55 protein-coding genes, 1 pseudogene and 1 riboswitch (1 of these 57 only partly in view) are annotated in these 55,335 nt (G+C 68.9%); of the genes and pseudogenes, 19 read left to right on the top strand and 37 right to left on the bottom strand.

Annotated features, from left to right (window positions below; all coding sequences use genetic code 11):
- On the bottom strand, nt 1–888 hold the 5' portion of the coding sequence (locus DT074_RS08245; protein ID WP_119419359.1) for a TIGR03617 family F420-dependent LLM class oxidoreductase. It extends 189 nt beyond the left edge of the window; only the first 888 of its 1,077 coding nucleotides appear in the window; it begins with the start codon at nt 886–888; the stop codon falls past the left edge of the window.
- Between the two features lie 15 nt (nt 889–903).
- Complete coding sequence (locus DT074_RS08240) at nt 904–1,563, bottom strand: DUF1194 domain-containing protein (RefSeq protein WP_162914725.1); 660 nt, start codon at nt 1,561–1,563, stop codon at nt 904–906.
- Nucleotides 1,564–1,994: 431 nt separating this feature from the next.
- On the opposite strand from DT074_RS08240, the gene DT074_RS08235 reads away from it, so the two are divergent.
- From DT074_RS08235 to DT074_RS08225, 3 genes are read left to right on the top strand one after another with little or no spacing between them, the layout of a single operon-like run.
- A complete protein-coding gene (locus DT074_RS08235) occupies nt 1,995–3,779 on the top strand; it encodes an FAD-dependent oxidoreductase (RefSeq protein WP_119419357.1) in 1,785 nt (594 codons plus the stop codon).
- Complete coding sequence (locus DT074_RS08230) at nt 3,767–5,605, top strand: 2-oxoacid:acceptor oxidoreductase subunit alpha (RefSeq protein WP_119419356.1); 1,839 nt, start codon at nt 3,767–3,769, stop codon at nt 5,603–5,605. Before DT074_RS08235 ends, DT074_RS08230 begins: the two co-directional genes overlap by 13 nt.
- Nucleotides 5,602–6,657: a 2-oxoacid:ferredoxin oxidoreductase subunit beta gene (locus DT074_RS08225; protein ID WP_119419355.1), complete on the top strand. Its 1,056-nt coding sequence runs from the start codon at nt 5,602–5,604 to the stop codon at nt 6,655–6,657. The genes DT074_RS08230 and DT074_RS08225 overlap by 4 nt, the downstream gene beginning before the upstream one ends.
- Before the next feature lie 45 nt (nt 6,658–6,702).
- Here DT074_RS08225 and DT074_RS08220 read toward each other — a convergent pair whose 3' ends face one another.
- The gene (locus tag DT074_RS08220; protein ID WP_119419354.1) at nt 6,703–7,902 is read right to left on the bottom strand and encodes an APC family permease; all 1,200 of its coding nucleotides are present in this window, start codon (nt 7,900–7,902) and stop codon (nt 6,703–6,705) included.
- Nucleotides 7,903–8,140: 238 nt separating this feature from the next.
- On the opposite strand from DT074_RS08220, the gene DT074_RS08215 reads away from it, so the two are divergent.
- Nucleotides 8,141–8,479, top strand: a complete 339-nt coding sequence (locus tag DT074_RS08215; RefSeq protein ID WP_119419353.1) for a hypothetical protein — start codon at nt 8,141–8,143, stop codon at nt 8,477–8,479.
- 4 nt (nt 8,480–8,483) lie between these two features.
- On the opposite strand, the gene DT074_RS08210 is transcribed toward DT074_RS08215, so the two are convergent.
- Both DT074_RS08210 and DT074_RS08205 read right to left on the bottom strand, forming a co-directional pair.
- Nucleotides 8,484–9,383, bottom strand: a complete 900-nt coding sequence (locus DT074_RS08210; RefSeq protein ID WP_119419352.1) for a TauD/TfdA dioxygenase family protein — start codon at nt 9,381–9,383, stop codon at nt 8,484–8,486.
- Nucleotides 9,384–9,405: 22 nt separating this feature from the next.
- Nucleotides 9,406–10,161: an SDR family oxidoreductase gene (locus DT074_RS08205; RefSeq protein ID WP_119419351.1), complete on the bottom strand. Its 756-nt coding sequence runs from the start codon at nt 10,159–10,161 to the stop codon at nt 9,406–9,408.
- Between the two features lie 74 nt (nt 10,162–10,235).
- Between DT074_RS08205 and DT074_RS08200 the strand changes: the two genes are divergently transcribed.
- On the top strand, nt 10,236–10,907 hold the full coding sequence (locus DT074_RS08200) for a DNA-3-methyladenine glycosylase I (protein WP_119419350.1): 672 nt from the start codon (nt 10,236–10,238) through the stop codon (nt 10,905–10,907).
- Between the two features lie 7 nt (nt 10,908–10,914).
- Here the strand turns inward: DT074_RS08200 and DT074_RS08195 are convergent, their stop codons facing one another.
- From DT074_RS08195 to DT074_RS08185, 3 genes are read right to left on the bottom strand one after another with little or no spacing between them, the layout of a single operon-like run.
- Nucleotides 10,915–11,670, bottom strand: coding sequence for a DUF3750 domain-containing protein (locus tag DT074_RS08195; protein WP_119419349.1), 756 nt, complete (start codon nt 11,668–11,670; stop codon nt 10,915–10,917).
- A gap of 22 nt (nt 11,671–11,692) precedes the next feature.
- Nucleotides 11,693–13,168, bottom strand: coding sequence for a 4-hydroxyphenylacetate 3-hydroxylase N-terminal domain-containing protein (locus DT074_RS08190; RefSeq protein WP_162914724.1), 1,476 nt, complete (start codon nt 13,166–13,168; stop codon nt 11,693–11,695).
- Nucleotides 13,165–14,610 carry a 4-hydroxyphenylacetate 3-hydroxylase N-terminal domain-containing protein gene (locus DT074_RS08185; RefSeq protein WP_119419347.1) on the bottom strand — a complete coding sequence of 482 codons (1,446 nt, stop codon included), beginning with the start codon at nt 14,608–14,610 and terminating at the stop codon, nt 13,165–13,167. Before DT074_RS08185 ends, DT074_RS08190 begins: the two co-directional genes overlap by 4 nt.
- Nucleotides 14,611–14,681: 71 nt before the next feature.
- On the opposite strand from DT074_RS08185, the gene DT074_RS08180 reads away from it, so the two are divergent.
- Nucleotides 14,682–15,353 carry a TetR/AcrR family transcriptional regulator gene (locus DT074_RS08180; protein WP_119419346.1) on the top strand — a complete coding sequence of 224 codons (672 nt, stop codon included), beginning with the start codon at nt 14,682–14,684 and terminating at the stop codon, nt 15,351–15,353.
- On the opposite strand, the gene DT074_RS08175 is transcribed toward DT074_RS08180, so the two are convergent.
- The 10 genes from DT074_RS08175 to DT074_RS08130 form a co-directional block, all read right to left on the bottom strand.
- Nucleotides 15,337–16,206: a fumarylacetoacetate hydrolase family protein gene (locus tag DT074_RS08175; protein ID WP_119419345.1), complete on the bottom strand. Its 870-nt coding sequence runs from the start codon at nt 16,204–16,206 to the stop codon at nt 15,337–15,339. The genes DT074_RS08180 and DT074_RS08175 overlap by 17 nt on opposite strands.
- A 13-nt stretch (nt 16,207–16,219) precedes the next feature.
- The gene (locus tag DT074_RS08170) at nt 16,220–18,556 is read right to left on the bottom strand and encodes a xanthine dehydrogenase family protein molybdopterin-binding subunit (protein ID WP_119419344.1); all 2,337 of its coding nucleotides are present in this window, start codon (nt 18,554–18,556) and stop codon (nt 16,220–16,222) included.
- Nucleotides 18,557–18,699: 143 nt separating this feature from the next.
- Entirely contained in the window at nt 18,700–20,436 is a 1,737-nt protein-coding gene (locus DT074_RS08165) for a hydantoinase B/oxoprolinase family protein (protein WP_119419343.1), read from the bottom strand.
- 2 nt (nt 20,437–20,438) lie between these two features.
- The gene (locus DT074_RS08160; protein ID WP_119419342.1) at nt 20,439–22,523 is read right to left on the bottom strand and encodes a hydantoinase/oxoprolinase family protein; all 2,085 of its coding nucleotides are present in this window, start codon (nt 22,521–22,523) and stop codon (nt 20,439–20,441) included.
- A 66-nt stretch (nt 22,524–22,589) separates the two neighbouring features.
- On the bottom strand, nt 22,590–23,333 hold the full coding sequence (gene cofE, locus DT074_RS08155) for a coenzyme F420-0:L-glutamate ligase (RefSeq protein ID WP_119419341.1): 744 nt from the start codon (nt 23,331–23,333) through the stop codon (nt 22,590–22,592).
- Nucleotides 23,326–23,988, bottom strand: coding sequence for an NADPH-dependent F420 reductase (npdG, locus tag DT074_RS08150; RefSeq protein WP_119419340.1), 663 nt, complete (start codon nt 23,986–23,988; stop codon nt 23,326–23,328). Before npdG ends, cofE begins: the two co-directional genes overlap by 8 nt.
- On the bottom strand, nt 23,985–26,474 hold the full coding sequence (cofH, locus tag DT074_RS08145) for a 5-amino-6-(D-ribitylamino)uracil--L-tyrosine 4-hydroxyphenyl transferase CofH (RefSeq protein ID WP_368744536.1): 2,490 nt from the start codon (nt 26,472–26,474) through the stop codon (nt 23,985–23,987). The genes npdG and cofH overlap by 4 nt, the downstream gene beginning before the upstream one ends.
- Nucleotides 26,464–27,084 (bottom strand): 2-phospho-L-lactate guanylyltransferase, encoded by a 621-nt coding sequence (gene cofC / locus DT074_RS08140; RefSeq protein ID WP_162914723.1) that lies wholly within the window; start codon nt 27,082–27,084, stop codon nt 26,464–26,466. Before cofC ends, cofH begins: the two co-directional genes overlap by 11 nt.
- Before the next feature lie 10 nt (nt 27,085–27,094).
- Nucleotides 27,095–28,054, bottom strand: coding sequence for a 2-phospho-L-lactate transferase (cofD, locus tag DT074_RS08135; RefSeq protein ID WP_119419338.1), 960 nt, complete (start codon nt 28,052–28,054; stop codon nt 27,095–27,097).
- A gap of 126 nt (nt 28,055–28,180) precedes the next feature.
- Entirely contained in the window at nt 28,181–28,594 is a 414-nt protein-coding gene (locus tag DT074_RS08130) for an HIT family protein (protein ID WP_119419337.1), read from the bottom strand.
- Between the two features lie 99 nt (nt 28,595–28,693).
- Here DT074_RS08130 and DT074_RS08125 point away from each other — a divergent pair, with 99 nt between their 5' ends.
- Nucleotides 28,694–29,911 (top strand): SLC13 family permease, encoded by a 1,218-nt coding sequence (locus DT074_RS08125; RefSeq protein ID WP_119419336.1) that lies wholly within the window; start codon nt 28,694–28,696, stop codon nt 29,909–29,911.
- Between the two features lie 57 nt (nt 29,912–29,968).
- Complete coding sequence (locus tag DT074_RS08120; protein ID WP_119419335.1) at nt 29,969–30,502, top strand: NUDIX hydrolase; 534 nt, start codon at nt 29,969–29,971, stop codon at nt 30,500–30,502.
- Here DT074_RS08120 and DT074_RS08115 read toward each other — a convergent pair.
- From DT074_RS08115 to DT074_RS08090, 6 genes are all read right to left on the bottom strand, one after another.
- On the bottom strand, nt 30,496–31,386 hold the full coding sequence (locus tag DT074_RS08115; RefSeq protein WP_119419334.1) for a heme-dependent oxidative N-demethylase family protein: 891 nt from the start codon (nt 31,384–31,386) through the stop codon (nt 30,496–30,498). The two genes, DT074_RS08120 and DT074_RS08115, sit on opposite strands and share 7 nt — an antisense overlap.
- Before the next feature lie 17 nt (nt 31,387–31,403).
- Nucleotides 31,404–31,964, bottom strand: a complete 561-nt coding sequence (locus DT074_RS08110; RefSeq protein WP_119419333.1) for a septation protein A — start codon at nt 31,962–31,964, stop codon at nt 31,404–31,406.
- A gap of 454 nt (nt 31,965–32,418) precedes the next feature.
- On the bottom strand, nt 32,419–33,345 hold the full coding sequence (ftsY, locus tag DT074_RS08105; RefSeq protein WP_119419332.1) for a signal recognition particle-docking protein FtsY: 927 nt from the start codon (nt 33,343–33,345) through the stop codon (nt 32,419–32,421).
- Nucleotides 33,342–34,577, bottom strand: coding sequence for a tRNA (N(6)-L-threonylcarbamoyladenosine(37)-C(2))-methylthiotransferase MtaB (gene mtaB, locus DT074_RS08100; protein ID WP_368744535.1), 1,236 nt, complete (start codon nt 34,575–34,577; stop codon nt 33,342–33,344). The genes ftsY and mtaB overlap by 4 nt, the downstream gene beginning before the upstream one ends.
- Entirely contained in the window at nt 34,574–35,425 is an 852-nt protein-coding gene (gene dapF, locus DT074_RS08095; RefSeq protein ID WP_119419330.1) for a diaminopimelate epimerase, read from the bottom strand. The genes mtaB and dapF overlap by 4 nt, the downstream gene beginning before the upstream one ends.
- A gap of 56 nt (nt 35,426–35,481) precedes the next feature.
- Nucleotides 35,482–35,712 carry a DUF1272 domain-containing protein gene (locus DT074_RS08090; protein ID WP_119419329.1) on the bottom strand — a complete coding sequence of 77 codons (231 nt, stop codon included), beginning with the start codon at nt 35,710–35,712 and terminating at the stop codon, nt 35,482–35,484.
- Between the two features lie 150 nt (nt 35,713–35,862).
- Between DT074_RS08090 and DT074_RS08085 the strand changes: the two genes are divergently transcribed.
- On the top strand, nt 35,863–36,756 hold the full coding sequence (locus DT074_RS08085) for a LysR family transcriptional regulator (protein ID WP_119419328.1): 894 nt from the start codon (nt 35,863–35,865) through the stop codon (nt 36,754–36,756).
- Here the strand turns inward: DT074_RS08085 and DT074_RS08080 are convergent.
- The 7 genes from DT074_RS08080 to DT074_RS08050 form a co-directional block, all read right to left on the bottom strand.
- Nucleotides 36,748–37,416, bottom strand: a complete 669-nt coding sequence (locus DT074_RS08080; protein ID WP_119419327.1) for a peroxiredoxin-like family protein — start codon at nt 37,414–37,416, stop codon at nt 36,748–36,750. The genes DT074_RS08085 and DT074_RS08080 overlap by 9 nt on opposite strands.
- 27 nt (nt 37,417–37,443) lie before the next feature.
- The gene (locus DT074_RS08075; RefSeq protein WP_368744534.1) at nt 37,444–37,905 is read right to left on the bottom strand and encodes a DoxX family protein; all 462 of its coding nucleotides are present in this window, start codon (nt 37,903–37,905) and stop codon (nt 37,444–37,446) included.
- Nucleotides 37,902–38,711: an HvfC/BufC N-terminal domain-containing protein gene (locus DT074_RS08070; protein WP_162914722.1), complete on the bottom strand. Its 810-nt coding sequence runs from the start codon at nt 38,709–38,711 to the stop codon at nt 37,902–37,904. Before DT074_RS08070 ends, DT074_RS08075 begins: the two co-directional genes overlap by 4 nt.
- Entirely contained in the window at nt 38,692–39,564 is an 873-nt protein-coding gene (gene bufB / locus DT074_RS08065; protein ID WP_119419325.1) for an MNIO family bufferin maturase, read from the bottom strand. Before bufB ends, DT074_RS08070 begins: the two co-directional genes overlap by 20 nt.
- A gap of 36 nt (nt 39,565–39,600) precedes the next feature.
- Nucleotides 39,601–39,855, bottom strand: coding sequence for a BufA1 family periplasmic bufferin-type metallophore (locus DT074_RS08060; protein ID WP_119419324.1), 255 nt, complete (start codon nt 39,853–39,855; stop codon nt 39,601–39,603).
- A gap of 241 nt (nt 39,856–40,096) precedes the next feature.
- Nucleotides 40,097–40,651 carry a GNAT family N-acetyltransferase gene (locus DT074_RS08055; RefSeq protein ID WP_119419323.1) on the bottom strand — a complete coding sequence of 185 codons (555 nt, stop codon included), beginning with the start codon at nt 40,649–40,651 and terminating at the stop codon, nt 40,097–40,099.
- Nucleotides 40,648–41,145, bottom strand: coding sequence for a class I SAM-dependent methyltransferase (locus DT074_RS08050; protein WP_119419322.1), 498 nt, complete (start codon nt 41,143–41,145; stop codon nt 40,648–40,650). The genes DT074_RS08055 and DT074_RS08050 overlap by 4 nt, the downstream gene beginning before the upstream one ends.
- A gap of 93 nt (nt 41,146–41,238) precedes the next feature.
- Here DT074_RS08050 and DT074_RS08045 point away from each other — a divergent pair, with 93 nt between their 5' ends.
- The gene (locus tag DT074_RS08045) at nt 41,239–41,658 is read left to right on the top strand and encodes a DUF1178 family protein (protein ID WP_119419321.1); all 420 of its coding nucleotides are present in this window, start codon (nt 41,239–41,241) and stop codon (nt 41,656–41,658) included.
- Complete coding sequence (locus tag DT074_RS08040) at nt 41,655–42,278, top strand: HAD family hydrolase (RefSeq protein WP_119419320.1); 624 nt, start codon at nt 41,655–41,657, stop codon at nt 42,276–42,278. The genes DT074_RS08045 and DT074_RS08040 overlap by 4 nt, the downstream gene beginning before the upstream one ends.
- 54 nt (nt 42,279–42,332) lie before the next feature.
- Here DT074_RS08040 and DT074_RS08035 read toward each other — a convergent pair whose 3' ends face one another.
- Both DT074_RS08035 and DT074_RS08030 read right to left on the bottom strand, forming a co-directional pair.
- Complete coding sequence (locus tag DT074_RS08035) at nt 42,333–43,256, bottom strand: SRPBCC family protein (RefSeq protein ID WP_119419319.1); 924 nt, start codon at nt 43,254–43,256, stop codon at nt 42,333–42,335.
- Nucleotides 43,253–43,594 carry an ArsR/SmtB family transcription factor gene (locus DT074_RS08030; RefSeq protein WP_438503673.1) on the bottom strand — a complete coding sequence of 114 codons (342 nt, stop codon included), beginning with the start codon at nt 43,592–43,594 and terminating at the stop codon, nt 43,253–43,255. The genes DT074_RS08035 and DT074_RS08030 overlap by 4 nt, the downstream gene beginning before the upstream one ends.
- 181 nt (nt 43,595–43,775) lie before the next feature.
- Between DT074_RS08030 and DT074_RS08025 the strand changes: the two genes are divergently transcribed.
- Nucleotides 43,776–45,041, top strand: coding sequence for a hypothetical protein (locus tag DT074_RS08025; protein WP_162914721.1), 1,266 nt, complete (start codon nt 43,776–43,778; stop codon nt 45,039–45,041).
- Between the two features lie 198 nt (nt 45,042–45,239).
- On the opposite strand, the gene gcvPB is transcribed toward DT074_RS08025, so the two are convergent.
- Genes gcvPB through gcvT form a run of 4 tightly spaced genes read right to left on the bottom strand, consistent with a single transcriptional unit; the run spans nt 45,240 to nt 49,644 of the window.
- Complete coding sequence (gene gcvPB / locus DT074_RS08020; RefSeq protein WP_119419316.1) at nt 45,240–46,784, bottom strand: aminomethyl-transferring glycine dehydrogenase subunit GcvPB; 1,545 nt, start codon at nt 46,782–46,784, stop codon at nt 45,240–45,242.
- On the bottom strand, nt 46,777–48,129 hold the full coding sequence (gcvPA, locus tag DT074_RS08015) for an aminomethyl-transferring glycine dehydrogenase subunit GcvPA (RefSeq protein WP_119419315.1): 1,353 nt from the start codon (nt 48,127–48,129) through the stop codon (nt 46,777–46,779). The genes gcvPB and gcvPA overlap by 8 nt, the downstream gene beginning before the upstream one ends.
- Nucleotides 48,129–48,506, bottom strand: a complete 378-nt coding sequence (gene gcvH, locus DT074_RS08010; protein WP_119419314.1) for a glycine cleavage system protein GcvH — start codon at nt 48,504–48,506, stop codon at nt 48,129–48,131. The genes gcvPA and gcvH overlap by 1 nt, the downstream gene beginning before the upstream one ends.
- Nucleotides 48,507–48,534: 28 nt before the next feature.
- Nucleotides 48,535–49,644: a glycine cleavage system aminomethyltransferase GcvT gene (gene gcvT / locus DT074_RS08005; RefSeq protein ID WP_119419313.1), complete on the bottom strand. Its 1,110-nt coding sequence runs from the start codon at nt 49,642–49,644 to the stop codon at nt 48,535–48,537.
- 174 nt (nt 49,645–49,818) lie between these two features.
- A riboswitch (glycine riboswitch) is annotated at nt 49,819–49,914 on the bottom strand.
- 141 nt (nt 49,915–50,055) lie between these two features.
- Here gcvT and DT074_RS08000 point away from each other — a divergent pair.
- The 7 genes and pseudogenes from DT074_RS08000 to DT074_RS07970 form a co-directional block, all read left to right on the top strand.
- Nucleotides 50,056–50,796, top strand: a complete 741-nt coding sequence (locus DT074_RS08000; protein WP_119419312.1) for a tetratricopeptide repeat protein — start codon at nt 50,056–50,058, stop codon at nt 50,794–50,796.
- A gap of 58 nt (nt 50,797–50,854) precedes the next feature.
- Complete coding sequence (gene glpD / locus DT074_RS07995; protein WP_119419311.1) at nt 50,855–52,357, top strand: glycerol-3-phosphate dehydrogenase; 1,503 nt, start codon at nt 50,855–50,857, stop codon at nt 52,355–52,357.
- A gap of 19 nt (nt 52,358–52,376) precedes the next feature.
- Complete coding sequence (locus DT074_RS07990; RefSeq protein WP_119419310.1) at nt 52,377–53,123, top strand: enoyl-CoA hydratase/isomerase family protein; 747 nt, start codon at nt 52,377–52,379, stop codon at nt 53,121–53,123.
- Between the two features lie 3 nt (nt 53,124–53,126).
- Nucleotides 53,127–53,882 carry an SDR family oxidoreductase gene (locus tag DT074_RS07985; RefSeq protein ID WP_119419309.1) on the top strand — a complete coding sequence of 252 codons (756 nt, stop codon included), beginning with the start codon at nt 53,127–53,129 and terminating at the stop codon, nt 53,880–53,882.
- Nucleotides 53,879–54,292 (top strand): dihydroneopterin aldolase, encoded by a 414-nt coding sequence (gene folB, locus DT074_RS07980; RefSeq protein ID WP_119419308.1) that lies wholly within the window; start codon nt 53,879–53,881, stop codon nt 54,290–54,292. The genes DT074_RS07985 and folB overlap by 4 nt, the downstream gene beginning before the upstream one ends.
- Nucleotides 54,293–54,546: 254 nt before the next feature.
- Nucleotides 54,547–54,750, top strand: coding sequence for a hemin uptake protein HemP (gene hemP, locus DT074_RS07975; RefSeq protein WP_368744532.1), 204 nt, complete (start codon nt 54,547–54,549; stop codon nt 54,748–54,750).
- Nucleotides 54,747–55,335: pseudogene (locus tag DT074_RS07970) on the top strand (hypothetical protein); the annotation flags it as partial. The gene hemP and the pseudogene DT074_RS07970, both read left to right, overlap by 4 nt.

The following is a 55,335-nucleotide window of genomic DNA, read 5'->3' as shown; positions in this document are numbered from 1 at the left end:
GGAGATGAATTGCGGCATCTCCTCCCAGCGCTGTGCCTTGGAGAGCCCCGCCAGCTCGCGGGCGAGATCGCCGAGGCCGTGATGCTCGAAGGCGGCGATATAGGCTGGTGTCGAGGCATAGAAGGCGACGCGGGCGCGCACGTCGCGGATCTTCGGCTGCAACTCGGCTTCGGTCCGCGCGGTGGCGATCAAGGGCTTGATCGCCACCTGGAAGCGGTCGAGCCGGCGATCGGCGATCCGTGCACCTTCGCGCGCCGAGGGCAGCATCACCTTCTCGATATAGCTCGCGGTGCAGACCGGGTGCGGGCGCAGCCCATCCGCCACCTCGCCGGCGACACGGCACATATAGGTGTTCACCGCGGCGAGATGGATCGGGATTGATGGATGCTCGATCGGTCCGGGATCGAACAGCGGCACCATCAGGTTGATGTTGTAGTGCTCGCCATGCACGTCGAGCTTTGTCCCGTTCTGCCAGCAATCCCACACCGCCCGCACCGCGCGCACGTATTCGCGCATCCACGGTCCCGGCGGCGACCATTTGAGACCGTAGCGGCGCTCGATATGGCCCTTCACCTGGGGGCCCAGGCCGAGGGTGAAGCGGCCGCCCGACAGCTTCTGCAAGGTCCAGGCGCTCAGCGCCGTCGTGGTCGGGCTGCGCGGGAAGGCGATGGCGACGGCGGTGCCGAGCTTGAGCCGGGTGGTAGCCTGGGCGGCGAGGGCGCAGAACACGAAGGGGTCCTGCTTGGTCTCCTCCACCATGACGCCGTCATAACCCAGCGTCTCGAGCAGCTGGCAATCGGCGCCGACGCGGCCGAGATCCAATTGCTGCTCGGGCGCGCGCAAGCCCGGATCCACCTTCCCGATCGGCAGGAGCGTCTCGATCCGCATCCCGGTCCTCCCTGTTCAGCCGGCCGTCTGCCCGGCCCCCGCCATTTCAAGGATCAGCTTCTTGTGAATCGCTTCTGCGAAGGAAGCGAAATCGCGCGCCGGCACCACGAAGGCGCCGGGACCGCCGATCACGTTCTCCGCATAATACGCATCGATATCCGGCTCCATATGCAGGATGGGCAGACCGTTGATGGTGATCCGCTCGGCCACCGCCGTATCGCGCGCCGGCACCGGCGGCGGGCCGTTGTTCGATCGGCCGTCGCCTGAGACGTCGATCACCCGCCGCTGCGGCGCCACCGGCAACTCGGTCAGCAGGCGGCGGCCGAAATCGATCGCACCGGCCGGCGACGTGCCGCCGGCGAAGATCTGCCGCGGCAGCTTCTCCAGCAGGGCGGCGAAGCGCAGGACGTCCTCCGGCGAGCGCAGCAGGGTCCACGGCACCGAAAGATTCTGCAGCAGATAGCCGGACCACTGGAAATAGGTGATGGCGACGGTGCGGTGCAGCCCGCCCGTGATGGCGCGGATCACGTCCTTCTGGCGGAACGCCGCGGCATAGCCCTGCTGCTGCAGGTCGTAATGCTCGCTTCGCATGCTGCCGGAGCAGTCCGCGGCGAGGACGAGGGCCAGATCGGCGGGCGGAGCCGCCGGGCTGCGACGCGCCGCGGCCGGGGCCATCGCCAGGCCGCCGGCCGCCAGCAAGAGGTGTCGACGATCGATCGGAATGGTGCGCAACCCCGGCGAGACGTCCCGGGGATGCTAGCAGAGCCGGCGGGCGCCGCGGCAAGCCCGGCTTCCGGATCACGCAGATGATACTTCGGCACCGCGTCATAACCTTAAGCGCTGTCGGGGTTTACCTCGATTTCGTGGGGCTTTAGCGCTGCGGCCGCGCTTGCCAATGCGCCGGCCGGTGCCCTAGTTTACCGGTCAGTCGAAAGGTGGGGCGTCAGGCTCGACGCCCAATCTCCCAACGGGTCGGACCGGTGGCAGATTGTCGGACGGGGGGTGCGCCGGAGGGGCGTGCAGTCTGCCGACAAAAGGCCCGTCTGACCCAGAGGAGACCGTCGAGCCGCCGGATCGGCCGGGCCCCACGGGAGGAGCGTCCTACGGTGAAGCCGACCGACATTTCGGTCCCCGACTACTTTCATAAAGTCGTCGATTGCCAATGGGCCTGCCCGGCCCACACACCGGTCCCTGAATACATCCGGCTGATCGCCGCGCGTCGCTTCGGCGATGCCTACATGATCAACTGGAAGTCCAACGTATTCCCCGGGGTCCTCGGCCGAACCTGCGACCGCCCCTGCGAGCCGGCCTGCCGGCGCGGCAGGGTGGAGAAGGAACCGGTTGCCATCTGCCGGCTCAAGCGGGTCGCCGCCGACTACAAGGGCGACATCCGCGATCGGCTGCCGCAACCGGCGCCGCAGAAGAACGGCAAGCGCGTGGCGCTGATCGGCGCCGGCCCGGCCTCGCTCACCGTGGCGCGCGACCTGCTGCCGCTCGGCTATCACGTCACGATCTACGAGCAGGATCCGTTCGCCGGCGGCATGATCCGCACCCAGATCCCGAAATTCCGCCTGCCGGAAGAGGTGATCGACGAGGAGGTCGGCTACATCCTGGGCCTTGAGCCGGAGCTGCGCCTAGGCAAGAAAATCGACAGCCTGAAATCGGTGCTGGACGAGGGCTATGACGCGGTGTTCGTCGGCTGCGGCGCGCCGCGCGGCCGCGATCTCGACATCCCCGGCCGCAAGGCAGCGGCCGCGCATATCCATGTTGGCATCGACTGGCTGTCCAGCGTGTCGTTCGGCCACGTCACCTCGATCGGCAAGCGGGTGATCGTGCTGGGCGGCGGCAACACGGCGATGGATTGCTGCCGCTCCGCCCGCCGGCTCGGCGGCGAGAGCGTGCAGGTCGTGGTGCGCTCCGGCTTCGAGGAGATGAAGGCGTCCCCCTGGGAGAAGGAGGACGCGATGCACGAGGGCATCCCGATCCACAACTTCCTGGTGCCCAAGTCGGTGCAGCACGATGGCGGCAAGCTGAAGGCCATGGTGTTCGAGAAGGTGAAGCCGGAATACGACGCCAAGGGCCGGCGCAACCTGGTGCCGACTGGCGAGCCCGATGTCGTGCTGGAATGCGACGACGTGCTGGTCGCGGTCGGCCAGGAGAACGCCTTCCCCTGGATCGAGCGCGATCTCGGCATCGCCTTCGACAAGTGGGACATGCCGGTGGTCGATCCGGTGACCTTGCAATCTTCGCGGCCGGACGTGCTGTTCGGCGGCGATGCCGCCTTCGGCCCGAAGAACATCATCTGGGCCGTTGCGCATGGCCACGACGCGGCCGTGTCGATCGACAAGCTCTGCAACGGCGAGGATACGCGGCTTCGCCCGGCGCCCGACTTCAGCCTGATCAGCCAGAAGATGGGCATCCACGAATGGTCCTACGACAACCAGATCTCCAACGACCTGCGCTTCAAGGTGCCGCTGCGCGACACCAAGGAGGCGCTGAGCAGCATCAAGCTCGAGGTCGAGCTCGGCTTCGACGACAAGCTCGCCTATGAGGAGGCGGAGCGCTGCCTCAATTGCGACGTGCAGACGGTGTTCACCACCAACCTCTGCATCGAATGCGATGCCTGCGTCGATATCTGCCCGATGGACTGCATCACCTTCACGCCGGACGGCGAGGAGGCGGAGCTGCGCGAGCGCCTGATGGCGCCGGCGAAGAACCTGACGCAGGATCTCTACGTCGCCGACGGGCTGAAGACCGGCCGCCTCATGGTGAAGGACGAGGATGTCTGCCTTCACTGTGGCCTCTGCGCCGAGCGTTGTCCCACCGGTGCGTGGGACATGCGCAAATCCCTGATCGAAATGACCCATGCGGGACCGCAATGCCGCGCCTAGAAGCCGTCAACGACTTCGTCGTCAAGTTCGCCAACGTCAACGGCTCGGGCTCGGCCTCGGCCAACACGCTGTTCGCGAAATCGATCATCCGGATGGGCATTCCGGCGACGCCGCGCAACATCTTCCCGTCCAACATCCAGGGCCTGCCGACCTGGTACGAGGTGCGCGTCTCCGAGAAGGGCTATGTCGGCGCGCGCGGCGGCGTCGACCTCGTGGTCGCGATGAACCCGCAGACCTGGGATGCCGACGTGAAGGAGATCGAGCCGGGCGGCTATCTGTTCTATGACAGCTCCAAGCCGATGCCGGCGTCGAAGTTCCGGAACGACGTCAACACCATCGGCGTGCCGCTGACCGAGATGTGCAACAAGGCCTACTCGGACCCGCGCCAGCGCCAGCTGTTCAAGAACATCATCTATGTCGGCGCGCTCTCGGCGCTCTTGAACATCGAGCCGGAAGTGGTCGAGAAGCTGTTCTACGAGCAGTTCCGCGGCAAGGAGAAACTGATCGACAGCAACTCGAAGGCCTTCCATATGGGCCGCGACTGGGCGTTCCAGAATCTGGAATGTCCGCTCGGCATCCGGCTGGAGCGGCGCGACGCGGTCGGCGACAAGATCCTGCTCGAAGGCAACAGCGCGGTCGCGCTGGGCGCCGTCTATGGCGGCGCCACCGTCTGCGCCTGGTATCCGATCACGCCGTCTTCCTCGGTGGCGGAAGCCTTCCAACGGCATTGCCGGCGCTATCGCACCGACAAGGCGACCGGCAAGGGCAAGTACGCGATCGTGCAGGCAGAGGACGAGCTCGCCTCCATCGGCATGGTGATCGGCGCCGGCTGGAACGGCGCGCGCTCGTTCACCGCGACCTCCGGCCCCGGCATCTCGCTGATGCAGGAATTCTTAGGCCTCGCCTATTTTGCCGAGATCCCGGCCGTGGTGATCGACGTGCAGCGCGGCGGGCCCTCCACCGGCATGCCGACGCGCAACCAGCAGTCGGATGTGCTGACCTGCGCCTATGCCAGCCATGGTGACACCAAGCACGTGCTGCTGTTCCCGGAAGACCCGCGCGAATGCTTCGAGTTCGGCGCCACGGCCTTCGATCTCGCCGACCGGCTGCAGACCCCGATCTTCGTCATGCTGGAGCTCGAGATCGGCATGAACGAGCGGCTGTGCAAGCCGCTCGCCTGGGACCCGAACCGCAAGATGGACCGCGGCAAGGTGATGAGCGCGGCCGATCTCGAATCCGGCAAGCTGTTCGGCCGCTATCTCGACGTGGACGGCGACGGCATCCCCTACCGCACCTATCCCGGCACGCATCCGAGCAAGGGCAGCTACTTCACCCGGGGCACCACCAAGGACCGGATGGCGCGCTATTCGGAGGAGGGGCCCGACTACATCGAGAACATGGAGCGCCTGCTCAAGAAGTTCGCCACCGCCAGGAAGCTGGTGCCGCCGGCGCTGCTCCGGCAGGCGAGCCAGCCGACCAAGTACGGCGTGATCTATTACGGCTCGACCAGCCCGGCGATGAGCGAGGCGCTGGAAGAGCTGGAGAAGCGCAACATCCACCTGAACGCGCTGCGCGTCCGCGCCTTCCCGTTCGGCGAGGAGGTGGAGGCGTTCATCGCCGCGCATGACCGCGTCTTCGTGGTCGAGCAGAACCGCGACGCCCAGCTCCGCTCCTTGCTGGTCAATGAGCTCGAGATCGATCCGGCGCGGCTGGTCAAGGTGCTGCACTACGACGGCAACCCGATCACCGCTCGCTTCATCATCGGCGGCATCGCCGAGCGCCTCGCCGGCGCCAACGTGACCCCGCTTCGCAAGGCCGTGCCATGACCTATCTGGCCAAACCCAAATTCCGCCATCCCGAGCTGCCGCGCAACGCGCTGGGTTTCACCCGGCGCGATTACGAAGGCAGCGTATCGACATTGTGCGCCGGCTGCGGCCACGATTCGATCTCGGCCGCGATCATCCAGGCCTGCTACGAGCTGGCCCTGCCGCCGCACCGCATCGCCAAGCTCTCCGGCATTGGCTGCTCGTCGAAGACGCCGACCTATTTCCTCGGCTCCAGCCACGGCTTCAACAGCGTGCACGGCCGCATGCCGTCGGTGCTGACCGGCGCCAACATGGCGAACCGCGATCTGATCTATCTCGGCGTCTCCGGCGACGGCGACAGTGCCTCGATCGGCCTCGGCCAGTTCGCCCATGCCATCCGCCGCGCCGTGAACATGACCTATATCGTCGAGAACAACGGCGTCTACGGCCTGACCAAGGGCCAGTTCTCGGCCACTTCCGACAAGGGCTCGAAGAGCAAGAAGGGCGTGGTCAATTCCGACGAGCCGATCGACATGATCGGCATGGCGCTGCAGCTCGGCGCCACCTATGTCGGCCGCTCGTTCTCCGGCGACAAGGCGCAGCTGGTGCCCCTGATCAAGGGCGCGCTGCTGCATCCCGGCGCCGCCTTCATCGACTGCGTCAGCCCCTGCGTCGCCTTCAACAACCACGAAGGCTCGACCAAGAGCTTCGACTATGTGCGCGCGCATAACGAGGCGGTGAACTTCCTCGACGTGATCACGCCGCGGGCCGAGATCACCACCGACTACGCGCCGGGCGAGATGGTCGATGTGCGCCAGCACGACGGCAGCATCATCCGCCTGAAGAAGGTGGCGGAGGATTACGATCCGACCGACCGCATCAAGGTGATGAACTTCCTGCAGGAGCAGCAGGCCAAGGGCGAAGTGGTGACCGGCCTTCTGTTCGTCGATCCGGAGCCGCAGGACCTGCACGGCGCGCTCGCCACCGTGACGGCGCCGCTGAACGAGCTCGGCGACGGCGATCTCTGCCCCGGCGCGGCGGAGATCGACAAGATCAACGCGGGCCTGCGCTGAAGCGTGACGGACCGGCCATCGGGCCTGTTTTGCGGAGCACAGCCGTCACGGGACGGCTTCTGCCGCAATCAGCCCTAGGGCCAGCGCGGCGGCGACCGGCGGTAGCCAATGCGGCACCGCAAAGACGCCCTTGCCAGCCGGTTGGCGGCGCTGGATGCGCCAGAGCGCGATATCGACGACCGCGAAAATACCCAGGGTAAGCGCGTTGGCCACGGCCAGCAGCCTGTCGAACGGAATCAGCAACGCGGTCGCCAGCACGATGCCGCCGGCCAGCGCGGTGGCCTCGACCGGCACGCGGGTCCGCGGATGGACGCGGCCCAGCATGGCGGGAAGCTGCCCCCGTCGGGCCATGCCGTAGAACAGCCGCGCCAGCATCATGATCTCGACCAGGACGCCGTTGGCGATGGCCAGAGCCCCCACGAGAGCGAACAGCGTCGCGTACGCGCCCGGGAACAGGTCAATCAGAGGGCTCTGGCCACCGCGGCCGGCAGACACCAGGGCCGCCGCCACCACGACATAGAGCAGCGTGCTGACCAGAACCGCGCCGACGATGCTGTAGGGTATGGTGCGGCGCGGGTCCTTGGCCTCTTCCGCCATATTGGCCAGGCTTTCGAAGCCGATAAAAGCGAAGAACGCAATGAAGGCGCCGGCCACGACACCCTGCAAGGCGGGGAAATTCGACGGCAGCATGGCCGCGACATCGAAAGCGGGCGCGGCGAGGAAGCCCGCCCCGGCCGCAACGACCAGGCCCAGTATCTCGACCGCACCGATGATGGCGGCGAAGCCGGTGCTCTCCCGCACCCCCGCCATGGCGAGCAGCGTGAAGCTTGCGACCAGCAGCGTGATCAGGACGGCGGAGGGGAGGGCGACGAGCAGAGACAGATATTGGATCGCGCCGCTGGCGATCGAGGCGGCGGCGATCGCCACCGCCAGGGTCAAGGCTGCCCCGGTGAGCTGCGCCAGGCGATCGGAGCCGAACCCTTCCTTGACGTAAGCTGCGGCGCCGGAGGCCTCCGGAAATCGGCTCGCAAGTTCCGCATAGCAAAGCCCGGTCATGGCGGCGGCGACGCCCGCCAGGAGGAACGACAGCGGCGCCGCAGCAGCGGCCCGGTCGATCACCGAAGCGATCGCGACATACACGCCCGCTCCGACGATGACGGCAAGCCCGTAGAAGAGCAGCGGCCCTACCGTGAGCGAGCGCCGCAGCGCGCCATGCCGATGCGCCGGATTACCTTCGATCGTCATCACGGCGCCGGGGGCGTGATCGGCAAGGCATTCGCTTCAGCGTCTCTCCAATTCGATCCTACTTTCTTGTCCCGATGATGCATCCCACTGATTCCCTGCCTCTACGTACGTGCATGGTTCGAAGAATTTCATGTGTTTTTACCGCATTTCTGAACCAAATTAATTTGTCTAAACGGAATCTTCTTCATCCAAATACTTCTGTTACATTGATCCCGCTTTGTGACGGGAGGGTCGTGCGATGCAGGACCTTACAATCTTGTTTGTGGCATGCGTGGTGTTCGGCTTCTGCCTGAGTGCGATGGTGATGCATGCGCTCGGCCTGCCGCGCGACGCCAGTCTTGGGACGGCGCTGACGGTGATGACGACCGCCGCGGTCGCCTTCCTCGCCGGCGTGGTGACCTGGCTGGTGTCGGAGGGATTGTGGAACCAGGCGGTGGTGGCGGTGCTCGCCTATGTCACTGCGGCGCTGGCCGGTCTGATCGCGGATCCGGCCAAGCGCCGGCTCGGCCTCGTGGTCTCGACCAGCGGCTGGGTGGTGCTGCCGCTGGCCGCCATCGTGGTGATGCGGTCGATCTAGCGGGCTAAGCGGCGGCGACGCGCGCGCCTTCCTGCTCGCAGGTCGGCGCCGTGTCGGAGACGGTGGCGCGCTGCATGTCGCGGCGCCAGCGCAGGTCGTCGAACTCGGTGCCGCGGTGCATGGTGCAGCGATCGTCCCACATGACGAGGTCGTGCACGCGCCAGCGATGGGTGTAGACGAACTGGCGCTGGGTCGCGTGCGCGGTCAGTTCGGCGAGCAGCTTTTCCGCCTCGTCCTGGGCCAGGCCGATGATGCGCCCGGCATGCGAGGCGATGTAGAGCGTCTTCCGCTTCGAGCCGGCATGGGTGCGCACCAGCACCTGTGGTACCGGCGGCATCTCGCGCTTCTCCTCCTCGTTGAACTGGGCGAAGCCGAGCTTGGCGCGGCTGTACTGGATCGAGTGCTCGGCCACCAGGCCTTCGATGCGCCGCTTGGTCTCTCCGGGCAGGGCATCGTAGGCGGCGCGCAGATCGGCGAACTCGGTATGCCCGCCGATCGGCGGGATGGCGCGGGCATAGAGCAGCGAGCACTTGGCCGGCACCCGCTTGAACGAGCTGTCGGTATGCCAGAGCCGATTGCCGAGCTGGAACATGCGCAAGCGGCTCTTCTCGCCCCAGATCTGGTCCCTGGCGTTCAGGTTGGAGACATCGGCGATCTCGGGCCGGACGCGCAGGTTTTCGTCGCCGCGATAGACGGCGATCGAGGTCTCGAGCGGTCCGAAGCGGCGGGCGAAATCGAGATGCTGCTCCGCCTCCAGATGCTGGTCGCAGAACACCAGCACGGAATATTTTTCGAACGCCGCCTCGACCTCGGCGAATTCCGCGTCCGTGAGCGGCTTCGCCAGGTCGATATCGTGCACCTCCGCCGCGAAATCCGGCGTGACCGGCATGATGGTGATCGCCATGTCGATTTCCTCCGAGCCGCGCTCAGCCGCGGCCGATCCAGGGCATCTTGGTCGCCATCACGGTCAGGAACTGGATATTGGCGTCGAGCGGCAGGCTCGCCATGTGCACGATCGCGTTGGCGACGTTCTGCACGTCCATGGTCGGCTCCACCATGATCTCGCCATTGGGCTGCGGCACGCCGTTCTTCATCCGCTCGGTCATCTCGGTCGCCGCATTGCCGATATCGATCTGGCCGCAGGCGATGTCGTATTTCCGGCCGTCCAGCGAGGTCGACTTGGTGAGGCCGGTGACGGCGTGCTTGGTCGAGGTATAGGGCGCCGAATTCGGTCGCGGCGCGTGGGCGGAGATCGAGCCGTTGTTGATGATGCGGCCGCCGCGCGGGCTCTGCGCCTTCATGATCTTGAAGGCCTCCTGGGTGCACAGGAACACGCCGGTCAGGTTGGCGTCGACCACCGCCTTCCACTGCTCGTAGGTGAGATCCTCCAGCGCCACCGGCGGCGCGCCCATGCCGGCATTGTTGAACAGCACGTCGAGCCGGCCGAAGGTCTCCTTGGTCGTGGCGAACAGCGCCTTCACCGAGGCCGGATCGCCGACATCGGTCGGGACCGCCAGCGTCTTGACGCCGAGATCGCGCGCCGCGGCGGCGGTCGCCTCGATGGCGTCCTTGCGCCGCCCCGCGAGGGCCACGGCATAGCCGGCCTTGGCGAGAGCGAGTGCGGAGGCGCGGCCGATGCCGCTGCCGGCGCCGGTGACCATTGCGACCTTGCTGGCTGCCATCTGACGATCCTCCCCTTGGTATGATACGGCCCTCGGCCCCATGCTAGCGCCGGGATGCGATGAGGGGGAGGGCCATGCGGAAATTCGCCGAGATCCTGAAAATGGCGGCCGGGCGCAAGGGCGGCGCGGCGGCGATCGAGCAGGAGCTGCCCAAGGTGAAGTCGGCCAAACAGCTCGCGGCCATTCCCGACGACCGCTGGCTCTCGGCGATGAGCCGGGCGATCTTCCAGTTCGGCTTCAACTGGCAGGTCGTCGAGAACAAGTGGCCGGGCTTCGAAGAGGCCTTCCAGGGCTTCGACCTGCGCCGCTGCGCCCATCTCTCCGACGAGGCGATGGACAAGCTCTTGAAAGACACCCGTATCATCCGCAACCCGCCGAAGGTGCGCTCGGTGCAGGCCAACGCCGGCTTCCTGCTGCAGCTCGCCAAGGAGCATGGATCGATCGGCAAGCTGGTCGGCAACTGGCCGGCCGACCGCTACATTGACCTGGTGGATATCTTCAAGCAGGGCGGCGACCGCATGGGCGGTGCCACCTCGCAGTATTTCCTGCGCAGCATGGGCAAGGAGAGCTTCATCCTGAGCCGCGACGTGACGGCGGCGCTGATCCGCGAGGGCGTGGTGGCGAAGGAGCCGACCGCGAAAAAGGACCTGGAGAAAGTGCAGGCGGTGTTCAACCAATGGGCCAAGGAAAGCGGCCGCCCGCTCACCCATATCAGCCGCATCCTGGCAATGAGCGTCGGCGATTGACGCGCGATCAGACCACGGGCACCCCGAGCCGGCCGAAGCCCGGCAGCTTCAGCGCCGGCCGGCGGATGTCGAGGCCGAGCACGGCGCCGAGCAGGTTGACCTCGACGCCCTCGACCCAGCCGAGCGTGACGCCGAACAGGCCGGCGATCGAGAACCTGAATCCGGTGCCGCTCGGGCTCGCGCCGAAGGCGAGGCCCTCGGTCCAGTCCTTGCCGATCGCGGTCGGCGGCAGCACGGCGTCGAGCTCCGGCACTTGCGCCAGGACGTGGGCGACGAAGGTGTTGGAATTGGGCCCGGGCCAGACGTTGTAGCCGCCGTTGCGATTGTGCGGGTAGGCGGCGATGGCGGCCTCGATGCGGGGAATCAGCGCCTCAGCCTCGGCGCCGACCGCCTTGCCGATCAGTTCCGGCCGGTTGCCGTACCACAGCGCATCCGCGGCCCAGCCGTTCTTGCGCACCGGCCGGCCCCAGCCGACCTTGTCGTAGCGCACGTAGTCGGCGGCGCCGGCCGGCTTCAGCACGATCCAGCTGTGATGCGCGAAGATGCCTTTCCAGCGTCCGGTGCGGGCGGCGAAGACCAGCACCTGCGCTTCCCGGCTCGCATCGGCGGCCGGCAGCACGCCGCTGCTCGACCAGTTGGCGGCGCTCCAGCTCGCGGGGTGATCATGCGCCATCCACCACGCCGCATGGGCGCCGAGCGGCAGCAGGAAGACGAGCAGGAGCGGCAGCAGCAGGAAGCGGAACAGGCGCATCGACGCCAGCATAGCGAACCGCCTCGGGCGCCCGCTATCCCTTCGGCGTGACCGGGCGGCGCTGGGCCAGCGGGATTTCGCGGACGCCGGTCAGGTCGACCTTGGGCATGTCCAGCGGCAGCGCGCGCAGCACGCCATTGGCGAGCTCGTTGTAGCCGTCGAAACGGCGGCGCAGGCGGCCGCGCCAGGTCTGCACGCCGCCATTGGCATGCAGTTCGAACACCGATTCACGGGCATCCAGGGCCGAGCCGACATGGTCCCAGGCGAGCTGCAGCAGGGCAGAGCGCTGCTTGGCGGTATAGCCGCCGCCGGCGAAGGATTCGGCGAGACCTGCCGCCATCTCCGGTGCCGCGAGGTCGCTGTCCGCGGGCGCCACGACCAGCGAGGAGCCGGGGAGCGTGCGCAGGATGTCGTTCATGCGCGGCCGGGCGTTCAGCATGGCGATGCTGCCGGCGGCCACATGGGCGTGGTTCGGCTGGCAATTGCCGGCCGTGGTGAAGTCCGGATCGGCCTCTGCCGCGATCTGGCAGCTGCGCACCGTCTGCACCGCGGCGATCAGGTCGACCAGATAGTCGATGGTCTGCTCGTGCTCGCGCAACCCCATCGCGTCGGTCAGCGCCAAGGCGAGGCCGAGCGAGAACTCCGCCTTGGCGAGCCAGCAATAGAGCTGATGCCAGAACAGCCAGGTCGCCACCGGCTCGGGCGAGGGATCGACCAGGAAGACGCGCTCCCATGGCACCAGCACGTTGTCGAGCCACATCTGGCCGTCCAGCTCGTCGTACCGGCTGCTGAGCGGCGCGAGGAAGGGATTGGCATCGTGGCGCGAGGGCTTGCGGCAGATCACGGTGACGCCGGGGCTGTTCACCGCCACCGCGAAGGTGGCGCGCCGGCCCTGATACTCGGCGCCGTTCAGCGCGCCGATATAGACGTCCTCGGCATAGGCCGGGCTCGTATGCATGCCGACCTTGCCGTCGACGATCAGGCCCCGGTCTGTCTCGCGCACGACTTTCAGCGCGGTGCGCCGGGCCGGATCGGGATTGAGACGCTGGCCGATGGTGGCGGAGCCGGCGGAGAAGGTGAGGAAACGGCCGGTGCTCGCGATCAGCGCGCGGTAGGTCTCCACCTTCGCGAGCTCCTCGGCCGAGGGCTTCCCCATCTGCACGGCGACCTGCACGCCCATGGCGATCAGGTGGCCATAGGCCGGCGTGTGGGTCACATTCCCGGCGGTCTCGAACGTGGTCTTGAGGAAGCAGTGGCCCATGGCGCGGAGCTGTTCCGCGCTCTTCGGCACCGTATAGGCCCAGGGCGTGCGCGCGCCGTCGCCGTCACGCGGCGCCAGCACGATATCGGCCCAGGCCGGATCGAAGTGGCGGTCGTACCAGCGGACATACTCGTCGACCATCGGCCGGGTCGCCGGATGCGCGGTGACGTCGTCGACCTGGCCCTCGCCCAGCAGCCAGACGCGGCGGCCGTCGCGCAGCGCATCGCGGTATTCGGCGCCGCGCCTCACGGCCCGGTGCCTTCGCTGAGAAAGCGATCGACCAGCCGATCCGCACGCTTGCGATCGGCCAAGGTCTGGACCCATTGGTAGTTGCGCTGGATCGAGCCAAGATAGAAGCGCTCGTACTGCTCGTTGCGGCTGGCCAGCGCGCTGCCGGCGAAATCCCAGGCCAGGCGGAAGATGCGCGCGCGCTTGGCGGCATTCGTGTCGCCGGCACCGCGCAGATAGCGCTCGATCAGGGGGCCGAGCTCTTTGTCGTCCATCTGCGCCTTGGTCGGCGCCGCCAGCAGGTTGTGCGAGCCGAGCAGGCGGATGATCTCGCCCACGCGCGGCATCCAGACCGGCAGGATCGCCTTCAACGCGGTGATCGGCGGCTTGTCCAGGAACCAGCAGCCATTGCCGTAATCATGCGCCTCGTGCTCGGCGGCGGCGATCGCGGCGCGGGTGAGGTCGGCATAGGTGCGGATCTCGCCCATCTGCTGCAGTGAGGGCGGCTGCAGGGAATTGATCGCCTCCGCCATGCGGAGCGCCACGCCCCAGGCGAATTCGAGCTTGGTCTGCGCCCGGATCATGGTCTGCTGGGTGATGTTCGGGTACCAGCCGGTGCGCATCACGTTGTTGTAAACGTTGATGTTGCAGTCGATGAAGACGCGGTTCCGCGGCACCTCCACATTGTCGAAGATGACGAAAGCATCCTGCTCGTCGAAGCGGGAGGAGAGCGGGTGGTCGTGCCGGTTGCCGGCCACGCTGACGCTGTCGCGGCAGATGAATTTCAGGCCCGGTGTCGACATCGGGATGCAGAAGGACAGCGCATAGGCATCGGCGCCGGGCGGCAGCTGGGCCGCCGGATAAACCGCGATCTCGTCGGCGAACGGTGCCAGGGTCGCCAGGATGCGCGCGCCGCGCACCACGATGCCGTGCTCGGTGTCGGCGACCTTGTGCAGCGCCACGTCATTGCCGGCGGCCGGCACGTCGCCCAGCGCCTTGTCGACGGTCGGCTGCACGATGGTGTGGGTCAGCGAGATATCGTTGCGCCGGAGAAATTTCTGATAAGCGACCAGGTTCGTCGCGCCGCCCTCGTTGCCGAAGGCGCCCCATTCGTCGTCGCGGCCGGCGAAGCCCGCATAGGTGACGTTCATGTAGTCCGGCGTGCGGCCCATCAGGCCGACCGAGAACTCTGCGATCTTTTCCAGGCAGGCATGCCGGCGCATCAGGTCGGCGCGCGAGCGCGGGATCATGTGGCTGACATTGATCGGCTCGCCGGTCTCCGGATCCGGCATCAGGCAGGTCGCGGCCTCGCGGTGCTGCAGGTCGAAGACCTCGGCCAGGGCATGCGCCGCGCCGGCGAGCGCCGGATGCTCCGTCACATCCGTCACCTTCTCGCGGCCGAGCCAGATCGACCGCGGGCTCTTGAGCCCTTTCAGGAACTCGGCGCCGGTTCTCGCTCCCATCCGTCCCTCCCCTGGTGGACATAAAAAATGAGTGCGCTCATTTTTTTATAAGCGTATTCCTGTGCGCAGACATGTCAAGCCAGCCCGATCTCGCGCCGTCCGAACCGGGCCGCCGCGAACGCAACAAGCAGGAGAAGCGCCGCCGCATCCTCGCGGCGGCCGGCCGCCTGTTCCGCCGCAAGGGCTTCGCCGCGACGACGACGCAGGAGATCGCCACCGCGGCCGGCATCGCCGCGGGCACGCTGTTTCTCTATGCGCGATCCAAGGAAGACCTGCTGCTGCTCGTCTTCATGGACGAGATGCAGGGGGTGATCGACAAGGCGTTCGCGGCCGTGCCGGCGGCGGCGCCGCTGGTCGACCAGCTGATGCACGTCTTCGGCGGGCTCGCCGATTATCACGCGGAGGACGTGCGGCTCGCCCGTGCCTTCATCCGCGAGATCGCCTTCAACGAGGATCGCGAGCGCCGCCGCGAGGTGATGGGCGTCCGCACCGTGATCAATGCCGGGGTCGCCCGCCTGATCGGGGAGGCGCAGCGCCGCCGCGAGATCGGCCGCGAGCTCGATCCTGGCGATGCCGCGCAGGTCTATTTCTCGGTCTATTTCCTGCTGCTGCAGAACTGGCTGAACGACGACATCGACCGCGACGGCTTCGACGCCCAGTTGCGCCGGCGGCTGGAAACGGCGGTCGCCGGCTCCCGCGCGCCGACGAGGCGCGCGGGAGCCAGGCTCATCGGGCGCCCTTGATCTGCGGCGGCAGGCGCTCGTCGTTGCCGAGGGCGATGCGGCGCACTTCCTCGGTATCGGTCGGCTCGTGCCCGACCTTGGCGCGCGGCGCCGGTGCTGCGACCACATGGTTGGTCAGGCGGCCGAGGCCGGTGACTTCCACCTCGATCTTGTCGCCGGGCTGCATCGGCCGCGAATTGGCCGGCGTGCCGGTCATGATCACGTCGCCGGGCAAGAGCGTGATGTGGCGGGCGAGATCGGCGATGATGTAGTCGATGCCGAAGATCATTTCGGAAATCGCGCCTTCCTGCACCAGCTTGCCGTTCTTGTAGCTGCGCAGGGTCGATTGCGTGACGTCGACGCCGGAAACGAGGCCGGGCCCGATCGGGCAGAATCCGTCCGGCCCCTTCACCCGCAGCATCGAGCCGGAATCGGTGTTGCGCATGTCCTGCAGGCCGACGTCGTTGCCCGGCGCGAAGCCGGCGAGATTCTCCCACACCTCGTCGCGCGAGACGTTGCGGGTCACCTTGCCGATCACGGCGGCGACCTCGCCTTCGTAGTTCAGGTACTTGTAGCCTTCCGGCCGCACCAGCTCGCCGCCATGCGCGTTCAGCGCGGTGACCGGCTTCTGGAAATAGGTCGGCGTCGGCGGCGGCGTGTTGGTGCCGCGGAACTCGAACAGGCGCGAGCGGTAGTTGACGTGGATGCAGAGGATCTTGCTTGGGCTGCAGGGCGGCAGATAACCGACCTCGGTCTCCGCCACCACCCGGCCGTCGCCAAGCTCGAGCTTGTCCTCCTTCGGCACCGCCCAGTAGGCGCTGCCGCGATACATCACGCGGCGGATCTCGCGGCGCGGTCCCTCCAGAACGCTCATAGCCGTTCCTCCCTCATGCTGTCGTCTTGGCCTTGTCGATGGCGCGCCAGACGCGGTCTGGCGACGCCGGCATGTCGAGTTCGCGCACGCCGAGCGGCGCCAGCGCGTCCATGATCGCGTTCATCACCACCGGCATGGCGCCGACCGTGCCGGCCTCGCCCGCCCCCTTGGCGCCGAGCGGGTTGTACTGCGTCGGCACCGGGCTCGACTTGATCACCATGTCGCACATCGTGTCGGCGCGCGGCATGGCGTAGTCGAGGAAGCTGGCGGTGAGCAGCTGCCCGGTCTCGCCGTCCCATACCACCTGCTCGGACAGGATCTGGCCCACGCCCTGCGCCACGCCGCCATGGATCTGGCCTTTCAGGGTCAGCGGATTGATCACTGTGCCGACATCGTCGACCACGGCATAGCGGTCGAGCCGCACCTCGCCGGTATCGGGATCGACCTCGACCTCGCAGACATGACAGCCGTTGGGGAAGGTGTCCTTCGGGTTCAGGAAGGTCGCGTTCTCGTAGAGGCCGAGTTCGATGCCCGGCGGCATCTTGCCGCCCTGGAAGGCGGCCTGCGCCACCTGCTTCAAGGTGACGCTGCGGTCGGTGCCGGCGACCTTGAAGCTGTTGTTTGCGAACTCGATATCGTCGATGCCCGCTTCCAGCATGTGCGCGGCGATCTTTTTGCCCTTGTCGATCACCTTGCCGGCGGCGAAGTAGAGCGCCGAACCGCCGATGACGGCAGAGCGCGAGCCGTTCGACCCCATGCCGAAGGCGACGCGGTCGGTATCGCCGTCGATGAACTGCACCTCGGACGGGTCGATGCCGAGGCGCTCGTGCAGGATCTGCTTGTACATGGTCTCGTGGCCCTGGCCCTGCGCCTTGGTGCCGATCAGCATCTGCGCCGTGCCGGAGGGATTGAAGCGCACCTCGGCATATTCCGGCTGCGCCGTACCAGCCGCCTGCTCGATGGCGTTGACGATGCCGAGACCGCGCAGCTTGCCGCGCTTCCGCGATTCCTCGCGCCGGGCAGCGAAGCCCTTCACGTCGCCGAGCTCGAGGCCCAGCTCCATGTTCTTCTCGAACTCGCCGCAATCGTAATAGGGGCCGAGCGGCGCCTGATACGGCATGGCGGCGGCGGGAATGACGTTCTTGCGCCGCAGCTCCACGCGGTCCAGGCCGGCCTCGCGGGCGAGGTCGTCGATCGCGCGCTCGATCAGGTAGATCGCCTCCGGCCGTCCGGCGCCGCGATAGGGCGCGGTCGGGTTGGTGTTGGAGAGCAGGCCGGTCAGGTACACATAGGCGGCCGGGATGTTGTAGACGCCGGTCACCGTCACGATCATGCCGAACGGCGACAAGAGGTTGCGGTCGGAGCCGATATAGGCGCCGATATTGCAGAGCATGTTGAGGCGGAGCGCGGTGAACCTGTTGTCCGCGTCCAGCGCCAGCTCGATCTCGCCGATATTGTCGCGGCCATGCTCGTCGGCCATCACGGCTTCCGAGCGCTCGCAGGTCCACTTGACCGGGCGGTTCAGCTTGCGCGCGGCCCACAAGGTCAGCCGGTGCTCGACATATTGCCAGCCCTTGGTGCCGAAGCCGCCGCCAACATCGCCGCTGATCACCCGCAACTTGCTCTCCGGCACCTTGAACACCGATTGCGCCAGCATGTTGCGCACGCGGTGCGGGTACTGCACATCGGCATAGAGCGTCATCCGGTCCTCGCCCGGGTCGTAGGTGCCGAGCGCGCCGCGCGGCTCCATGAACTGGGCATGCACGCGGGTGATGACATAGCGGCGCTTGAAGGTGCGCGCCGCCTTGGCGAATGCCGCTTCCGTCGCCGCCTTGTTGCCGCGCTCGACGATGTTGGAGATGTTGTCCGGGCATTCGTCCCAGACCGGCGCGGCGCCGGGCTGCGTCGCCTCCGCCGTCGAGGTGACGGAAGGCAGCTCCTCGTAATCGACCTGGATCAGCTCGGCCGCGTCCTTGGCTTGCGCCAGGGTATCGGCGATCACCATGGCGACCGGATCGCCGACATAGCGCACGCGGTCGATCACCAGCGCCGGGCGCTGCGGCGCGAACATGGGCGAGCCGTCCGGCCGTTTCCGCGGCATCGTCGCCTTCGGCATGCCGAGGCCGTCGGCGGCATAGGCCTTGCCGTCATAGACGGCGATCACCCCGGGTGCTGCCTGCGCGGCCGCCAGGTCGATCGAGCGAATCTTCGCATGCGCGTGCGGCGAGCGCAGGAACACCGCATAGGCCTGGCCCGGGATGTTGACGTCGGACTGGAAGCGGCCGCGGCCCTGAATGAGCCGCGGGTCCTCAAAGCGGGTGACCGACTGGCCGATACCGAACTGACCCATTTCCTCCCTCCGCGATCGAGACTTCGCGCGCCGCGATTTTGTTCATTGTAACAACAATCGGCGGGAGTCGATATCGGCGCGCCTGCGCCGACGCTCCGCACCTACGGCGTGGCGGTCAATTCGGCATTGCGTGAAGAATGCGGCTACTCAGCCGCGGCGCGGCGCAGATCCGCCGTGGCGGCCGCGTCGACCTTGCCCTCCGCGTCGACAACGACGCCGTAATCGCGTCGCGCCGCTTCCGGCGTCACCATGCCGAGGCGTACGTCGCTCGCCACCGCCTTGACATCGCGGGCCCACGGATGCCCGAGACCGCCGCCGCCCGGCATGCTGATCACCACGCGGTCGCCCTTCGGCACGGTCTGCACGCCCTTGCCGCGCAGCTTGGCTCCGGAGCCGAGGCGCAGATCGCCGGCGGCACCGTCCTTGCCGCCTTCGCGCCCGCGCGGCGGGTTCTGGATGCGGTCGTAATAGGCGCTGAGCGCGAAGGCCGCGGGATCGAGGTTGCCGACCTCCATCACCTGGCCGAGCCCGCCGCGATACTGGCCGGCGCCGCCGGAATCGGTGCGGTACTCCTTCCTCCAGATCACGATCGGCGAGATCGCCTCGTTGATCTCGACCGGCATGTTGCGCACGCCGCTCGGGAAGGCGGTGGCGGAGAGCCCGTCCTTGCCGGGCCTGGCGCCGGTGCCGCCGGAATGGAAGCTGATGATGTTGAACGGCATGGCCTTCGCCATCTCCGCCGGATCGCCTTCGGCGCGGCCGGGCCCGCCCAGCGCCGAGAGATTCCACAGGCATGACGTGCCTTCCGCCGGCACCTTGCCGCCGAGTGCCTGGTGCAGGCAGCCGAACACCACGTCGGGCAGCATCTGGCCGGTGACATGCCGGGTGGAGACCGGCGACGGCGGCGGCGCGTTCAGGATGCAGCCCTCCGGCGCGGTGATGCGGATGACCGAGAGCGAGCCCTCGTTGTTCGGCACTTTCGGCGCCACGATGCATTTCACGCCGAACGACGCGTAGGCCTCGGTGTAGCAGATCGGCACGTTGATGCCGTAGGAGGAGACCGGCGAGGTACCGGCGAAATCGACGTCGATGCCGGTCTCGCCGATCGTCATTGTCGCCACCAGGTCGAGCGGATGGTCATAGCCGTCCGCCCGCATGGTGAACTTGTAGGTGCCCGGCTTGATCTTGCGGATCTCCTCCAGCGAGGCGGCGCGCGACTTCTCCAGGATGTGCTTGCCCAGGCGGTTCAGGTCGTCGATGCCGAACTCGTCCATCATGGCGATCAGCCGTTTGGAGCCGATGTCGTTGCAGGTCGCCAGCGAATAGAGGTCGCCGACCACCTGCACCGGCTCGCGCACATTGGCCCGCACGATGTCGATCAGGGTCTTGTCGACCTTGCCCGCATGGGCAAAGCGGATCAGCGGGATGTAGAGCCCTTCCTCGTAGACCTCGCGCGCATCGGCGGTCATGCCGCGGCCGCCGATATCGACCACGTGGCAGGTGGAGGCGAACAGCGCCACCATCCGGCCGCGCCGGAAGGTCGGCGTGACGAAGGTGAAGTCGTGCAGGTGGCCGGTGCCCTTCCACGGGTCGTTGGTCAGGAAGACGTCGCCTTCCTTCATCGTGTCGATCGGGAACTTGTCCAGGAAGTGGCGGACCGACCGCGCCATGGAATTGATATGGCCGGGCGTGCCGGTCACCGCCTGGGCCAGCATGGCACCGTCCAGGTCGAACACGCCGGCGGAAAGATCGCCCGCCTCGCGCGTCGAGGTGGAGAAGCCGGTGCGGATCAGGGCCAGCGCCTGCTCCTCCACCACGGCGATGAGCCGGTCCCACATCAGCTGCAGGCGGATCGGCGACAGCGGATCGTTGGCGGTCATGCTCACTCCTTCTCCAGCATGATACAGCCGAGCGGGTTGATCCGCGCGGTGAAGCTGCGGGGCACGATGGTGGTGGTCTCGTCCTCGACGATCACGGCCGGCCCGGCGAGCGCGGTGCCCGGCGCAAGATCCGGCCGGCGGTAGACCGGCACATTGCCGAGCGTCATCTCGCCCGGATCGAACAGGCTGCGCGCGGCAGTCGGCTTGACCGGCTGGTCCGCCGGCTGCGGCGGGCAGGGCGGCAGCGGCGCCTGGGCGGCGGCGAGGCGGAGCGTCCAGTTCATGATCTCGGCCTGCAGCCCCGGGATCACCCGGCCGAAGGTCGCCGCGTAGGCTGCCTCGAAGGCTCGGTTCAGTCCTTCCCGCGAGCGCGCATCGAAGGCACCGGCCGGCAAGGTGACGGTGATCTCGTGGCCTTGGCCGCGATAGCGCATGTCGGCGGTGCGGGTCTCGACCAGCGCGGCGCCTGGGGCGCCGGCATGCACGACCGCTTCCGCCTCCGCCCGCATCTCGGCGAACAGCGCGTTGACCGCGGCGGCGTCGAAATTTTCATCGAGCTGGACATAGCGGCTGCGCGCCACCTCGTAGGCGACCGGCGCCATCAGGAAGCCGACGGCGGAACCGACCCCGGCGCCGGAGGGGATCAGCACCCGGCGGATGCCGAGCTTCTCGGCCAACCGCGCCGCATGGATCGGCGCCCCGCCGCCGAAGGCGATCAGCGTGCGGTCCTGCAGCTCCTTGCCGCGCTCCACCGCATGCACGCGGGCGGCGTTGGCCATGTTCTCCTCGACGATCTCGCTGATGCCGAAGGCGCCTTCCAGGCGATCGAGCTTGAGCGGCTCGCCGACGCTCTTCGCTACGGCCGCCACCGCCTTGTCGGCGGCGAGCTTGATGCTGCCGCCGGCGAAATAGTCCGGGTCGAGGCGGCCGAGCACCACATTGGCGTCGGTCACCGTCGGCTCCGCGCCGCCGCGGCCGTAGCAGGCGGGCCCCGGCTCGGAACCGGCGCTTTCCGGCCCGACATGGATGCGCGCCATGCTGTCGACGCTGGCGATCGACCCGCCGCCGGCGCCGATCTCCACCATCTCGATCACCGGGATGCGCAGCGGCAGGCCGGAGCCCTTCAGGAAGCGGTATTGCCGCGCCACCTCGAAGGTACGGGAATGCTGCGGCTCGCCGTCGTCGATCAGACAGATCTTCGCCGTGGTGCCGCCCATGTCGAAGGACAGCACCTTGTCGATGCCGCATTGCCGGGCCAGGCCGGCGGCCAGGATGGCGCCGCCGGCGGGGCCGCTCTCGACCAGGCGGATCGGGAATTTCCGCGCGGTGTCGAGCGTGGTCAAGCCGCCGCCGGAGGTGATCAGGAACAGCGGGCAGGCGAAGCCGCGCTGCTTCAGCTGCTCGCCGAGCCGGCCGAGATAGCTGTCCATCACCGGCTGCACATAGGCATTGGCGACCGCGGTCGACCAGCGCTCGTATTCGCGGATCTCCGGCGACACCTCGCTCGACAGCGTGATGGCGATGCCGGGCATGTGCTTCGCCAGAATGTCGCGCGTGCGCCGCTCATGCTTGCCGTCGAGATAGGCGTGCATGTAGCCGACCGCGACCGCCTCGATGCCGGCCGCCTTCAGCTTCGGCGCCAGCGCCGTCACCGCGCTCTCGTCGAGCGGGATCAGCACATTGCCGCGGCCGTCCAGCCGCTCGCGCACGCCGAAGCGCAGGTCGCGCGGCACCAGCGGCGGCGGCTTGTCCATGAAGATGTCGTATTGCTCGAACCGGTTCTCGAACGCCATCTCGATCGAATCGCGGAACCCCTCGGTGACGATCAGGGCGGTCCTGGCGCCCTTGCGTTCGATGATGGCGTTGGTGGCGAGCGTGGTGCCGTGGATGATCAGGGCGAGATCGGCCGGCTTCAGCCCGGCCTGCCGCATCACCAGGTCGATGCCGGTGAGCACGCCTTCCTCCGGCGCGCGCGAGGTCGTCAGCACCTTGGCGCTGAACCGCTGGGGTCCCAGCTCCAGCGCCAGATCGGTGAAGGTGCCGCCGATATCGACCGCCAGCCGGGCCTTGTCCGCCGTACTGTTCATGTGTGAGAAGCGCTCCGTCGAGATCCGGGCTGCAGGCAAGCAGCCATCATGCCAAATCGGCGTGCCTTAGCGGAACAGGTCCATCTTTCGGGACCGCACCAATTCCTGGCCGTTGCCGTCACGTGCCGGCGGTCCGAAGCCGCGAACGATCACCACCGGTTGTCCTTCGCTCGACTGGCCCATCAGCAGCGAGGCGGCGGCGGCGATCTCGTCGGCATGGGCCACCTCGGTCACCCGCAGGATGCGGCCGTTGAGATCGGGCAGGCCGCGCATGTCGACCAGGGCGGGAAGGCCGGCGACGCCGATCGCCGCGCCGGTCGTGCCCATGCGCCAGGCCCGGCCCCAGGAATCGTTGATGACGATTCCGACCTCGACGCCGGCAATCTCTTTGAACCGCTCGCGCAGGCGGCGGGCGGAGCCGTCCGGATCGGCCGGCAGCAGCAGCACGTCGTCCTCGCCGCCATCCACGTTGGAATGGTCGATGCCGGCATTGGCCATGACGAAGCCGAGCCGGTGCTCGACGATCAGCACGTTCGGCACCGCGCGCAGCACCTCTTTCGATTCCCGCAGGACTAGCTCGACGAGGCGCGGGTCCTTCAGCACCGTTGCGCCCAGCTCTACCGCGCGCGGCGATGGCGTCACGCTGGCGAGCGAGACGAGCCGTCCTTCCGACTTGGAGACGATCTTTTGCGCCAGCACGACCACGTCGTGATCGCGCAGGCCCACGGGCGCGATCAGCGCCGCGAGGTCGTCACCCGGCCGGATGCGCGGCAGGCCGGGAACGGCGATCAGTTCGACGCGGTCAGGAATTGTCGGGCAGCCCGGTCAGCCGGATGCCGGAGCCCGGCACCTTGTAGCGGCGGTTGAGGAAGATCAGGATCGAGGTCAGCGCCTCGGCCGCCACCGAATTGGCGAGCGGCCCGGCCTGATAGGCCCGCATGCCGCCGGCGCGGGCGAGCTGGACGACCGCCTCGCGCGCCGCCTCGTCGTCGCCGCAGACCAGCACGTCGCAATCGACCGTGGCGTCGTCGTCGAGCAGCACATGGGCGGAGACGTTCTGGAAGGCCGACACGACCTTGACGCCGGGGCCGAGCAGGTTCTGCGCCGCGACCACGGCCGAGTCTTCGGCCGGCAACTGCACGCGCGACACCTTGGGCGGCACCAGCGGCACCGTCACGTCGACCAGGATCTTGCCTTCCAGCGCCGGCGCGACCGATTTCAAGGTCGCAAGCTGCGCCGACCACGGCACCGTCAGCACGACGATCTCGCCCGCCTGCGCCGCGGCGAGATTGTCGCCGCCGCGGGCTTTGCCACCCGGCAGCTCGGCCGCCTTGGCGGCGGCCTTGGCGCCGTCGCGGGAGCCGAGGAAGACGGGATAGCCGGCGCGGGCCCAGCGGCGGGCGAGGCCGCCGCCTTCATGGCCGGTGCCGCCGAGAACGGCGATGACGGGTTTCGGATCGGTCATGGCGTTGCGTGCGTTACCGGGGTGCGAGGACGGGGCAGTGCGCGCTTCTTGTCGCTCTCGGTCAGCTCGCCGGTGAAGCGGGCGGCGACTTCGAGCTTGATCGGCATCAGCGGCTGAGCGTCGAAGGCGGCGACGCGGCGTTCGTTGCCGGCATCGCCGTAGAGCGTGGTGCGGATGCGCGGCGCGCGGCCGAGCCCTCGGATCAGCGCCTCCATGGCGGCGGGCGGCAGCTCCTCGCCATGCTCGGCGCCGGCGGCGCGGGTGATGCTCTCGTTCATCAAGGTGCCGCCCATGTCGTTGGCGCCGGCTTCGAGGCAGATGCGCGCGCCATCGGCGCCCATCTTCACCCACGAGGTCTGCACGTTCTTGAACAGCGGGTTGAGCGCGAGCCGGCCGACGGCATGCATCAGCACCGCCTCGCGGAAGCTCGGCCCCATGCGCGACCGGCCCTTCAGCGCGATCGGCGCCTCGCCGGCGACGAAGGGCAGCGGCACCAGCTCGGTGAAGCCGCCCGTCTCCATCTGCAGGTGGCGCAGGCGCAGCAGGTGCCGCGCCCAGTGCACCGGCCGGTCGACATGGCCGTACATGATGGTGGCGGTGGAGCGGATGCCCGCCCTGTGCGCGGCGCGCATGATGTCGAGCCATTGCTGCGTCGACACCTTGTCGGGACAGAGGATGTCGCGCACCTCGTCGTCCAGCACCTCGGCCGCGGTGCCGGGCAGGCTGCCGAGCCCGGCTTCCTTCAGCGCGATAAGATAGTCCTCGACGGAAAGCTTCAGCGTCGTGGCGCCGTGCCAGATCTCCAGCGGCGAGAAGGCATGCACATGCATGCCCGGCACCGCCTGCCGCACCGCGCGCGCGATGTCGAGGTAATGCCGGCCGGTATAATCGGGGTGGATGCCGCCCTGCATGCAGACTTCGGTGGCGCCGCGCTCCCAGGCCTCGCGGGCGCGGCGGGCGATCTCGTCGATGCCGAGATCGTAGGGCTCGCCGCGCAGGTTGGCGGCCAGCTTGCCCTTGGAGAAGGCGCAGAAGCCGCAGCGGAAATAGCAGATGTTGGTGTAGTTGATGTTGCGCACGACGGCGTAGGAGACGCTGTCGCCCGCCGCCTCGCGGCGCACCGCGTCGGCGGCGCGGCACACGTCAGCGAAGGCCGGGCCGCGGGCGGCGAAGAGCTGCACGATCTCCGCCTCGCCGAGTTCCTTGCCGGCGGCGGCGCGGTCGAGCAGCGGCGCTAGACTGTCGCTCCGCCGCGAAGCCGGCGCGGCCAACAGGGCCAGATCGGCCGCGGGCAGCGGCAGGTTGAGCCCGGGCCGCCAGGCCTCGACCCGGCGCAGGCCGTCGGCGTCGCTCATCGCCAGCACGCGCGGGCGCAACGACGCATCGACCCAGCGTTCGGCATCCAGCGCATAGGCGCGGTGCACAGCCATGCGCTCGGTCAGCACTTTCCCATGCTTCGCCGTCTCGGCCGCGAGGGCGTCGAGATGCGGCCAGGGCCGCTCCGGGTTCACATGGTCCGGCGTCACCGGCGACACGCCGCCCCAATCGTCGATGCCGGCATCGATCAGCCGGCCATAGCCCGGCTCCTGCAGGTTGGGCGGCGCCTGCACCGTGAGGCTGCCGCCGAACACGATGCGGGCGATTGCGATGGTCCAGAGCAGGTCGTCGGTATCCGGCTCCGGCGCGTTCGCCATCCGCGTGTCCGGCTTGGCGCGGAAGTTCTGGATGATGACTTCCTGCAGATGACCATGCGCGCGGTTGAGGTCGCGCAGCGCCAGCAGCGCCTCGATCCGCTCGGCCCGCGTCTCGCCGATGCCGATCAGGATGCCGCTGGTGAACGGCACGCGCGCCTCGCCGGCCGCGGCGATGGTCGCCAGCCGTGCGGCCGGCAGCTTGTCCGGCGCGCCGAAATGCGGGCCGCCACGCTCCGAGAGGCGCTCTGCCGTGGTCTCCAGCATGATGCCCATGGAGGCGGCAACGGGGCGCAGCATGGCGAGGTCGGTCGCGCTCATCAGGCCGGGATTGAGATGCGGCAGCAGGCCGGTCTCGTCCGCCACCAGCTTCGCCATGGCGGCGAGGTAATGCAGCGTCGTCGGATGGCCGAGCTCGGCCAGCGCCTCGGCGGCATTGCGCCATTTCAGCTCCGGCTTGTCGCCGAGCGTGAACAGCGCCTCGGCGCAGCCGGCCGCCTGGCCGGCCCCGGCGATGGCCAGCACCTGGTCCGGCGTCAGATAGGCCGCCTCGCCGCGCCGCGGCGGATGCGCGAAGGTGCAATAGCCGCAGGTGTCGCGGCAGAGATGGGTCAGCGGAATGAACACCTTCTTCGAGAAGGTGACGACGTCGCCGAAGGCGGCATCGCGGATCGCCTGTGCCGTCTGCATCAGCGCGTCGAGGTCTTCGGCCAGAGCGAGGCGCCGCGCGGCGGCATCGTCCGGCAGCCGGCCGCCGCGCGCGGCGGCGAGAAGCTCGTGCAGGTCAGGCGACAAGGGCAAGGTCCCGATAGGCCGCGTGCTCGGCGCGCAGCGCGGCGAGATCGGCCGGCAGGTCGATGTCGCGGGCCAGGCCGATGCGGCGAACAATGGTTGGCGTGAGGCCGAGGCTGCGGGCGAGCTCGGCATGGCGTGCCGCACTCGGCGCCGCCGTGGCGAAGGCGAAGGGGATGGCGTCCGGCGGCGTCAGCAGCAGCGCGTTGGTGCCGCCGTCCTTGGCCTCGGCGATGACGACCGGCGCATGCGCCGCCGCGTCGATCAGGGCGACCACGTCGTCCGCGCCGAGCCAGGGCAGATCGCCGGCCAGCAGCAGCAGCGAGGTGGCGCCCTGCCGGCGGGCATGCGCCGCGATGCCGGCAGCGGCGGCATTGAGATCGCCTTCCATGCCGGGGTCGAAGGCGGCGGCGCCCTGGGCCCGGGCGAGATCGGCGAGCGCCGGATCGCGCGTCGCCACCGCGCGCGCCGCGATGCCGGCGCCGGCCAGCGCCTGCAGGCCCTGCACCAGCATGCGGCGCACCAGGTCGCGTCGCGCCGCATCGGGCACGGCCGGCGCCAGGCGTTGCTTGGCGCGGTCGAGCGACTTGGCGGGGATCACGGCCATCAGCATGGGGGCGATTTCACCCCGCCGCCGCCAGCTTGTCCACGAAATCAAGGACCTCCCCGGCCAGCCGCCGCTTGTCGGCATGGGTCCGCATCATGGTGTCGGCGACCAGGACCCGCATGCCCAGCCCCTCGATCTCGCCCTTGGCGCTCCTGTCGGCCTGGTCGAGCACGAAGCCGTCGATCAGCCCCCGGTAGCAGGCGGCCACGCCTGCCGCGGAAACCGGATGGCCGAGCTCGGCCAGCATCTTCGCCGCCGGGCCCTTGATCGCCTGGCCGCCGACGATCGGCGTGACGGCGACGCGCGGGACGCGCAGCCGCTCGATCGACGCCCTCAGGCCTGGCACGGCCAGGATCGGCGCCACGCTGACGAAAGGGTTGGACGGGCAGATCACCAGGCCGCGCACGGCCTCGCCTGCCAGCAGGGCCAGCGCCTCGGGCAGGGCGGCGGCGCCTTCGATCCCGGCGAAGCGGATGACCGTGACGGCGGGCTCGCAGCGCCGTCGCACGAACCAGTGCTGGAAATCGAGCTCGCCCTCTTCCGCGGTGGCGACCACCGTGCGCACCGCATCGTTCGACATCGGCAGCACCTGCGATGCGATGCCCAGGCGGCGGCAGAGATCGGCGGTGACCGCGGCGAGGGTCTCGCCGGCCCGCAGCCGGCGCGTCCGCTCGACATGGGTGGCGAGATCGCGGTCGCCCAGGTTGAACCAGCTCTCGCCGCCGAGCTGGCTCAGCGCCGCCATGAAATTCCAGCTCTCGCCGGCGCGGCCCCAGCCGGTCTCCGGGTTGGCCAGACCGGCCAGGGTGTACATGACGGTGTCGAGATCGGGCGAGACGTGCAGGCCGAGATGCTCGAAATCATCGGCCGTGTTCACCACGATGCTCAGCCGCTCGCCGAGGATCGCGGCAAGGCCCAGCGCGAGCTTGGCGCCGCCGACCCCGCCGGCAAGTGCAACGATCTGATCGCGGGCCACGGACGAAACTCGCTCGGCTGACGAAAGAACTATCGCGAAGTGGCGGAAGTCTAGCTGTGATAAAGGGTTAATGCACCCGCAGACCGTTGTCGCCGGCACATCCCTCGGCTGCGCGGGACACGGCGCTCAGCTCACCTCGACCTTGATCTGCGCGGCGAGCCCCCGCAATTCGTCCAGCGGGGGGTTCCGGCGCGGCCAGTTGAGCGTGACCCCGTCGTCGTCGTGACGCGGCAGCACATGCAGATGCACATGCGGCACGGTCTGCCATCCGGCCGGCTTGTTCGCCTGCAGCACCGTGATCCCGGCCGGGCTGAACGCCGCCTGCACGGCGCGGGCGACGCGTGCCGCGGTCCGGAACAAGGCGCCGGCGGCGGCATCGTCCAGATCAAGGATGGTTTCGAACGGCTGCCGCGTCGCGACGATGACATGGCCAGGATTGACCTGGCCGGCATCCATGAAAGCGAAGGTCAGTTCGTCCTCATACACCTTCGCGCACGGGATCTCGCCGGCGATGATGCGCGTGAACACCGTGGGTGTCATGGCCCCTACCCCCTGTTCCCGTTCCCCGGCGCAGTATAAGACGGCATCCGGTCTCTGCCGCACCCCCGATCGCTCACGCCTTTCCCGCCCACTATCAGCATGGACATTGCAGGCTCGATTCCGCTCGCCGTGCTGTTCGCCACGGCCCTGCTGCTGGCGCGCGCCTGGATGGTGACCGATGCCAGCCGGCTCGCCATCGCGCGGCTGGCGCGGCTGGCGGGGCCATCCGCCGGGCACGTGCTGTTCGGCTACACCTTCGCGGTAGCGGGGCTGTCGCTGGTGATCCCGAATTTCGTCGCCGCGATGGCGGCGACGCCCTTCATCGCCCGGCTGGTCAAGGGCTTCCGCCTGGACGGCGCGGCGCATCGCAGCGTCACCACCGCCTTCGCCGCTGCCTGCATGTGGGCGGCCAATGTCGGTGGCAAGGGGTCGCTAGTCGGCAGTCCCTCGAACGCCATCCTGGTCGGTTACCTGCAGGGGGCCGCAGTGCCGGGGCGGGAGGCGGTGACCTATCTCACCTGGCTCGCCTTTGGGTTGCCGATGTCGCTGCTGCTGGCGCTCGCCGTCTGGGCGCTGCTGCGCGTGGGCTTCGCGGGTGCCCTGACCCATGCGGCGCCGAACAGCGAAGTCCTGCGCGACCAAGGCGCCTCGGCCAACACGCGGGCGGTCTGGCGGCTGACCGGGATGTTCCTGTGCTACTGGCTCGCCGCCAGCGTGGCGCAGGGCCTGTTCGGGGAACGCGCCGAATGGCCCATGGTCGTCGGCGCGCTGCTGTTCGGCGCCTGGCTGATGCTGCGGCTGTTTCGCAATGGCGGCAGCGACGGCGGCCCGCTGCTCCGCGCCGCCGATATGCGGGCCGGCTTTCCCTGGCGCGGCTTCCTGCTGATCGGCGTCACCGCAGGCGCCTCCTTCGCCCTGGTCAAGTTCTTCGCCATCGACCGGCACGCGGCCGATCTCGCGGCTTCGCTGAGCGAGGCCGGCATGTCCGGCTTCCTGCTCCTGTTCGTCATCCTGCTTCTCGTCATCCTGACCACCGAGATCGCCAGCAATACGGTCGTCGCCTTCACCTTCTTCCCGGTCGCCCAGGCGGTCGCGCCGGTGCTGGGCCTGTCGCCGATCGCCTTCCTCATCCTGGTCAGCGTCGCCTCCACGGCCGGCTACATGACGCCGATGGCGACGCCCGCAAATGCGCTGGTCGTGGGCGAGGTGCGCGGCATCCGCTATGGCCGCCTGATCTTGCTCGGCTTCGTCCTGGACCTGCTGGTGGCGGCCATCCTCGCCCTCTGGGGCGTGACGGTGATGCCGCTGATCCTCTAGCCGGCGCTTCGGCGCAACTGGACTCGGCCGCCTGCCCGCGCCAGATTCGGCCCCGTCATGCTGCCCGACCGCCACGCCTTCACCCGCCAGATCCCCGACGGCGACAACCGCGAGCGCCTGGTCTGCGGCGATTGCGGCTTCATCAACTACGTCAATCCGAAGATCGTGGTCGGCGCGGTGGTGACCTGGGAAGGCCGCTTCCTGCTCTGCCGCCGCGCCATCGAGCCCAGGCGCGGCTACTGGACCATCCCGGCCGGCTACCTCGAGGAGCACGAGACGACCGAGGCCGGCGCCCGGCGCGAGGCGCTGGAGGAGGCCTGCGCCGAGATCGAGCTGGAAGGCCTGCTCGGCGTCTACAACGTGCCGCGCATCAGCCAGGTCCAGCTGATCTATCGGGCGACGCTGCGCGCGCCGGAATTCGGCGCCGGCGAGGAATCGCTCGAGGCGGCCCTGTTCGACTGGGCCGACATTCCCTGGAAGGAGCTCGCCTTCCCCTCGGTGATCTGGGCGCTGAACCACCACCGCGAGGTCGACGGGCACGCGATCTTCGCTCCGCGCACCAACCCCCACGGCCAGACCGGCAATTACTGAGCCTGGTCCAGGGCCTGCCGATCTAGATAGGCGAGCAGAGCCGGCTCGAACGGCGTGATCGACTTATAGGCCTTGAGCTCCGGCGCCATCGTGCGCAGCAATTCTGCCAGGCGGCGCGCGCGGGCCGGGTCCGAAGCCGTCTTGGCCAGCGGCTCGCGCAGGATGCGGATGGTGAACAGGATGTCGCCGCTTTCCGGCAGGCGCAGCAGGGTCTGCCGCTCGACGCGCAGCCACAGCTTGTCCGCCACATTCTCCGCGCTGATGCCGGCCGCCGGATCGGTGCGGAAATGCCCGCTTGGCTGGAACAGCGCCGGATCGTCGATCAAGCCCCAATTGGCGCGCCACACGCCGCGGCCGGCGCCGAGCCGGTCGAAGAATCGCTCGACCGGCTTTCCCAGGGTCGCGGCGAAGCCCGGCACCGGCGCGTGAATCGGGGCCAGCGGCCGGCCGATCTTGTCGGCGAGCCGCCAGCGCGTCGGGAAGCAGAGCGAGGCGGCGGCGAGCACCCAGCTCTCGCCCTCCGGCCGCATCAGGCAGAGATCCTCCTGCACCAGCCGGCCGGCGAGATCGAGCGGATGCAGGGACGCGTCCGCCGGATCGAAGGCCGCGCCGTCGGTCAGGCGGCGCAGCTTGTCGCCGTCGAGGCGGTAGAGCGCCGGGTGGTGCAGCGCGAGATGACGGGCGAGCCGGTGCAGCACCTCGCGCGATCCCGGCTCGGCGCCGGGAGTCGCGGCGAAGACCTCGGCATGCCGTTCCGCCAGCAGGCGCCGCTTCTCCGCCAGATCTGCGGCGAGGTCGTCGTCGACCAGAATCCATGCCGCCGGATCGAGCGGCATCAGCCCCATCGTCATGCGATAGGGCGGGTCGAGGAAGGGATAGAGCAAGCCCGCCGGCCCGCGCTTCAGGCGTCGGCGTCGCTGCCGTGGCGCCGCAGCAGCGGCACCTGGGCGAGCATGAACACGATGGTGAGCGGCATCACGCCGAACACCTTGAAGCTGACCCAGGTGTCGGTCGTCTGCGTGCGCCAGACCACCTCGTTCAGAACCGCGAGCAGCAGGAAGAAGCCGGCCCAGCGCCAGGTCAGGATGCGCCAGCCCTGGTCGTCGAGCGGCAGCACCGCGCCCATCAGCGGCTTCAGCAGCGGCCGGTCGAACAGCATGCCGCCGGCCAGGATGGCGGCGAACAGCGTGTTCACGATGGTCGGCTTCAGCTTGATGAACAGCTCGTCCTGCAGCATCAGGGTCAGCCCGCCGAACACCAGCACGAAGAAGGCGGTGACCAGCGGCAGGGTCGGCAGCTTGCGCTCGATCGCATAGGACGCGGCGAGCGCCGCTACGATCGCGACCATGAAGGCGCCGGTCGCGGCGAAGATGCCGAACCTGGCATTGGTGACGAAGAAGACGAGAAGGGGACCCGTCTCGATCGCGAGCTTGACCAGCGGGTGCGGGGGGCGACGTGTCATGCGGGGATGAGTTATGCCGGCTAATCCGGCTTACGCAAGCACCCCAAATATGAAGCGCCGGTCGGAAGCCCGACCGGCGCGATCAGAACAACCGCTCCGCTAGCGCAGAGCGGCCGGAGTCACAAAAGACTACTTCTTCTTGGCCGTCTTCTTCTTCGCGGCGGGCTTCTTCGCCGCCGGCTTCTTCTTCGCCGCGGCCTTCTTCGTGGTTGCCTTAGCCATTAGTTGGCACTCCTTCAGCTGAGTAGAGAAGAGCGATCGGCGTTTGAGAGTCACGCATACCGCCCTCCTTGGTCGCGACCAACTCGTTGTGAATCGGTCGTGCCACCAACGTCTGATGCAAGGTTTGTGTTGTCAAGTGGTAAACACAAAATATCTAGCGAGGCGTCCGCGATCGCACCACATGTTGTCGTTTTTACAACACCTCGTAGGGCGCAGTGAGTCGGGCGCTAAATCAGGACGTGCCGACAAGCGCGCGCGCGAAGGCTTTCGGATCGAAGGATTGCAGGTCTTCGGCCTGCTCGCCGACGCCGATCGCATGCACCGGCAGCGCGAACTTGTCGGCCAGCGCGACCAGGATTCCGCCGCGCGCGGTGCCGTCGAGCTTGGTCATGATGAGGCCGGAAACCCGCGCCACATCGCGAAAAACCTCGACCTGGCGCAGCGCGTTCTGTCCCGTCGTCGCGTCCAGCACGAGCAGGGTCGAGTGCGGCGAGGTCGGGTCCTGCTTGGCGATGACGCGGCGGATCTTGTCGAGCTCTGCCATCAGGTCCTTCTTGTTCTGCAGCCGGCCGGCGGTGTCGATCAGCAGCACGTCGGCATTGCGCTCGCGCGCCGATTTCAATGCGTCGAAAGCGAGGCCGGCGGAGTCGGCGCCCGATTCGCGCGACATCACCTCGACCCCGGCGCGGGCGCCCCACACCTTCAATTGATCGATCGCGGCGGCGCGGAAGGTGTCGCAGGCGGCGATCACGACGGTCTTGCCCTGGTCGGCCCAGCTCTTGGCGAGCTTGCCGATGGTGGTGGTCTTGCCGCTGCCGTTGACGCCCACGACCAGGATGACATGCGGCCGGTGCGCCGGCTCGATCGCCAGCGGCACCGCGACGGGCGCGAGCAGGCCGGCAATTTCCTCGGCCAGGGCCTCGCGCACCTCTTCCGGCGAGACCTCCTTGCCGAACCGGGTCTTCTTCAGGGTATCGACCACGCGGCCGGCCGGGCCGACGCCGAGATCGGCGGCGATCAGCAGCTCCTCCAGCTCGTCCAGCGTTTCCTGGTCCAGCGGCTTCTTGGTGAAGATGCCGACGATCCCGTCCGAGATCGACTGCGAGGTGCGCTTCAGCCCGTCCTTGAGCCGCGCGAACCAGCCCTTCTTCTCGGTCATGCCGCGAGCAGATGGGTCGGCGCGACCGCCGTCACCGTCGCCTCGACGATGCTGCCGACCGGCGCGGCTTGCGCGAGTCGCACCGGCGCGTAGTGCTCGCTCCGCCCGCCGTCGCGGTCCTCGACCAGCACGCGGGCCGGGCGGCCGACCTGCGCCGCGCTCCATTCCGCGATCCGCGCGGCGCCGGCGGCACGCAGACGCGCCGCGCGTTCCTTGCGCACGGCCGACGGCACCTGCGGCATGCGGGCGGCCGGCGTGCCGGGCCGGGGCGAATAGGGGAAGACATGCAGCCAGGTCAGGCCGCAGGCCTCGACGTGCTCCAAGGTGCGGGCGAACATCGCCTCGCCCTCGGTCGGGAAGCCGGCGATCAGGTCGGCGCCGAACACCACATCCGGCCGGGCGGCGCGCACCCGCTCGCAGAACGCCACCGCCTGGTCTGGAGTGTGGCGGCGCTTCATGCGCTTCAGCACCATATCGTCGCCGGCCTGCAGCGACAGGTGCAGGTGCGGCATCAGCCGCTTCTCGCCGGCGATCAGGTCCAGCAGGTCCGCATCGATCTCGGCGACGTCGATCGAGGAGAGGCGCAGCCGCTCGATCTCCGGCACGGCGGCGAGCAGGCGGCGGGTCAGCTGGCCGAGCGAGGGCCGGCCCGGCAGGTCGGCGCCGAACGAGGTGAGGTCCACGCCGGTCAGCACGATCTCGCGATAGCCGGCCTGGACCAGCCTACGGGCCTGATCCACCACGCCGCCGAGCGGGACGGAGCGCGAATTGCCGCGGCCATAGGGGATGATGCAGAAGGTGCAGCGGTGGTCGCAGCCGGTCTGCACCTCCAGGAAGGCGCGCACCCGGCCCTCGAAGCCGTCGACCAGGTGCGGCGCCGTCTCGCGCACCTGCATGATGTCGCCGACCAGGGCGCGCGGGCCGGCCTCGGCATAGCTCCTCGGATCCAGCTTCTCGGCATTGCCGAGCACGCGGTCGACCTCCGGCATGGCGGCGTAACGATCGGGCGCGATCTGCGCGGCGCAGCCGGTGACGATGATCCGCGCGCCCGGGCGCTCGCGCCTAAGGCGGCGGATGGTCTGGCGCGCCTGCCGCTCGGCCTCGGTGGTCACCGCGCAGGTATTGACCACCACCACCTCGCCCGGCGCCGCGCCCTCGGCGTTGCGGCGCACGATCTCCGACTCGAAGGCGTTGAGCCGGCAGCCGAAGGTGACGACCTCGACCCGGCTCATGCCGCAGCCTCGATCAGGCTCGGGCTCAGCACGCCGCGGAAGCTCTCGGCGATCGGGCCGGTCATGATCACATGGCCGTCCTCGCGCCATTCGATCGCCAGCACGCCGCCATCCAGCCGGATCTCGACCTTGCGGTCGGTCAGCCCGCGGCGGAAGCCGGCGACGCCCGTCGCGCAGGCGGCGGTGCCGCAGGCGGAGGTGATGCCGGCGCCGCGCTCCCACACGCGCAAGCGCACATGGCCACGGTCGATTACCTGGGCGACGGAGATATTGGCCCGCTCGGGAAAGATCGGATGGTGCTCCAGCATGGGGCCGACGGTCGCGAGCGGCACGGCCTCGGCATCGGCCACGAAGAACACCGCATGCGGGTTGCCCATGCTGACGCAGCAGGGATCGGCCAGGACGGGTGCCGAAGCGGGGCCGACCGCAACATCGACATGCAGGGTATCGGCCTCCCTGGCCAGCGGGATGTCGCGCCAGCCGAGCTTGGCCTCGCCCATGTCGACCGCGATCATGCCGGCTTCGGCATCGCGGCTTTCCAGCAGGCCGGCCAAGGTCTCGATGACGACGCGGCCGCGCCGCCCGCGCTCGCGCATCACCAGCTCGGCGACGCAGCGGCTGGCGTTGCCGCAGGCCGCCACCTCGCCGCCATCGGCATTGTGGATGCGCATGAAGATGTCGGCCTTGTCCGACCGCTCCAGCGTGATCAGCTGGTCGAAGCCGACTCCGGTCCGCCGGTCGGCGACGGCGCGGATCGCCGCCCGGTCCAGGGCGACCGGCCTCTCGCGGGCGTCCAGGATGACGAAGTCATTGCCCAGGCCGTGCATCTTGATGAACGGAAGCTGCATGGCGGGCCTTATAGGGCGGCCCGCGTCGCCATACAAACCCCGCCGGCAAACCCTCGCTAGCCGGCCTTTTTAACCACCCGCTTGGTCGAGGCCGGGTACTTGCCGAGCAGCCGTTCCGGCCGGGTCGGCCGGGCCTGCAGGTCGCCGCCGCAATTGGGACAGGTCCGCTTGTGCGTGCCTTCGGCGCAGGGCGCGCAGAAGGTGCATTCGAAGGTGCAGATATAGGCCGAGGCGCCGTTCGGCAGGTCGGTGTCGCAGGTCTCGCAATTGGGGCGCAGTTCCAGCACGTCCTCTTCCTCCCTTGGTCGCAACTCAATATAGCCGACGGTGCGGTCACGATGCCGCGCGGTTCTCGACTTCATGCACCCCCGGACGGTGAAGTCATGCTAGAGCCAGGAACCGTTGGCACGGGCCGCGACGAGGGGGGCCGAACCGCCATGGAGATGCACCAGGTCCGCTATTTCCTCGCGGTCTGCGAGACGCTGAATTTCACCCGCGCGGCCGAGCGCTGCAACGTCTCGCAGCCGGCGCTCACGCGCGGCATCAAGACGCTGGAGGACGAGCTCGGCGGGCCGTTGTTCAACCGCGAGCGCAACCAGACCAACCTGACCGAGCTCGGCCGCCTGATGCTGCCGCACCTGCAGGAGGTCTGGGAGCAGCAGGAGCAGGCCCGCCAGCGCGCCAAGGGCTTCGCCCAGCTGAAGGACGCGCCGCTCCGCCTCGGCATCATGTGCTCGATCGGGCCGATGCGGCTGGTGCCCATCGTGCAGGCCTTCCACGGCCGCTATCCCGGCATCGAGCTGCACCTGATGGACGCCAAAGGCGGCGTGCTGCAGGACCAGCTGGTCAACGGCGATCTCGACGTGGCGATCTACGCGCTGCCGGAAGGCATCGACGAGCGGCTGCATGCCCGCCCGCTCTTCGCCGAGCGGTTCATGATCATCACCGCGCCGGGCCACGCATTCGAGCGGCAGAACGCCGTCAAGGCGAGCGACCTGGACGGCCAGCCCTATCTCTCCCGCGCCGGCTGCGAATACGGCCCCTATATGCGGAAGATCCTGGAGACGCGCGGCGTGAAGGTCGCGCGCATCTACCGCTCGGACCGCGACGACTGGGTGCAGGCGATGGTGCTGGGCGGCCTCGGCTTCGGCTTCTTCCCGGAATTCTCGGTGGCGCTGCCGGGCCTCGTGGTGCGCCCGCTGGTCGAGCCGGCGATCGAGCGCAACGTCAACCTGGTGACGGTGCGCGGCCGGCCGCACACGCCGGCGCTCGCCGCCTTCGTCAAGGAAGTCGCCGGCCACAAATTCGACCCGCCGCGCGCCTCAGCCTGAGGCGGGCCGGCCGAGGCTCAAGCGGTCGATCCGGGCCAGCACTTCCTCCGGCTCGGCGCGCTGGGTGAAATCGGCCTCCACATGCGCATAGTCGACGATGCCGTCGGTGCCGATCAGATAGGTGGCGGGCAGCGGCAGCTCCCAGCGGCCGGAGCTGCCGATGGTGGCGGTGTCGAGGCCGGCGGCGCGCGAGAAGGCCACCAGCTCGTCCGGCATCGGGAAGACCAGGTCGAACAGCCGCGCCACGCGGTGGTCGAAATCGAACAGACGGCGCAGCTTGAGATGCGCGAGGCGCTCGCGCACTTCGGGCAGGGCCGGATGCTCGCCCGAGATCGCCACCAGCGCCGCGCCGCGCCGGCGGAACTCGGACGCCGCCGCGTCATAGGCTTCCAGCGCGATGCGGCAATAGGGGCACCAGCTGCCGCGATAGAACATCAGCACCGCCGGGCCCTCGTCGAGCGCCCGCATCAGCGAGAAGCGCATGCCCTCGCCGTCCGGCAGCTCGAAATCGGGTGCCGTCTCGCCTTCCTGCAGGGCGCCTTCCATCGTGCCCGAGGCGCGGATGCGGGCCAGCGCCAGGTCCAGCATGGCCTGGCGGCCGGGCTCGCGCTGCCGGCGCGCGGCGCCGGCGGCGGAAGCGAGTTCAGCGCGAAGGCCCATGCTGCGCTCCGTTGCCGGCTCCGTCGCTCAGCCGAGCGACTTGCGGGCCAGATGATCGACCGACAGCGTGCCGGGACCGCGCGTGACCAGATAGATCAGGATCGACGCCCACAGCAGGTGCTCGGACCAGTTCGCAGGGTAGACGAAAAGCTGGATCACCGCCGTCATGCCGAGCAGCGCCGCGGCGGCCGGGCGCGTCAGCAGGCCGAGCACCAGCAGCACCGGCGCGGTCAGCTCCGCCGCCGTCGCCAGCGGCGCAGCGATTTCCGGCGCCAGCAGCGGCACCTTGTACTCCTCGCGGAACAGATCGACCGTGATCTCCATATTGGCGATCTTGGTCAGGCCCGACTTGAAGAAGACGGCGCCGCCGCCGATGCGCATCAGCACTTCGATGACGGAGAGCGGGAAGGCCTCCAGTCCCGCATAAAGCCGGCCGATCGCACCGGTGATGCCGGATCGGCGGCTGGCCATGGCGGCGTCGTTCATCATGTCGTCCCCTCCAGGTTTGATGGCAGTACTTGCGACGGGCCGAGCAGGCCGTGGCGCAGGGCCAGCCCCAGCGCTCCGGCGAGATGGAACATCGGGTCGGCCGCGGCCGCGGCGGCCGCCGCGGCGCCCAGCGTCTCGCCGGCCGCCATGGCAGCAAGGAACGCATGGTCGCCGGGTTCGAGCGTGATCCAGGCGGGCCGGTCGCCATCGGGCCAGATGGCGATCCGCTCGCCGCCGGCATCGAGATCGACCGGTGCCGGATCGTCGCTCGCATCGGTGGCGAGGCGCCAGAGCGCGGTGAGCGGAAAGCGGGAGGCGATCAACGTCACGCCCGGCACCGGCGCGCTGCGAAGGTCCGGCAATTGCCGCGGATCGATGGCCGCCAGCGTCGGCACATCCAGCACCGGCGCCGGTTCCGCCTGCATGGCGCGGTTCAGCGCGAAGGCGAAGCGCAGCATGTCGGGCAGGAACGGCGTCGCTGCTGCCGCGGCATCGCCGGCGCAGAAATCGGCGAAGTCGCCGCCATATTCGAACAGGCAGGGACCCGCCGGCGGCTGCGCCGCCGCGAAGCGGCCCGCCAGCGCATCGAAATACGCCTCGCCGACCAGCCGCCGCACCGGGGCGAAGGTGGTGCCCAGCGCTTCGACCAGGCTGAGCCGGTAATGGTTGGCGTGGATGCCGAGCCGGCGCGACGGATCGATGCCGTCGGCCACGATCCATGCCGCGATTGCGGGCGCGGCGGCGGGATCGCCGGCCAGGATGGCGCGGGCCATGCCCGCCTGCAGCTCACGCAGCGACGGGTTCACGCCGGCCTGCCATCGTTGCCTCGGCCCGGCGCCGGTCGGCCTCATGGGCCTCCGCCACCAGGATTTCGAGGGCGGGAATCTGGGTGTCCCATTCGATCAGCGCCGGCGCGACGGGAAACCGGCGCAGCGCTGCCTCATAGAGCCGCCAGACCGGCGGCGGCACCGCGGAGCCGTGGTCGTCGATCAGGATGCGGCGATTGCCGAGATCGTTGATCGCGTGGCCGGCGAGATGGATTTCGCCGACCGCCGCGGCCGGCACGCGGTCGAGCCAGGCCAATGGGTCGATGTCGTGGGGATCGCTGCTGTGATTGGCCGCGTTGACATGCAGGTTGTTGACATCGACCAGCAGGCCGCAGCCGGTCCGGCGCGCCAGTTCGGCGAGGAATGCCGCTTCGTCGATGGTCGAATGCGCGAAGCGGAGATAGGTCGACGGGTTCTCGATCAGCACCGCACGGCGCAGGCGATCCTGCAGCTGCGCGATATTGCCGGCGACCAGGTCGAGCGCTTCCTCGGTATAGGGCAGCGGCAGCAGGTCGTTGAGATAGCGGCCGTCCTGCAGGCTCCAGGCGAGATGCTCGGAAACCAGCGCCGGTTCGATCCGTTCGACCAGTCCGGCGACGCGGTCGAGATGCCGCGCGTCCAATCCGTCGGCGGAGCCGAGCGAGAGGCCGACCGCGTGCACCGAGATCGGGAAGTCGCGGCGCAGGATCTCGAGCTCGGCCACCGCCGCCGGGCCGCCGAGATAATTCTCGGCATGCACTTCGAGAAAGCCGACCGAGGGGCGCGCAGCGAGGACGGCGGCCCGGTGGGGCTGCCTGAGGCCGATGCCGGCCCGGGATAGCGATCCGTCCATCGCGCGCGTCCCTCGTTCAGGTTCGGCCGATGGCGATCAGCTGGCCTTGGTGCTGCCGCCGACGATCTTGCCGCACAGGCCCGCCGGCACGTAGATCCAGGCGTCTTTCTGCGCGTCCTTCTTCGCCGTGCCGGCGCAGGACGAGGTCGCGGTCTGGCAGTCGTTCTGCCCGGCCTTGGAGACGCCGTAGCACTTCTCCTTCTTGTCCTGCGCCAGGCTCGGGCTGGCCGCGGCGATCGCCAGTGCCGCGGCGACGGCGGAGGCGAGGGTAAGGGCGGTGGTGGTCTTCATCGGTCACTCCCTGACGAGGGTTGCGGGTTGGCTTCCGGGGGCTGCCCTGGAATGGAGCCGGCCGCCGGGCGGGATGCCCATCGGCCTGGTCGCAAGGTGCCCGCATGGCGGCCGAAGCGGAAATGCCAGCTTCCTATCGGAACCATGCCGGCGCCTTATGCGCCCGCCGACCTTCGCCGCGAAGGCGGTCGCCGCTCAATACAAGTCTGCTCACATCGGAGTGATATAGGGGCGCGACGGGTCAGGCGGTCTGCGCCCGTTCCTCCGGCTCGCTTGCCGCCGCCGCCCGGCCGACGGCATACCAGCAGCATTCCATTTGCCAGATCGGCGCGATGCGCTCGAAGCGCAGGCCGAGCTTTTCCAGCACGCGGCGCGAGGCGGCGTTCTCCGGCCGCACCAGGCCGATGATGCGGTCGAGGCCGAGCGTCTTGAGGCCGAAATCGAGCGCCGCGCCGGCCGCCTCGGTCGCCAGACCCTTGCCCCACATCGTCTTGTTCAGCAGGTAGAGGATCTCCACGTCGCGCGCTTCCTCGACATGGCGCAGGCCGCACTGGCCGAGCAGCCGCCCGCTCTTCCGGTCGGTCACGGCCCAGACGCCGAAGCCGCGCCGGCGCCAGTGGTCGTTGAAGTTGGTGATGTTGCCGCGCGCCCGCGATTCCGCGTCGGCGCGCGACAGGCCGCGGCCGGACTGCATGTGGCGCATCACCGTGTCGTCGGCATAGAGCCGGGCCAGCGCCTGCCAGTCGTCGGTCTCGAACCGGCGCAGCCTCAGGCGGTCGGTTTCCAGCATGCTCATGCGGCGCGCACCGCGGCGATGCGCTGGCGGATGGCCGGGCCACCCGTCTCGCCCATTTCGTAGCCGCGCACCTGCAGGCGACCGCGCACGGCCTCGAGCAGCTCGCCGTCGCGCAGCAGGTGATCGGGATTGCGCGGCCGGCCATATCGCTCCTGGCCGACGGCGAAGGTGTCGTAGATCAGCGCGCCGCCCGGGGCGACCGCGTCGATCAGGTTGGGAAACAGCGGCCGCCAGAGATAGTTCACCACGACGACGCCCTCGAAATGCCGATCGACGAACGGCCAGGGTCCGGATTCCAGATCGGCGGCGACGATCTCCGCCTCCGGATCCGCGGCCAGGTCGTCCAGGCCGGATATGTCGATATCTACCAGCGTCACCGGATGCCCTCGGGCCCGGAACCACCGGCCGTGGCGGCCTCTGCCGGCGGCGACATCCAGCACGCGGCCGCCCGGGGGCACCAGATGCGCCCAGCTTGCCGCCCAGGCCGATGGCATTTGCTCATCGTGAGAAATCTTCGACTCCGCCCCTTGCCACCTTTGCGCCCGACCCCCATCTTGGGCCTTTGCCACCCGCGAATCGGCAAGTCCATGGTCGTGTACGATTTGACCTGCAGCAAGGGCCACGTTTTCGAGGCCTGGTTCCGCTCGAGCGAAGCCTTCGACGCCGAGAAGAAGAAGCGACGGCTGGTCTGCGGCATCTGCGGCGATAAGAAGGTGAAGAAGGGCCTGCAGGCGCCGAACATCGCGCCGGCGCGCGAGGCCTCGCCGACCGAGCAGAAGAAGGCCGCGGCGGCGATGTACCAGATGCTGGTCAAGATGCGCGACCACGTGGAGCAGAACGCCGAGCATGTCGGCGAGAAATTCGCCGAGGAAGCGCGCAAGATTCATTACGGCGAGACCGAGGCGCGCAACATCTACGGCGACGCGACCGAGGAGCAGGCCGAGGAGCTGCAGGAAGAGGGCATCGAATTCGGCCGCATCCCCTGGGTGCCGCGCGCCGACGCATGAACGCGCCGCCGCCGGCCGCCGTGGTCTTCGATCTCGGCGGCGTGCTGATCGACTGGAATCCCCGCCACCTCTATCGCAAGCTCTTCAACGGCGACGAGGCGGGGATGGAATGGTTCCTCGCCCATGTCTGCCACGGCGAGTGGAATATCCGCCAGGATGCCGGCCGCAGCTGGGACGAGGCCGTCGCGGAAGCCGAAGCGCGCCATCCGGAACATGCGCCGATGATCCGTGCCTATCGCGACCGCTGGCCCGAGACCATGGCGGGCGCCATCGACGGCACGGTCGCGATCCTCAACGCACTGCACGCCGCCGGCACGCCGCTCTACGCGCTGACCAACTGGTCGGCCGAGACCTTTCCGCACGGCCGCGCGCGCTTCGAGTTCCTCGATCGCTGCTTCCGCCACATCGTCGTCTCCGGCGAGATCAAGCTGATCAAGCCGGACCCGGCTATCTTCCGGCATCTCGAAGCGAGCTGCGGCGTCACACCGGCCGATACCGTCTTCATCGACGATTCGCCGGCCAACGTCGCCGCGGCGACGCAGCTCGGCTACCGCGCCATCCGCTTCGAAACGCCGGAGCAGCTCCGCCGCGACCTGGCGGCCCACGGCCTCCAACTCTAGGCAGATCATTTCGAGCGGCAGTGAGGCAATGAAAGCCCTCTCTGCCCTCGTGCCCTATCGCGATTGGATGAAGCGTTCCAGTTTGCCCAGCGTCTGCAGGCCCAGCTCGATGGCGCCGAAGCCTTTCGCCGTCTGGAACTCGGCCTCGGTGCTGAACACCATGCCGAGCGTCACTTTCGTCGCCCCATCCTGATCCTCGAACGAGGCCCAGGCATCGGCATGTTTCGGCCCGTTCTCGCCCCAGAGCAGCGCATAGCCGATCCGCTCTTCCGGCCGGACCTCGATATAGCGATGGTGGTTCGGGTACACCGTGCCGTCTGGCCCGATCATGTCGAACACCCATTCGCCGCCGGTTCGCAAGTCGATCCTCTGCGTGCGGCAGGAAAATCCGTCCGGCCCCCACCATTGCGGCAGCGTCTCGGGGTTCATCCAGGTGTTCCAGACAACGCTTCGCGGTGCCCGGATCACGCGCTGCAGCACCATGGTTCGCCGCGCCACCCCGGCGAGATTGTCCAGTCCCGCGTCGAAGCCCTGCCGGTAGCCGGCCCGCATGTCCTCGGCCAGCGAGGCAAGCTGCACCGTCACGACCAGCCGGCTCTGCTCGTCGCTGCCGGAGAAATCGGCCGTCACCAGCGCCGCCGATTGCGTCACGCCACCGGAGGAGACCACTTCGTAGTTCACGCTGCGCCGCGCCGGCTGCAGCTCCAGCCAGCCGCACTCGCAGCGGATATCCGGCTGGCCTTCGACCTTGCAGAGCGAGACTTCGCGTCCACCCACTTGGGTGTCGGCCTCCAGGAACTCCACGGTGACCGAGGGCGTCGGCGCCGACCAGACCGCCCGCGCGGCCGGGGCGGTCCAGACCTGCCACAGCACCGACAAGGGCGCGGCCACGTCCCGCTCGAAGGTCAGCGTCGCGAAGCGGCCCGCCGCAGAAGCGCGCGCCGCCGGCATCCCGTTCGGATTCGGTTTCGATGTCATTCCGTGCGTTCCTTCATCGCCTGCATCGCCAGTGCTTCCAACCTGTCGAGCCGGGCCTCCCATATGGATCGCTGCTCATCGAGCCATGTCCGCGCCGGCTCCAGGGCGTCGGGAACGATGGCGCAGGTGCGCACCCGCCCGTCCTTGACGGTGGCGATCAGCCCGGCCGCTTCCAGCACCGAAAGGTGCCGCATCACCGTCGGCAGGCGCAGGCCCGTGGGCTCGGACAGATCGGTCACTCGCGCGGGCTGTCCCGCGAGCCGGGTCAGGATCGACCGGCGGGTCGGATCGGCCAGCGCATGGAAGAGCAACGAGAGTTCAGGATGATGCTTAGTCATATTGCTAACTATCATCCGATGTGCCAGCTGCGCAAGTAAAACTTCGTCAACTTGCTAAGTGTTCCGGGGCCGGCACGTCGCCCCTTTCCGTCTTGAAGGCTAGGATTGAGGCTTGGACGGCCGATATTGCATTTTAAGTGAAGATATTGTACTATACGGCATCTCAGCGATGGATGCCGCTATGCCCCAGACCGAACCGCCCAAGCGCTCGCTCTACGAGTGGTCGTTCCGCATTCGCCGGCGCCACATCCTGCGCACCATCCGTAACCCCAGCCTGTCGCCGGCGGCGAAGCAGATCCTGGTCGCGCTGGCCCTGCGCGACGACGATCCCTTCATCCTGCCCGAGCGGCTGCCGGTCGCGGCGCTGGCCCGGCATCTCGCGCTGGCCGAGCGCACGGTCCGGCAGGCCATCGCCGAGCTGGCGGTGGAGAACTGCCTCACCTTCCGCGTGACCGGCGCGGGCCGCCCGCCCCGGGCGGCAGAGGAGGTCTGGGACCCGGCGGAGCGGCCCGATATCGCGCGCGAGCACGCCTTCATCCGAGCCGCTTCCGCGCTGCCGAGCCGGGCCGAGCATCTGGAGATGATGGGCCGCCTGCGCGACCGGGCGGTGGCGGCGAAGCGCATCGCCACGGCCGTCTCGGCCGAGCGTGCCTTGGGCCGGGCGCTCGGCATCGGCGCCAAGCCGCGCCGCGGAACAGATGCGCCGCCACCGGTGTCCGCATTTGAGGAAACAGAGGTATCGCTCGCCCCGCCGCATGGCGAGCTGGTGGAGGTCAACGCCATCAACATCGACCGCGCGCTCTCGCCGGCGGCGCGCCATGCCGCGATCGAGCTGCTGCTCGACCCCGTGGACGATCCGGCGGACCGCCCCGACGACATCGATTTCTACTGGAGCGTCCGGCTCTCCGGCCGGCTCCGCATCACCGTGCGGGCCGCCCGCAAGGCGCTGGCCGAGCTCGCCGATCTCAACCTGATCGCGCAGGCGCGGATCCGGACCCACGGCCCGGATCGGGTCATGCCGGGCAGCGAGATCTGCATCTATCCCGGCCGCATCGCGGAACGGATGCGCCGCGGAACGGAAGCGCCGCCGCTGCTCGCGCTGGAGCCGGAGGACCCGGTCGCGGCGCATGTCCGCCGCCTGGAGGCGCTCCGCGACCTCGCCTGCGATGCCGGCCTCGCGCCGACGGCTATCACCGCCCAGCACGCCATCGGCCGCGCGCTGGATTTCGCCGAAGAGAGGGCGGCGGAAGCGGAAGAAGCCGCGGCAGAGCCGGAAAAAGCGCCAGTTTCAGCGGCGGAGCCGCCGCCGCCGCGCATCGACGTCCTCGGCTTCGTCCGCCACCTGCTCGACACCGATCCCACGATGGGCCCGGTGATCGCCGACGTCATGGCCGAGATCCGCAACCTGCCACCGCCCGAGCCTGCGATCGCAGAGGCCGCGGAGTGAAAGCCCTCCCTCGCGTTGCGCAGCAACGTGGGGGAGGGTGGGGTGGGGGTTTTTGCGTTTTTCCGCGCCGCCGCGCCAGGGATGGGCAAAACACAAAAACCCCCACCCCCGCCTCCCCCGGCTTCGCCGAGGGAGGAGCAATCTCCGCATGCCTCCGCGTTCTCTGCGTCCCCCGCGGTGAAAATGCTGGATTGTGACCTACGCGGCGCTGTCCGGCTTCCACCGCAGCACCGGCTGCCGCGCCGCCGCCGTCTCGTCGAGCCGACGCCGGGGCGCGAGATACGGCGCGCCGGCGAAGCGCTGAGTGTCGCCCGCCTTGGCCCGCTCGGCCAGATGCGCCAACGCGCCGATGAACTGGTCCAGCGCGCCCTTCGATTCCGTCTCGGTCGGCTCGATCAGCAGCGCGCCATGCACCACCAGCGGGAAGTACATGGTCATCGGGTGATAGCCTTCGTCGATCATCGCCTTGGCGAAATCGAGCGTGGTGACGCCGGTGCCCTTCAGGAACTCGTCGTCGAACAGCGCCTCGTGCATGCAGGGCCCGTCGAAGGCCGGCGTCATCACATGGTCGAGGCTCTTCATGATGTAGTTAGCGGCGAGCACCGCGTCTTCCGCCGCCTGTTTCAGCCCGTCGCCGCCATGGCTCATCATGTAGGCGAGGGCGCGCACGAACATGCCCATCTGGCCGTGGAAGCCTTTCAGCCGTCCGAACGGATGCGCATCGCCCTCTTGGCTCTCGACCAGGCGGAAGCCTTGTCCATCATGCACCACATAGGGCAGCGGCGCATAAGGCGCGAGCGCGGCGGAGAGCGCGACCGGGCCGGAGCCCGGCCCGCCGCCGCCATGCGGCGTCGAGAAGGTCTTGTGCAGGTTGATGTGCATGGCGTCGATGCCGAGATCGCCCGGGCGGACGCGGCCGACGATGGCGTTGAAGTTGGCGCCGTCGCAGTAGAAGAAGCCGCCGGCGCCGTGGATCGCATCGGCGACGTCGATCACCTCGCGCTCGAACAGGCCGCAGGTATTCGGGTTGGTCAGCATCACCGCGGCGACGTCGGGGCCGAGCTTCTTCTTGAAGGCGTCGAGATCGACGCGGCCGTCCTTGGTCGCCGGAATCGGGTCGACCGAATAGCCGCAGAACGCCGCCGTCGCCGGGTTGGTGCCATGCGCCGATTCCGGCACCAGCACGCGCTTGCGCTTGTCGCCGCGCGCTTCCAGCGCGGCGCGGATGGTCATCAGCCCGCAGAGCTCGCCATGCGCGCCGGCCGCCGGGGAGAGCGCGACCGCCGGCATGTTGGTCAGCCGCTTCAGCCAATGCGCCAAGGTGTCCATCAGCTCGAAGGCGCCCTGCACGGTCGATGCCGGCTGCATCGGATGGATGTCGCCGATGCCGGCGAGCCGCGCCATCTTCTCGTTCAGGCGCGGATTGTGCTTCATGGTGCAGGAGCCGAGCGGATAGACGCCGAGATCGATGGCGTAGTTCTGCCGCGACAGCCGCACGAAGTGCCGCACCACCTGCGGCTCCGAAAGTCCCGGCAACCCGATCTCGCCCTGGCGCGCCAGGCCGCCCAGACGATCCGCCACCTTCGGCGGCTCCGGCAGGTCGACGCCGGTGCGGCCCTTCTCGCCCTGCTCAAAGCTGAGCGGCTCTTCGTGGGCGAGGCCGCGATGGCCGGTATAGGTGGTGATGGTCGGCGTTGCAGCGGCGCCTTCCGGCTGCGTCGCGCGGCCCTGGCGGTTAAGCATGGCTGAGCTCCTCCGCCAGCGCCTTGGCCAGCGCCGCGATGTCGGCATCGGTGACGGTTTCGGTGGTGGCGACCAGCAGCAGGTTGGCCAGCGCTGCGTCCGTCGGGTAGAGCCGCGATACGGGCACGCCGGCCAGAATCTGCTTCGCCGCCAGCCGATCGACCACCGGCGCCGCCGGCTTCGGCAGCGCCACCGTGAACTCGTTGAAGAAGGCCCGGTTCAGCACCTTCACGCCGGGGATCGCGGCGAGCGCGTCCGCCGTCTGCACCGCCTTGGCATGATTGAGCCGCGCGAGCCGCGTGTACCCCGCCTCGCCCAGCAGGGTCATGTGGATGGTGAAGGCGAGCGCGCAGAGGCCGGAATTGGTGCAGATGTTCGAGGTCGCCTTCTCGCGCCGGATATGCTGCTCGCGGGCCGAGAGCGTCAGCACGAAACCGCGCTTGCCGTCCTGGTCCACCGTCTGGCCGCAGAGCCGGCCCGGCATCTGCCGCATCAGCTTCTCGCGCGTGGCGAACAGGCCGACATAGGGCCCACCGAACGACAGCGGCACGCCGATCGACTGGCCTTCCGCCACCACGATATCGGCGCCCATCGCGCCGGGCGGCGTGACCAGGCCGAGCGAGACGATCTCCGCCACGGCGACGATCAGCAGCGCGCCCTTGGCATGCGCCGCCGCGGCCAGCGCCTTCAGGTCGTGCAGGTGACCGAAGAAGCTCGGATTCTGCACCACCACGCAGGCGGTCTTGTCGTCGATCATCGCAGCGAGGTCTTCGGCGCCGTTCGGATCCGCGGATGCGAAGGCGAGGTCGGCTTCCATCGCGCCGCCGGTCGTGGCGATCACGTCGCGGTAATGCGGATGCAGCCCGCCCGAAATCACCGCGCGCTTGCGCCGCGTCGTGCGGAACGCCATCAGCACCGCTTCCGCGGCCGAGGTGGCGCCGTCATACATCGAGGCGTTCGCCACCTCCATGCCGGTGATCGCCGCCACCTGGGTCTGGAACTCGAACAAGTATTGCAGCGTCCCTTGCGCGATCTCCGGTTGGTACGGCGTGTACGAGGTCAGGAACTCGCTGCGCTGGATCAGGTGATCCACGGTGGACGGGATGTGGTGGCGATAGGCGCCGGCGCCGAGGAAGCAAGGCACCGATCCCGCCGCCACGTTCTTCGCCGCCATGGCGCCGATCGCACGCTCGACCTCCAGCTCGCCCATATGCGGCGGCAGGTCGATCGGCTGGTTCAGCCGCGCCCGGGTCGGCACGTCGCGGAACAGGTCGTCGACGGAAGCGACACCGATCCGGTCCAGCATGGCCCGGCGATCGGCCTCGGTCAGCGGCAGGTAGCGCATCAGCCGAGGCCCTCGACGAAGGTCTTGTACGCGTCCTCGTCCATCAGGTTTTCGAGCTCGGTCGCATCGGCGATCTTGATCTTGAAGAACCAGCCGTCGCCCATGGCGTCCTCGTTGACCAGGCCCGGCTTCTCGACGACGGCGTCGTTCGCCTCGACCACCTCGCCGGCGACCGGCGCATACACTTCGGCCGCCGCCTTCACGGAATCGATCACCGCCGCCTCGTCGCCCGCATCCAGGCTCTTGCCCACATCCGGCAACTCGACGAACACGATGTCGCCGAGCTGGCCCTGCGCGTAGGTGGTGATGCCGATGGTGCCGGTATCACCCTCGACGCGGATCCATTCATGGTCCTCGGTGTAGTACGTGTCGCTCATCGACCTCTCTCCATCCCCTCTCGATGTCTCAAGTCTTGGCGTAGCGCTTGGCGACGAAGGGCAGCTTCGTCACCACGGCGCCGACCGGCTTGCCGCGCAATTCCAGGATCAGCTTGGTATCGGGCGCGGCCAGCGCCGCCTCGACATAGCCGAGCGCGACCGGCCCGCCGGCGCTGGGGCCGAAGCCGCCCGACGTCACCTTGCCGACCGCGCGGCCGCTTGCATCGCGGATCTCGGTGCCGTCGCGCACCGGGGCGCGGCCCTCGGGGCGCAGGCCGACCAGCTTGCGCGCCGGCCCGTCCTTCAGCTCGCGCTGGATGCGCGCGGCACCGGGAAAGCCGCCTTCCTCCCGCCGGCGCTTGGCGATGGAGAAGGCGAGGCCCGCCTCGATCGGCGATGTCGTCGTGTCGATGTCATGGCCGTGCAGCGGCAGGCCGGCTTCCAGCCTGAGCGAATCCCGCGCGCCGAGGCCGATCGGCTTCACCGCCGGATCGGCCAGCAGCATGCTGGCGAGCGTCGTCGCATCCTTGGCCGCGACGGCGATCTCGAACCCGTCCTCGCCGGTATAGCCGGAGCGGCTGACCCAGGCCTCGATGCCGTCGATCTTCATCGCGCCGGCGGTCATGAAGGCGAGCTTCGCCGCGTCCGGCGCCAGCTTGCCCAGCACTGCCGCCGCCTTCGGTCCCTGCAGCGCGAGCAGCGCGCGCGCGCCGTGATAGGTGACGCTGCCGTCGCCCAGATGCCGCTTCATATGCGCGATGTCGGCCGCCTTGTTGCCGGCATTGACGACCAGAAACAGATCGCTCTCGCGGCGCGTCACCATCAGGTCGTCGAGGATGCCGCCGGTCTCGTCCAGCAGCTGGGTGTAGCGCAGCTTGTTCAGGCCGAGGCCCAGGATGTCGCCCGGCACCAGCTTCTCCAGCGCCTTGTCGATGCCGGCGCCGGTCAGGGTCACCTGGCCCATATGCGAGACGTCGAACAGCCCGGCGCTTTCGCGCGTCCACTGGTGCTCGGCGATGATGCCGGTCGGGTACTGCACCGGCATCGCATAGCCGGCGAACGGCACCATGCGGGCGCCGAGGCGGACATGCAGGTCGTTCAGCGGGGTCTGGGCGAGCGGCTCGTTATTCGTCGTCAATGCGCACTCCGGGCTTCAAGGGCAACCTCGTCCGCCACGGCCGGGCTGGCCGCAGCACTGACGAACGGTTGCCCCCTCTGTCCGGTTCACCTGAGAGATTCCGCGCTGTCCAAAGCAGGACAACGCTTGCTCCTTCGGTGGGGTGGCTTGGCACCACCCGCTTTCCAGAGCGCCTCGATCGCCGCGGTCCTGGGGCCTGAGAGTTTCCGGGGCGGTTGCTCCTTCGGCGGCGCCGGCCCATGGGCCGGCACACTCTCCCGCGGCAACCGTAACGGCACGCGACTCCGTTCCGATCGCGAGGGCGATGATAGGTGGCCGCCGGTCCGAGTCAAACGGCGCCGGCCCCATTGCGCGATGCAACTATCACGGGATAATATTTTATAAATCACTGCGATAATAAGGTGCCTGCCGATGCCTGCCCTCGGTCTGATTCTCCTGCTCGTTCAGGTCGGCTTTGCCGTGCATGCGGTGCGCACGGGGCGCGCCTATTGGTGGATCGGCATCATCATGTTCCTGCCGGTGGCCGGCTGCGCCGTCTACTTCTTCGCCGAGTTGCTGCCCGAAATCACCCGCTCGCGCGCCGCCCGGCAGGCCGTGCGCGACGTCAAGACCCTGATCGATCCCGAGCGCGACTACCGCGCGGCCGTGGACCGGTTCGCCGAGACCGACACGGTGGAGACGCGCTCCCAGCTCGCCGCCGAATGCCTCAACCTGAAGCGCTATCAGGAGGCGGTCGACCTCTACCGCGGCGCCCTGACCGGCCATTACGCGCACGATCCGCACCTGATGCTGAGGCTGGCCGAGGCGCAGTATCTCAACGGCGCGCCGGACGCGGCGGCGCAGACCCTGGAGGAGCTGCGCGCGCGCAACCCTGGCTTCGACAGCGCCGAAGGTCATCTTCTCTACGCGCGGTCGCTGGAAGGGGCGCAGCGCATGTCGGATGCGCTGCGCGAATACGCCGCCCTCGCCGTCTATTATCCCGGCGAGGAGGCCCGGGCGCGGCACGCCCTGCTGCTGATCCGCACCGGCGAGATCGACCAGGCGCGCGAGGTGTTCCGCGAGCTGATCCGCAAGGTCGAGCGCGCGCCGGGCCATTACGGGCGGGCCGAGCGCGAATGGTACAACCTCGCCAGGCAGCACGTTTCCGGCTGAGCCATTGCCGTTCAGGCGCGTTGACGCTTGCGGTAGCGAACCCTAGGTTCGCCCCGCCATGACCCGAGCCCCGGACCGCGTGTTCGACCTTCTCGTTGTCGGCGGCGGGATCAACGGCGTCGGCATTGCGCGTGACGCGGCGGGCCGTGGGCTCGCGGTTCTGCTGGCCGAGAAGGGCGATCTCGCCCGTGCCACATCCTCCGCCGCGACCAAGCTCATCCACGGCGGCTTGCGCTATCTCGAGCAGTACGAGTTCCGCCTGGTGCGCGAGGCGCTGGCGGAGCGCGAGGTGCTGCTGCACATGGCGCCGCACATCATCTGGCCGCTGCGCTTCGTGCTGCCGCACGACCGGCACCTGCGGCCGGCCTGGATGATCCGCATCGGCCTCTTCCTCTACGACCATCTCGGCGGCCGCACCACGCTGCCGGGCTCGGAAGGCGTCGATCTCGCGCGCGCGCCCGAAGGCCGCCCGTTGAAGGACGACTACCGCAAGGGCTTCGTCTATTCCGATTGCTGGGTCGACGATGCCCGCCTCGTCGTGCTCAACGCGGTGGCTCTGCGCGAACTCGGCGGCAGCGTGCTGACGCGCACCTCGCTGACGGCGGCACGGCGCGACGGCGAGCTCTGGCGCGCTACGCTGAAGGACGAGCGCACCGGCGCGACGCAGGAGGTCGCCGCGCGCGGCATCGTCAACGCGGCCGGGCCCTGGGTCGGCGACGTGCTGTCGGGTGCGCTCGGCGTCAACGCGCGCGCGCAGGTGCGCCACATCAAGGGCAGCCATATCGTGGTGCCCAAGCTCTTCGACGGTACGCACGCCTATATCTTCCAGCATCCCGACGGGCGGGTGATCTTCGCCATTCCCTATGAAGGCCGGTTCACCCTGGTCGGCACCACCGACATTCCCTATCAGGGCGATCTCGACCGGCCGGCCATCGACGGGGCGGAGACCGAATATCTCTGCGCCGCGGTCAGCCGCTACTTCGCCAAGCAGGTGTCGCCGGAGGAAGTGGTCTGGAGCTATGCCGGCGTGCGGCCGCTCTACGACGACGGCTCGACCGATCCCTCCGACGTGACGCGCGACTACGTGCTGGAGCTGGAGGAGGGCCGGCCGCCGCTGCTCTCGGTCTATGGCGGCAAGCTCACCACCTACCGCCGCCTCGCCGAACATGCGCTGGAGCGGCTCGAGCCCTACTATCCCGGCATGAAGCCGGCCTGGACGTCGGGGCCGACCTTGCCGGGCGGCGATTTCCAGGGCCGCAGCTTCGCCGCGCTGGTCGACGACCTGGTTTCGGCCTATCCGGCGATCGACCGCACCTTGCTCGCCGGCTTCGCGCGCCGCCAGGGGACGCGCAGCCGGGCATTGCTGGGCGATGCGCGGAATGTGGCCGATCTCGGCCGCGATTTCGGCGGCGGGCTCTATGCGCGCGAGATCGACTATCTGGCGGCGGAAGAATGGGCCGAGACGGCGGACGACGTGCTGTGGCGCCGCACCAAGCTCGGCCTGCACCTGCCGCCCGGCGGCGCGCAACAGGTGGCGCGTTATCTGGCGGAGCGAAAATGACCGGCGCGAGGGAGGATCCATGTCCAAGGTAGTTGTCGAGCGGCAGGGCGCGGTGCGCACCGTGACCGTCAACCGGCCGGAAAAGCGCAACGCGCTGGACGGCGAGACCATCGCGCTGCTGCAGCAGGCCTTCGAGCTGGCGCCGAATGCCGAGGAGCGGGTCATCATCGTGCGCGGCAACGGCCCCGCCTTCTGCGCTGGCCTCGACCTCTCGGCCGGGCTGCAAGCCGAAAGCGGCATCGTGCCGATGCTGCGCGCGCTCGAGCTGTCGCCGCTGCCCGCGGTCGGCGTGGTGCATGGCGACGCCATCGCCGGCGGCAACGAGCTGGCGCTGCATTGCGACATCGTGGTGGCGTCCACCGCGGCGCGCTTCGGCATGTCGGTGGTGCAGATCGGCATCGCGCCGAACTGGTTCCTGATCAAGAAGCTGGTCGAGGTGGCGGGTCCGGTGGCGGCCAAGGAGATGCTGCTGCTCGGCGATCCGCTGCCGGCCCGGCGCATGCACGAGCTCGGCCTGATTGCCCGCATCGCCGAGCCGGCCGATCTCGAATCCGCCGCCAAGGCGGTGGTCGATCGCCTGGCCGCCAACGCCCCGCTGGCGCTCCGCGCGCTGAAGGGCACCATCGTGCGCCAGCTCGAAGCGGTCGATCTGCTGAAGCACGAGGATATCGACGCGCTGATCGACGCCGCCCGCAACAGCGAGGACGTGAAGGAGGGCATCGCCGCCCGCTTCGCCAAGCGGCCGGCGAAGTTCCGCGGGGTCTAGCCGATGACCGGCGCGGCGCTGGTCACCGGCGCGGGGCAGCGCATCGGCCGCGCCATCGCGCTCGACCTCGCCCAGGCCGGCTATGCCGTCGCGCTGCATTGCCATCGCTCGCGCCTCGCGGCGGACGAGCTGGCCGCCGAGATCATGACCAGCGGCGGCAACGCCGCGGTGATCGTTGCCGATCTTGCCGACACGGCGGCGGTGCAACGGATCGTGCCGCAGGCGGCGCAGGCGGTCGGCCCGCTCGACGTGCTGGTCAACAACGCCGCCGTGTTCGAGATGGACACTATCGAGACGGCGACGGCGCAGTCCTGGGACTTCCACCTCGACATCAACCTCAAGGCGCCGTTCTTCCTGTCGCAGGCCTTCGCCGCCCAGCTGCCCAAGGCAGCGGAAGGCAATATCGTCAACCTGATCGACATGCGGGTCTGGCGGCTCACGCCTTATTTCGCCAGCTACACCGTCAGCAAGGCGGGCCTCTGGACCTTGACGCAGACGCTCGCCATGGCGCTGGCGCCGCGCATCCGCGTCAATGCCATCGGCCCCGGCCCGAGCCTGCCGAGCCAGCGGCAGAGCGAGGCGCAGTTCGCCCGTCAGGTGGCGGACACGCCGCTCAAGCGCGGCGCGTCGCCGGAGGAGATCGCGGCGGCCGTGCGCTTCCTGCTCGATGCCAGGTCGATGACCGGCCAGATGCTGGCGCTCGATGGCGGCCAGCACCTGCCGTGGCGCTCCGGCCCCAAGACGGAGGAGGCGGAATGAGCAACGACCGGCCGGCGCATCCCGACCGGCGCATCGCCGACGCGCTGCGCGGTCTGCGCCACGTCTTCGTGCGCGACCTCGAGCTCGACGCCGCGATCGGCGTCTGGCGGCATGAGCATGGCCGCCGGCAGCCGATCCGCATCAACCTTGATCTCGGCGTGATGCAGGACGCGACCGCGCCGGAGGATGCGCTCGACGCCGTGGTCGATTACCAGCGCCTGGTCGACCAGGTGAAGGCGATCGTCGAGCGCGAGCATCTGAAACTGGTCGAGACGCTGGCCGAGCGCATCGCCGCCGCCTGCTTCGAGGATCCGCGCGTGGTGTCGGCCCGCGTGCGGGTCGAGAAGCTGACCGCCATTCCCGAGGCGGTCAGCGTCGGGGTCGAGATCGAGCGCTTCGCGCGACGCTGAACCCCGCGTTAGCCCTTGGCCGCGCTGCGAAATCCAATTCCGGGTTTAACCATCCTATGGTATTGCGAGTCATTATCATTTGCTTTAGAACCAGCCCCACGTTCTCCTGAAGCCAGCCGGGTCCCGCTGCCCCGGGATGCAAGCGCAAGCCACGGAGCGTAGCCCTCGGCCACGGCCGAGCGCGCCGCACGAGGAGCTTTTGTTGCATGTATGTGGGGAAGTGCGCGGGCAGCGTTGGCGGGGAGATCGCCGCGGTGGAACGAACCGGGCGCCGTTCGCTGAAAGTCGTGAAGCCGGCCGAGGCGGCGACCGCGGCGCCGGCGGGTGCGAGCCGGTCGGCGCAGCGTGTCACCAGCTCATCTTTGTTCCAGGGCGGCAAGCTGCTGCTGATCGAGCATGCGGGCAGCGAGTACCGCCTGCAGATCACCAGCCGCGGCAAGCTGATCCTCACCCGATGAGCGTCGCGGCAAGCGATCCGATGGCGCTGAGCCTGGCGCCGGGCCTGCGCGAGACGCTGGGCATCAGACCGGGCCGCCGCGAGATGGGTCTGGCCGTCCCGATCTCCATGCTGCTGCATGGCGCGGTGATCGCCGCGGTCGCGCTTGGCTGGCAGCTCGGCGCCGGTGCGCCGGAAGACGTGCCGATGGACGTCATCGTCGTCATGGAACCGGCCCAGGCCGAGGAAGCGCCCGAAGTGCAGGCCGCGCGGGCGCCCGACATGGCGGAGCAGCTGCCGATGGTCGAGCCGCCGCCGCCCGTGCAGGTGGCGGAGTTGACGCCGATCGAGCCGCCGCCGGTCGAGCGTATGCCGGAACCGCCGCCGATCTTGGAGCTGCCGCCGTCCGAGCCGTTGCCGCCGGCGGTGACGGAGACCGCCTTCGTGCTGCCGGCGCCGCCACCGCCGCCGCCGATCCAGAAGCCCGTGAAGAAGGAGCCGCCCAAAGCCGTGCCGAAGCCGGTGGCGCCAGCGCCGCCGGCCCCGCCGCGCGAAGCCGACCTTGCCGCGCTGGCGCCGGCCGCCGCGCCGCCCGCCGCCGAGCCGG

This window comes from Desertibaculum subflavum, assembly GCA_003576705.1.
Lineage (GTDB): Bacteria > Pseudomonadota > Alphaproteobacteria > Ferrovibrionales > Ferrovibrionaceae > Desertibaculum > Desertibaculum subflavum.
This window is presented reverse-complemented; position numbering and strand designations above follow the sequence as displayed.

Coding starts and splice junctions, on each gene's coding strand:
- mtaB (WP_368744535.1), bottom strand. CDS start 34,577: ATGAGCCGGGTCGAGGTCGTCACCTTCGGCTGCCGGCTCAACGCCTTC.
- gcvPA (WP_119419315.1), bottom strand. CDS start 48,129: ATGCGCTACCTGCCGCTGACCGAGGCCGATCGCCGGGCCATGCTGGAC.
- DT074_RS08210 (WP_119419352.1), bottom strand. CDS start 9,383: ATGGCGATCACCATCATGCCGGTCACGCCGGATTTCGCGGCGGAGGTG.
- DT074_RS08035 (WP_119419319.1), bottom strand. CDS start 43,256: ATGACATCGAAACCGAATCCGAACGGGATGCCGGCGGCGCGCGCTTCT.
- DT074_RS08185 (WP_119419347.1), bottom strand. CDS start 14,610: ATGGGAGCGAGAACCGGCGCCGAGTTCCTGAAAGGGCTCAAGAGCCCG.
- DT074_RS08110 (WP_119419333.1), bottom strand. CDS start 31,964: ATGACACGTCGCCCCCCGCACCCGCTGGTCAAGCTCGCGATCGAGACG.
- DT074_RS08120 (WP_119419335.1), top strand. CDS start 29,969: ATGCTGCCCGACCGCCACGCCTTCACCCGCCAGATCCCCGACGGCGAC.
- DT074_RS08170 (WP_119419344.1), bottom strand. CDS start 18,556: ATGGGTCAGTTCGGTATCGGCCAGTCGGTCACCCGCTTTGAGGACCCG.
- DT074_RS08160 (WP_119419342.1), bottom strand. CDS start 22,523: ATGAACAGTACGGCGGACAAGGCCCGGCTGGCGGTCGATATCGGCGGC.
- DT074_RS08060 (WP_119419324.1), bottom strand. CDS start 39,855: ATGAAGACCACCACCGCCCTTACCCTCGCCTCCGCCGTCGCCGCGGCA.
- bufB (WP_119419325.1), bottom strand. CDS start 39,564: ATGGACGGATCGCTATCCCGGGCCGGCATCGGCCTCAGGCAGCCCCAC.
- cofC (WP_162914723.1), bottom strand. CDS start 27,084: ATGCTGATGGCCGTGATCCCCGCCAAGTCGCTCGACCGCGCCAAGCAA.
- folB (WP_119419308.1), top strand. CDS start 53,879: ATGAGCAACGACCGGCCGGCGCATCCCGACCGGCGCATCGCCGACGCG.
- DT074_RS08085 (WP_119419328.1), top strand. CDS start 35,863: ATGGAGATGCACCAGGTCCGCTATTTCCTCGCGGTCTGCGAGACGCTG.
- DT074_RS08180 (WP_119419346.1), top strand. CDS start 14,682: ATGTCAAGCCAGCCCGATCTCGCGCCGTCCGAACCGGGCCGCCGCGAA.
- gcvPB (WP_119419316.1), bottom strand. CDS start 46,784: ATGCTTAACCGCCAGGGCCGCGCGACGCAGCCGGAAGGCGCCGCTGCA.
- DT074_RS08030 (WP_438503673.1), bottom strand. CDS start 43,594: ATGACTAAGCATCATCCTGAACTCTCGTTGCTCTTCCATGCGCTGGCC.
- DT074_RS08200 (WP_119419350.1), top strand. CDS start 10,236: ATGCGGAAATTCGCCGAGATCCTGAAAATGGCGGCCGGGCGCAAGGGC.
- DT074_RS08000 (WP_119419312.1), top strand. CDS start 50,056: ATGCCTGCCCTCGGTCTGATTCTCCTGCTCGTTCAGGTCGGCTTTGCC.
- DT074_RS08220 (WP_119419354.1), bottom strand. CDS start 7,902: ATGACGATCGAAGGTAATCCGGCGCATCGGCATGGCGCGCTGCGGCGC.
- DT074_RS08080 (WP_119419327.1), bottom strand. CDS start 37,416: ATGGGCCTTCGCGCTGAACTCGCTTCCGCCGCCGGCGCCGCGCGCCGG.
- dapF (WP_119419330.1), bottom strand. CDS start 35,425: ATGCAGCTTCCGTTCATCAAGATGCACGGCCTGGGCAATGACTTCGTC.
- DT074_RS08165 (WP_119419343.1), bottom strand. CDS start 20,436: ATGACCGCCAACGATCCGCTGTCGCCGATCCGCCTGCAGCTGATGTGG.
- DT074_RS07985 (WP_119419309.1), top strand. CDS start 53,127: ATGACCGGCGCGGCGCTGGTCACCGGCGCGGGGCAGCGCATCGGCCGC.
- glpD (WP_119419311.1), top strand. CDS start 50,855: ATGACCCGAGCCCCGGACCGCGTGTTCGACCTTCTCGTTGTCGGCGGC.
- DT074_RS08055 (WP_119419323.1), bottom strand. CDS start 40,651: ATGAGCATGCTGGAAACCGACCGCCTGAGGCTGCGCCGGTTCGAGACC.
- gcvH (WP_119419314.1), bottom strand. CDS start 48,506: ATGAGCGACACGTACTACACCGAGGACCATGAATGGATCCGCGTCGAG.
- DT074_RS08175 (WP_119419345.1), bottom strand. CDS start 16,206: ATGAGCGTTCTGGAGGGACCGCGCCGCGAGATCCGCCGCGTGATGTAT.
- DT074_RS08040 (WP_119419320.1), top strand. CDS start 41,655: ATGAACGCGCCGCCGCCGGCCGCCGTGGTCTTCGATCTCGGCGGCGTG.
- DT074_RS08240 (WP_162914725.1), bottom strand. CDS start 1,563: ATGGCCCCGGCCGCGGCGCGTCGCAGCCCGGCGGCTCCGCCCGCCGAT.
- DT074_RS08195 (WP_119419349.1), bottom strand. CDS start 11,670: ATGCTGGCGTCGATGCGCCTGTTCCGCTTCCTGCTGCTGCCGCTCCTG.
- DT074_RS08130 (WP_119419337.1), bottom strand. CDS start 28,594: ATGACACCCACGGTGTTCACGCGCATCATCGCCGGCGAGATCCCGTGC.
- DT074_RS08125 (WP_119419336.1), top strand. CDS start 28,694: ATGGACATTGCAGGCTCGATTCCGCTCGCCGTGCTGTTCGCCACGGCC.
- DT074_RS08225 (WP_119419355.1), top strand. CDS start 5,602: ATGACCTATCTGGCCAAACCCAAATTCCGCCATCCCGAGCTGCCGCGC.
- npdG (WP_119419340.1), bottom strand. CDS start 23,988: ATGACCGATCCGAAACCCGTCATCGCCGTTCTCGGCGGCACCGGCCAT.
- ftsY (WP_119419332.1), bottom strand. CDS start 33,345: ATGACCGAGAAGAAGGGCTGGTTCGCGCGGCTCAAGGACGGGCTGAAG.
- DT074_RS08230 (WP_119419356.1), top strand. CDS start 3,767: ATGCCGCGCCTAGAAGCCGTCAACGACTTCGTCGTCAAGTTCGCCAAC.
- DT074_RS07990 (WP_119419310.1), top strand. CDS start 52,377: ATGTCCAAGGTAGTTGTCGAGCGGCAGGGCGCGGTGCGCACCGTGACC.
- DT074_RS08025 (WP_162914721.1), top strand. CDS start 43,776: ATGCCCCAGACCGAACCGCCCAAGCGCTCGCTCTACGAGTGGTCGTTC.
- DT074_RS08205 (WP_119419351.1), bottom strand. CDS start 10,161: ATGGCAGCCAGCAAGGTCGCAATGGTCACCGGCGCCGGCAGCGGCATC.
- DT074_RS08050 (WP_119419322.1), bottom strand. CDS start 41,145: ATGCCATCGGCCTGGGCGGCAAGCTGGGCGCATCTGGTGCCCCCGGGC.
- DT074_RS08045 (WP_119419321.1), top strand. CDS start 41,239: ATGGTCGTGTACGATTTGACCTGCAGCAAGGGCCACGTTTTCGAGGCC.
- DT074_RS08075 (WP_368744534.1), bottom strand. CDS start 37,905: ATGATGAACGACGCCGCCATGGCCAGCCGCCGATCCGGCATCACCGGT.
- DT074_RS08215 (WP_119419353.1), top strand. CDS start 8,141: ATGCAGGACCTTACAATCTTGTTTGTGGCATGCGTGGTGTTCGGCTTC.